The organism is Streptomyces sp. NPDC104096 (genome assembly GCF_055584385.1).
Map to the genome: position 1 here is coordinate 57672 of NZ_JBVJMD010000026.1, position 56720 is coordinate 114391.

The 56720-nt window shown below is 71.4% G+C and carries 48 protein-coding genes and 2 pseudogenes; 14 read left to right on the plus strand and 36 right to left on the minus strand.

Features of this window, described 5'->3' with window-relative positions:
- Positions 1-335: 335 nt before the first annotated feature.
- Together ACZ60B_RS24890 and ACZ60B_RS24895 are read right to left on the minus strand one after the other, a co-directional pair.
- A complete protein-coding gene (locus tag ACZ60B_RS24890) occupies positions 336-1499 on the minus strand; it encodes a scabin-related ADP-ribosyltransferase (protein WP_469390476.1) in 1164 nt (387 codons plus the stop codon).
- A pseudogene (locus tag ACZ60B_RS24895) lies at positions 1486-1686 on the minus strand (hypothetical protein); the annotation flags it as partial. The gene ACZ60B_RS24890 and the pseudogene ACZ60B_RS24895, both read right to left, overlap by 14 nt.
- Positions 1687-1967: 281 nt before the next feature.
- On the opposite strand from ACZ60B_RS24895, the gene ACZ60B_RS24900 reads away from it, so the two are divergent.
- Entirely contained in the window at positions 1968-3209 is a 1242-nt protein-coding gene (locus tag ACZ60B_RS24900) for a DMT family transporter (protein ID WP_469390478.1), read from the plus strand.
- 605 nt (positions 3210-3814) lie between these two features.
- Here the strand turns inward: ACZ60B_RS24900 and ACZ60B_RS24905 are convergent.
- Together ACZ60B_RS24905 and ACZ60B_RS24910 are read right to left on the minus strand one after the other, a co-directional pair.
- The gene (locus ACZ60B_RS24905) at positions 3815-4015 is read right to left on the minus strand and encodes a DUF397 domain-containing protein (RefSeq protein WP_469390480.1); all 201 of its coding nucleotides are present in this window, start codon (positions 4013-4015) and stop codon (positions 3815-3817) included.
- On the minus strand, positions 4012-4893 hold the full coding sequence (locus ACZ60B_RS24910) for a helix-turn-helix domain-containing protein (protein ID WP_469390482.1): 882 nt from the start codon (positions 4891-4893) through the stop codon (positions 4012-4014). The genes ACZ60B_RS24905 and ACZ60B_RS24910 overlap by 4 nt, the downstream gene beginning before the upstream one ends.
- 154 nt (positions 4894-5047) lie before the next feature.
- On the opposite strand from ACZ60B_RS24910, the gene ACZ60B_RS24915 reads away from it, so the two are divergent.
- A complete protein-coding gene (locus ACZ60B_RS24915; protein ID WP_469390484.1) occupies positions 5048-5503 on the plus strand; it encodes an ATP-binding protein in 456 nt (151 codons plus the stop codon).
- A 95-nt stretch (positions 5504-5598) separates the two neighbouring features.
- Here the strand turns inward: ACZ60B_RS24915 and ACZ60B_RS24920 are convergent, their stop codons facing one another.
- Genes ACZ60B_RS24920 through ACZ60B_RS24940 form a run of 5 tightly spaced genes read right to left on the minus strand, consistent with a single transcriptional unit; the run spans position 5599 to position 13603 of the window.
- Positions 5599-6834 carry a nitrate/nitrite transporter gene (locus ACZ60B_RS24920; RefSeq protein ID WP_469390486.1) on the minus strand — a complete coding sequence of 412 codons (1236 nt, stop codon included), beginning with the start codon at positions 6832-6834 and terminating at the stop codon, positions 5599-5601.
- A complete protein-coding gene (gene narI / locus ACZ60B_RS24925; protein ID WP_469390488.1) occupies positions 6831-7559 on the minus strand; it encodes a respiratory nitrate reductase subunit gamma in 729 nt (242 codons plus the stop codon). Before narI ends, ACZ60B_RS24920 begins: the two co-directional genes overlap by 4 nt.
- A complete protein-coding gene (gene narJ, locus ACZ60B_RS24930) occupies positions 7556-8170 on the minus strand; it encodes a nitrate reductase molybdenum cofactor assembly chaperone (RefSeq protein WP_469390490.1) in 615 nt (204 codons plus the stop codon). The genes narI and narJ overlap by 4 nt, the downstream gene beginning before the upstream one ends.
- Positions 8167-9924, minus strand: coding sequence for a nitrate reductase subunit beta (gene narH / locus ACZ60B_RS24935; RefSeq protein ID WP_469390492.1), 1758 nt, complete (start codon positions 9922-9924; stop codon positions 8167-8169). Before narH ends, narJ begins: the two co-directional genes overlap by 4 nt.
- Position 9925: 1 nt before the next feature.
- Positions 9926-13603, minus strand: coding sequence for a nitrate reductase subunit alpha (locus ACZ60B_RS24940; protein ID WP_469390574.1), 3678 nt, complete (start codon positions 13601-13603; stop codon positions 9926-9928).
- A 307-nt stretch (positions 13604-13910) separates the two neighbouring features.
- Here ACZ60B_RS24940 and ACZ60B_RS24945 point away from each other — a divergent pair, with 307 nt between their 5' ends.
- On the plus strand, positions 13911-14105 hold the full coding sequence (locus ACZ60B_RS24945) for a DUF5999 family protein (RefSeq protein WP_469390494.1): 195 nt from the start codon (positions 13911-13913) through the stop codon (positions 14103-14105).
- Positions 14106-14124: 19 nt separating this feature from the next.
- Here ACZ60B_RS24945 and ACZ60B_RS24950 read toward each other — a convergent pair whose 3' ends face one another.
- Both ACZ60B_RS24950 and ACZ60B_RS24955 read right to left on the minus strand, forming a co-directional pair.
- Entirely contained in the window at positions 14125-14523 is a 399-nt protein-coding gene (locus tag ACZ60B_RS24950; RefSeq protein WP_469390496.1) for a RidA family protein, read from the minus strand.
- A complete protein-coding gene (locus ACZ60B_RS24955) occupies positions 14520-15788 on the minus strand; it encodes an acyl-CoA dehydrogenase family protein (RefSeq protein ID WP_469390498.1) in 1269 nt (422 codons plus the stop codon). The genes ACZ60B_RS24950 and ACZ60B_RS24955 overlap by 4 nt, the downstream gene beginning before the upstream one ends.
- Positions 15789-15925: 137 nt before the next feature.
- Here ACZ60B_RS24955 and ACZ60B_RS24960 point away from each other — a divergent pair, with 137 nt between their 5' ends.
- Both ACZ60B_RS24960 and ACZ60B_RS24965 read left to right on the plus strand, forming a co-directional pair.
- Complete coding sequence (locus ACZ60B_RS24960) at positions 15926-17527, plus strand: AMP-binding protein (RefSeq protein WP_469390501.1); 1602 nt, start codon at positions 15926-15928, stop codon at positions 17525-17527.
- A 43-nt stretch (positions 17528-17570) separates the two neighbouring features.
- A complete protein-coding gene (locus tag ACZ60B_RS24965) occupies positions 17571-18383 on the plus strand; it encodes a PaaX family transcriptional regulator (protein WP_469390503.1) in 813 nt (270 codons plus the stop codon).
- 22 nt (positions 18384-18405) lie between these two features.
- On the opposite strand, the gene ACZ60B_RS24970 is transcribed toward ACZ60B_RS24965, so the two are convergent.
- Together ACZ60B_RS24970 and ACZ60B_RS24975 are read right to left on the minus strand one after the other, a co-directional pair.
- Complete coding sequence (locus tag ACZ60B_RS24970; protein WP_469390505.1) at positions 18406-20700, minus strand: bifunctional salicylyl-CoA 5-hydroxylase/oxidoreductase; 2295 nt, start codon at positions 20698-20700, stop codon at positions 18406-18408.
- 152 nt (positions 20701-20852) lie between these two features.
- Positions 20853-21680, minus strand: coding sequence for an enoyl-CoA hydratase family protein (locus ACZ60B_RS24975; RefSeq protein ID WP_469390507.1), 828 nt, complete (start codon positions 21678-21680; stop codon positions 20853-20855).
- Positions 21681-22031: 351 nt separating this feature from the next.
- Here ACZ60B_RS24975 and ACZ60B_RS24980 point away from each other — a divergent pair, with 351 nt between their 5' ends.
- A complete protein-coding gene (locus ACZ60B_RS24980; RefSeq protein WP_469390509.1) occupies positions 22032-22484 on the plus strand; it encodes an ATP-binding protein in 453 nt (150 codons plus the stop codon).
- On the opposite strand, the gene ACZ60B_RS24985 is transcribed toward ACZ60B_RS24980, so the two are convergent.
- From ACZ60B_RS24985 to ACZ60B_RS24995, 3 genes are all read right to left on the minus strand, one after another.
- The gene (locus tag ACZ60B_RS24985; protein ID WP_469390511.1) at positions 22453-23973 is read right to left on the minus strand and encodes an amino acid permease; all 1521 of its coding nucleotides are present in this window, start codon (positions 23971-23973) and stop codon (positions 22453-22455) included. The genes ACZ60B_RS24980 and ACZ60B_RS24985 overlap by 32 nt on opposite strands.
- A 182-nt stretch (positions 23974-24155) precedes the next feature.
- On the minus strand, positions 24156-25166 hold the full coding sequence (gene argF / locus ACZ60B_RS24990; protein WP_469390513.1) for an ornithine carbamoyltransferase: 1011 nt from the start codon (positions 25164-25166) through the stop codon (positions 24156-24158).
- A 130-nt stretch (positions 25167-25296) separates the two neighbouring features.
- Positions 25297-26520: an arginine deiminase gene (locus ACZ60B_RS24995; protein WP_469390515.1), complete on the minus strand. Its 1224-nt coding sequence runs from the start codon at positions 26518-26520 to the stop codon at positions 25297-25299.
- Between the two features lie 136 nt (positions 26521-26656).
- On the opposite strand from ACZ60B_RS24995, the gene ACZ60B_RS25000 reads away from it, so the two are divergent.
- Complete coding sequence (locus ACZ60B_RS25000) at positions 26657-27727, plus strand: SPFH domain-containing protein (RefSeq protein ID WP_469390518.1); 1071 nt, start codon at positions 26657-26659, stop codon at positions 27725-27727.
- On the plus strand, positions 27724-28629 hold the full coding sequence (locus ACZ60B_RS25005) for an NAD(+)/NADH kinase (protein ID WP_469390520.1): 906 nt from the start codon (positions 27724-27726) through the stop codon (positions 28627-28629). The genes ACZ60B_RS25000 and ACZ60B_RS25005 overlap by 4 nt, the downstream gene beginning before the upstream one ends.
- Positions 28630-28739: 110 nt before the next feature.
- Here the strand turns inward: ACZ60B_RS25005 and ACZ60B_RS25010 are convergent, their stop codons facing one another.
- From ACZ60B_RS25010 to ACZ60B_RS25040, 7 genes are all read right to left on the minus strand, one after another.
- Entirely contained in the window at positions 28740-31283 is a 2544-nt protein-coding gene (locus tag ACZ60B_RS25010) for a polynucleotide kinase-phosphatase (protein ID WP_469390522.1), read from the minus strand.
- Complete coding sequence (locus tag ACZ60B_RS25015; RefSeq protein WP_469390524.1) at positions 31280-32749, minus strand: 3' terminal RNA ribose 2'-O-methyltransferase Hen1; 1470 nt, start codon at positions 32747-32749, stop codon at positions 31280-31282. Before ACZ60B_RS25015 ends, ACZ60B_RS25010 begins: the two co-directional genes overlap by 4 nt.
- Before the next feature lie 212 nt (positions 32750-32961).
- On the minus strand, positions 32962-33885 hold the full coding sequence (locus ACZ60B_RS25020) for an LLM class F420-dependent oxidoreductase (protein ID WP_469390526.1): 924 nt from the start codon (positions 33883-33885) through the stop codon (positions 32962-32964).
- 63 nt (positions 33886-33948) lie between these two features.
- Positions 33949-34422 (minus strand): DUF6099 family protein, encoded by a 474-nt coding sequence (locus ACZ60B_RS25025; RefSeq protein ID WP_469390576.1) that lies wholly within the window; start codon positions 34420-34422, stop codon positions 33949-33951.
- Positions 34423-34621: 199 nt separating this feature from the next.
- Positions 34622-34966: a nucleotide pyrophosphohydrolase gene (locus ACZ60B_RS25030; protein ID WP_469390528.1), complete on the minus strand. Its 345-nt coding sequence runs from the start codon at positions 34964-34966 to the stop codon at positions 34622-34624.
- The gene (locus ACZ60B_RS25035) at positions 34963-36249 is read right to left on the minus strand and encodes an AAA family ATPase (protein WP_469390530.1); all 1287 of its coding nucleotides are present in this window, start codon (positions 36247-36249) and stop codon (positions 34963-34965) included. Before ACZ60B_RS25035 ends, ACZ60B_RS25030 begins: the two co-directional genes overlap by 4 nt.
- Positions 36250-36323: 74 nt before the next feature.
- Entirely contained in the window at positions 36324-36713 is a 390-nt protein-coding gene (locus ACZ60B_RS25040; protein ID WP_469390532.1) for a cell division protein SepF, read from the minus strand.
- 192 nt (positions 36714-36905) lie between these two features.
- Between ACZ60B_RS25040 and ACZ60B_RS25045 the strand changes: the two genes are divergently transcribed.
- Positions 36906-38633: a hypothetical protein gene (locus tag ACZ60B_RS25045; RefSeq protein WP_469390535.1), complete on the plus strand. Its 1728-nt coding sequence runs from the start codon at positions 36906-36908 to the stop codon at positions 38631-38633.
- Between the two features lie 26 nt (positions 38634-38659).
- Here the strand turns inward: ACZ60B_RS25045 and ACZ60B_RS25050 are convergent, their stop codons facing one another.
- A complete protein-coding gene (locus ACZ60B_RS25050) occupies positions 38660-39178 on the minus strand; it encodes a YceI family protein (RefSeq protein WP_469390537.1) in 519 nt (172 codons plus the stop codon).
- A gap of 112 nt (positions 39179-39290) precedes the next feature.
- Here ACZ60B_RS25050 and ACZ60B_RS25055 point away from each other — a divergent pair, with 112 nt between their 5' ends.
- Positions 39291-39818 (plus strand): MarR family winged helix-turn-helix transcriptional regulator, encoded by a 528-nt coding sequence (locus ACZ60B_RS25055; protein ID WP_469390539.1) that lies wholly within the window; start codon positions 39291-39293, stop codon positions 39816-39818.
- A 28-nt stretch (positions 39819-39846) separates the two neighbouring features.
- Here the strand turns inward: ACZ60B_RS25055 and ACZ60B_RS25060 are convergent, their stop codons facing one another.
- The 6 genes from ACZ60B_RS25060 to ACZ60B_RS25085 all read right to left on the minus strand — a co-directional run bounded on the left by ACZ60B_RS25060 (position 39847) and on the right by ACZ60B_RS25085 (position 45794).
- Entirely contained in the window at positions 39847-40395 is a 549-nt protein-coding gene (locus tag ACZ60B_RS25060) for a sigma-70 family RNA polymerase sigma factor (protein ID WP_469390578.1), read from the minus strand.
- Positions 40396-40635: 240 nt separating this feature from the next.
- Positions 40636-41352, minus strand: a complete 717-nt coding sequence (locus ACZ60B_RS25065) for a hypothetical protein (RefSeq protein WP_469390541.1) — start codon at positions 41350-41352, stop codon at positions 40636-40638.
- 122 nt (positions 41353-41474) lie between these two features.
- Positions 41475-42365 carry an NAD(P)-dependent oxidoreductase gene (locus ACZ60B_RS25070; RefSeq protein WP_469390544.1) on the minus strand — a complete coding sequence of 297 codons (891 nt, stop codon included), beginning with the start codon at positions 42363-42365 and terminating at the stop codon, positions 41475-41477.
- A 171-nt stretch (positions 42366-42536) separates the two neighbouring features.
- Positions 42537-44057, minus strand: coding sequence for a SulP family inorganic anion transporter (locus tag ACZ60B_RS25075; RefSeq protein WP_469390546.1), 1521 nt, complete (start codon positions 44055-44057; stop codon positions 42537-42539).
- Positions 44058-44710: 653 nt separating this feature from the next.
- Positions 44711-44857 (minus strand): hypothetical protein, encoded by a 147-nt coding sequence (locus tag ACZ60B_RS25080; RefSeq protein WP_469390548.1) that lies wholly within the window; start codon positions 44855-44857, stop codon positions 44711-44713.
- Positions 44858-45185: 328 nt separating this feature from the next.
- Entirely contained in the window at positions 45186-45794 is a 609-nt protein-coding gene (locus tag ACZ60B_RS25085) for a hypothetical protein (RefSeq protein WP_469390550.1), read from the minus strand.
- 584 nt (positions 45795-46378) lie between these two features.
- Here ACZ60B_RS25085 and ACZ60B_RS25090 point away from each other — a divergent pair.
- Positions 46379-46471, plus strand: a pseudogene (locus tag ACZ60B_RS25090) (IS5/IS1182 family transposase); the annotation flags it as partial.
- 134 nt (positions 46472-46605) lie between these two features.
- Here the strand turns inward: ACZ60B_RS25090 and ACZ60B_RS25095 are convergent.
- Complete coding sequence (locus ACZ60B_RS25095) at positions 46606-47934, minus strand: class I SAM-dependent RNA methyltransferase (protein ID WP_469390552.1); 1329 nt, start codon at positions 47932-47934, stop codon at positions 46606-46608.
- 115 nt (positions 47935-48049) lie between these two features.
- Positions 48050-50101 (minus strand): APC family permease, encoded by a 2052-nt coding sequence (locus ACZ60B_RS25100; protein ID WP_469390554.1) that lies wholly within the window; start codon positions 50099-50101, stop codon positions 48050-48052.
- A 161-nt stretch (positions 50102-50262) separates the two neighbouring features.
- On the opposite strand from ACZ60B_RS25100, the gene ACZ60B_RS25105 reads away from it, so the two are divergent.
- The 3 genes from ACZ60B_RS25105 (at position 50263) to ACZ60B_RS25115 (ending at position 51892) form a co-directional block, all read left to right on the plus strand.
- The gene (locus ACZ60B_RS25105; RefSeq protein WP_469390555.1) at positions 50263-50406 is read left to right on the plus strand and encodes a hypothetical protein; all 144 of its coding nucleotides are present in this window, start codon (positions 50263-50265) and stop codon (positions 50404-50406) included.
- Between the two features lie 140 nt (positions 50407-50546).
- Entirely contained in the window at positions 50547-51218 is a 672-nt protein-coding gene (locus ACZ60B_RS25110) for an NAD-binding protein (RefSeq protein ID WP_162468443.1), read from the plus strand.
- Positions 51215-51892, plus strand: a complete 678-nt coding sequence (locus ACZ60B_RS25115; RefSeq protein WP_469390556.1) for a potassium channel family protein — start codon at positions 51215-51217, stop codon at positions 51890-51892. Before ACZ60B_RS25110 ends, ACZ60B_RS25115 begins: the two co-directional genes overlap by 4 nt.
- Before the next feature lie 113 nt (positions 51893-52005).
- Here the strand turns inward: ACZ60B_RS25115 and ACZ60B_RS25120 are convergent, their stop codons facing one another.
- The 4 genes from ACZ60B_RS25120 to ACZ60B_RS25135 form a co-directional block, all read right to left on the minus strand.
- Positions 52006-52767 (minus strand): DUF3159 domain-containing protein, encoded by a 762-nt coding sequence (locus ACZ60B_RS25120; RefSeq protein WP_162468444.1) that lies wholly within the window; start codon positions 52765-52767, stop codon positions 52006-52008.
- 3 nt (positions 52768-52770) lie between these two features.
- Positions 52771-53169: an OB-fold nucleic acid binding domain-containing protein gene (locus tag ACZ60B_RS25125; protein WP_469390557.1), complete on the minus strand. Its 399-nt coding sequence runs from the start codon at positions 53167-53169 to the stop codon at positions 52771-52773.
- A 75-nt stretch (positions 53170-53244) separates the two neighbouring features.
- The gene (locus ACZ60B_RS25130) at positions 53245-53928 is read right to left on the minus strand and encodes a response regulator (protein WP_469390558.1); all 684 of its coding nucleotides are present in this window, start codon (positions 53926-53928) and stop codon (positions 53245-53247) included.
- Complete coding sequence (locus tag ACZ60B_RS25135; RefSeq protein ID WP_469390560.1) at positions 53925-56567, minus strand: sensor histidine kinase; 2643 nt, start codon at positions 56565-56567, stop codon at positions 53925-53927. Before ACZ60B_RS25135 ends, ACZ60B_RS25130 begins: the two co-directional genes overlap by 4 nt.
- Between the last annotated feature and the right edge of the window lie 153 nt (positions 56568-56720).

Sequence of the window (56720 nt, forward strand, 5' to 3'; positions counted from 1 at the left end):
TCGTAATCCAAAAACTGCATGGTGGGGACGGCCTGCGACGAGCCGTAACTCTGGTTGTCCCCTGGGTTATCGGGATCCAATTCTTCCACTTCCCTTTCTTCTGTTAGGCGGTGCCGGGCCGCGTCGAGCCTTGGCTTCTTGAGCCGGTCCGACGGTCCTCGGTCCATCGCCCCTCGGGAGAGCCGGACTGCGAGTCTCTGCGCCGACACAACGGCCCCACGGCCCCAACGGTTCAATCGGATGCGCTCGCGGTACCCACTGAGCTCCGGGCGCAGAAGGTAGGGGACCGGGGCATTACCTGCCCATGTGGCCGTTCTGGAGGTGTGGGATCAAGCTCAACGCCCGCGTCTGGCCCGCCCCTGGCCAGCAGAATTGCCGGTCTGAGGTGAGTGGGCATACGAGGAGTTTCCGGGAGTGCTCTGCGGCTGCGGTGGAGACCAATTGCTGTACTGCACCGGAGCGTACTGGGCGACCGCGACCTGAGCGTACTGGCCGACGGCGGAGTTCTCTGAATACCCCTGGTAGTGAGGGACCTGGTACCCCTGGTAGTGGGGGACCTGATACCCCTGGTACTGCTGGTATTCCGACCCCTGGTAGGGCAGTGTTCCTATAGCGTGCTCCGCCACCTCATTATCTTGATACTCCATTCCTTGCCCGCCATATCGATCGAATGATTCTTCTTCTGCGGCCCGTCGAGCCTCCCTTTGGTCAAACTGCGCCAATTCCTCCTTGACCTCCGGCAAGGCCATTTCATGATCCCGGGTACCGACTATTTCGTCAGTCCGGTCAAATTCAAATACATCAACCCTGGCAACGTATTCCGGCCTTACCCCTTTCCATGACGCAACCTCATCCTGACTTGGGAGGCTGGCCGTCTGCAGGGTGGAGACGAAATCGTAGCCCCCCGGCGGGAAGGAGAGGTATCGGTAAGAACGTCCGTTCTCGTCGACCGCCCAATCTGGCCGCGAGGAATCTGGATCAGGGTCACGGGTCAAGCTGACCAGCGCAGTTTCCTGATGTGTATTCTGATAGTGCTGAAGACTGCTGGGCGCCAGATTATTGTGAGGCCTGAATCCCTCCTCGAAGATGACGTCGGGCCCCCTGCTGTCCCAACGCCACAGTGGTTCCATATCTTTTCTATACTGGAGTGTGGCGCCAGCGGCCGGTCCGGTACGGGCCACCTGTATATCCTGAGGACGAGGGCCGTATTTGGAGCTACCGAATCCTGCCGTCATCTGCGGAGTTGGCGTGACTGATCGTCCGGGCACGCTCTGAAGCGTTGCAGCGATCAATTCCGGAGCCTCTTCTTCCTCGAAGGAGGCACCACTGGCATCCGATGTATAGCCTTCGACATCCGAATGGTCGTCGCCTTCCCAAGGTGTGGTCACTGGTGTGCCTTTCTTCTGCTCCGACAGGGCGGGAGTGAACGATAGGATCGAGGTTGCCGGCAGGGCTGAACCACCGTCTCTCAGAACGTGGCCGGGTTCAGGTCGGTTCACTGAGCCTCTTTGATTCTGAACAGTCGCAGGCCAGGAGTGTGTGGACGGCCTGGACGACGGCGCCGATGCGCCGGGTTGAACATCGAGCGCGTCGTAACAGTCGCCAGGACTTCGGCTTCCGTAGGCGGGCCGGCGTCAGCAGAGCTTCTGAACCGCTCGACGGCCTGTCCCGTTGTGTGGGCGCGGGGCACCATCCACCGTCCCGCCGGAAAGTCCAGCCGCGCCGACGCCCCCGCCTCGGTTGCCTACAGGCGCCTTGATCATGGGGAGTGTCGGTGGCGGCCCCGAAGCGTGACGCACTACCGAGTCCGTCAGACGTGAGTCTCGGCCGGCCCGGTTCGTACCCCAGGGGCACATCAGTATGAATACCCGTCGCAGATTGCCAACGGCCCTGCTGTCGCCGGACGCTGAAACCTGTTCTCACCCGCCTGACAGGCGCTTCGGCGGAACCGACGGCGGTGATACGGCGTGAAGTCCAAGATCGATCCGCTGACCGTGGCGGCGATGGGGGTCGCCGTCGTCTCGATCTCGGCCACGGCTCCGCTGACCGCGTCCGCCACCGCTTCGCCTCTCGCCATGGCCTTCTGGCGCAACGCCCTCGGCTTCGCCACTCTTGGAATCTTCCTGCTGCTGCTGCGCCGACGTGAAGTGGCCGGTGTCGTCCGCGGCCGACGCGGTCTGCTGCGTCGTGAGCAGTGGAAGCCTCTGGGTGTAGGTTCACTCGCGGCTACCGCGCTCGCCCTTCATTTCGCGGCCTTCATGACCAGTACACGGCTCACCACTGTCGCCATGTCGACAGCACTCGTCGCCACGCAGCCCGTCTGGCAGGCGCTCATCGCGGCGGCCCAGGGCGTTCGAGCCGGCAGGAGAACCTGGGCGGGCCTCTCCCTTGCCGTGGTCGGAGCCGCCGCGGCCGCCGGTCTGGACATCAAGTCCGGTGGCACCGCTTTGACGGGGGACCTGCTCGCCGTCGCCGGGGCTGTGGCGCAAGCCGCCTACACGGCCCTGAGCCACAAGGCGCGGTCGGACATGAGTACACCCATGTATTCGACGGTCTGCTCATTGGTTTGCGGGTTGGAACTGTTCGTCATCTGCCAGATGGTGGGCACTCCCCTCACAGGATTCGATGCCTCGACCCACCTGTCCTTGCTCGGCCTGCTGGCCCTTCCGCAGCTTCTGGGACTCGGAGCCATGAACTTCGCCCTGGGCAGGACATCGGCGACGACCATGAGCGTCCTGCTCCTGCTGGAAACACCCGTCGCCGCGATCACCGCTTGGTGGCTGATGGGACAGAGCGTGCACCCCACAACCCTGCCCGGGCTCGTACTCATCATCGTCGGGGTGACGATCGTGGTTTCGAGCAACGAGAACAAGCGGACGTCAGCACCGCACGCACCTGTCCGTCCGAGCTTCCCCCCGGTTCCTGGCCCACGTCAGGCCGGCGCGTGGGAAGTCGCCTACCGGCCTGCGGAACCTGCTGTGCACGGCGTGGCCTCCGCGAATTCCCAGCCCGCGTCCCGTGATCGTACGGCTCCACGCGATCCTCGAGTGGCCTGGGCCGCCCTCGCTGACGACAGCCCCACCATCACACTCAGCTATCACGGCGCAGGCGTATTCGACCGGTTGCCCATGGCCGTGCGACAGGAGCGACGCCGGCTCGCACAGCCTGACATACATGACCCGAGGTCACGGCAAGGGGCGGCGACATAGAGGTCGCTTCCGCCTGACGCTCCATCCCGTCGGCACGGGCATATGGGCAGTCGTAGAAATCGACGCGAAAGCGGGACAACAACCCGCGAGCGTCGACGCCGGCGTCGGCATCCGGAAGGCTCGTCATCAGCGGCCGCTGACCGCGGGCTCCGCGTCCGCGTCGGTCCCACCGACCCTAATGGCTTTTACCTGGCCGGGGGTTTTCGCGAGTACCAGTGGTGCATGGATGAGGGCCAGTCCGGCCTCGGGGAGTACTACAGGGAGTACCGGTGCCGCTGGAACCCGAGCGGGGAAGACTGGGAGCTGTGGGTTCGCTGAGCGGACGCCGACACGCCGAACGCGCTGCCTTGCTGGGATGTGCGGCCCGAGGATGGCCACGGCCCGACGTCCAACAGCGCGAGTTCGCGGGCTGTGTGAACTGACCCGGTGTCGTCCGGTCACCTCTCATGGGCCGTCCCGGGGTACGGACATCGACTGATCGCGTCTGGTTGAGATCGGATCTGCAAGCGATGTCCCGACCGGTGTGATCACCGGTCGGGACATGGCATCTCACCGAAGTCGACACCCGGCCTCGGCGACCGCCTCATCGACCGTGCTCCGCTCGGTTACGCCCCCAGGACTCCCGACACGAACCTCACGAAGGGCGCCCAGCCCTCGCGGCCCACGGCGAACGGCGGGCGGGCCAGATCCTTGGAGTCCCGTACGTGAACGGCCTGTTCGGCGATCGCGATCTCCACGCAGTCGTCGCCCTCACTGCCGCTGTAGCTGGACTTGAACCAGGCGAGTTCTGTCGCGCTGCCGCTCATAGCTCTCCTCTGAGTTGCTCCAGCAAGGCCCGGGATTCACTGGGACTCAGGGCCTGCGAGCGCAGTGTTTCATAGCGTTGGCAGAGCGCACTCACCTCTTTCACGTCGAAGATCAGCCGTCCGTTCTTCTGCCCTTCGGAGTACCCGAGTCGCTGTCCCGCCGCAGTCTCCAAGATCCGCACCGGACCGTCCAGGCACGCATGCAACCCCGCCTCCAGCGGCACCACTTGAAGCGTCACATTGCGCGGTGCGCTCCTTTCCAGCACATGGTCCACCAGCCCGCGCATGGCCTCCGCATCCCCGAATCGCCTCCGGAACACGTGCTCCTCGACGATGAAGCTGAACGGCACGGTCGGCCGTTCGCGCATCATCGTCTGCCGTTCCATCCGGGCGGCGAGCTGCGCCTCCAGTTCCGCGTCCGTCCGCAGCGGGATCGTGCCCTCGAACACCGCCCTGGCGTACGCCTCCGACTGCAACAACCCCGGCACCAGTCGGCACTCGTACGTACACAGGCCCACCGCCTCCCGCTCCAGCCGCGCCCAGCGCCGGAACCACGCCGCGAGCCCCACCTCACCCCTGCTGAGATGGCGGGCGACCCTCCGTAGCGCGCCCGTGTTGCCCAGGGCCTGCTCCGCGCGCTCGACGAACGCCTCGTCCGGCATCCGGCGGCCCAACTCCACCGACTCGACGGTGTGCTTGGAGTACCGGACGACGGCCGCGAGGTCGCCCCGGCTGAGACCGGCGTGCTCGCGCAACGCCTGCACCACCGCGCCGAACGTACGCAGACTGTCCGACGGGTGGGGCTCCCGCTCCCCCTCCCCCACCGAAACCGCACGAGCGCCGAGGCCCGCGCCCGCCTCCGTTTCGACGATGCCCATCCGCCACCCCTCTCCGGCCCGCGGGCCCGCACACGTACGGCACTCAGCGTGACGGCCGGATGTGCGTACCGTCCACCTTGTGCGTACGTACGCTCACTCACCGTACGGGGTGCGAGGCTCGCCTCCGGCCGCCTCGAAGCGCCACTCTGACGCCATGAACCAACCCGCTCCCCCACTGGCGGCCCCGACGGTCACCTTCACTCAGCTGCTGTCGTCCACCCGGCGCGGGGCCAGGCTCGCCCGGCTGCTCGGTGTCACCGAACTGCGGTCCTGGGGCGCTCCGGATTCCCTCACGGAGCGTGCGGAAGTCGTCGTCGCGGAGCTCGCCGCCAACGCCGTGCTCCACGGTCGTGTGGCGGGCCGCTGCTTCAGGCTCACGCTGGTCTTCGACCCGTCGGCCGGCCGACTGCGCGTGGAGGTCAGCGACGCCCGGGGAAGTCTCCGACCGAGGATCGCGACAAGCGCCGCCGACTCCGGTGCGTTGCGTCCCGGCGGGCGCGGCCTGGCACTCGTCACCGCCCTCGCCGACCACTGGGACTGCGTCCCCCACCCGCCCAGCGGCAAGACCGTCCGCGCGGTGCTCTCGACCGGTGCAGCGGTCCCCGGCTGAACACTCCCGCGCTCACCGGAAAGGCGCCGCCCCTGCCCGACCCGCGTGCGCGGGGTTCCGGCAGGGGGCGGCGCCCTTTCCGGAGGTCTCCAGGCTCAGGCGGCCCCCTGTGCCGTGCGGTCGCGGTCCGCGTCGCGCATGCGGCCGTAGGCGTAGACGCAGCCGGCCAGGGCCAGGTCGGAGAGCAGCATGAAGCCGATGGCGTAGGAGCCCTTGGCGCTGTAGACGGCGCCCATGACCAGGGGTGGGAGGAAGCCGCCGAGTCCGCCCATCGCGCCGACGATGCCGGTGACGCTGCCGACCTTCGGTGGCGGGGTGACCCGCGCGACCATCGCGAAGACGCTGCCGCTGGTGGTGCCGAGGCCGGCCGCCATCACCAGGAGGAAGACCGTTCCGCCCGGGACGAGTTGAGGCTCGAAGGCCTGGAGCACCGCCATGAGCCCCACGATGCCGAGCGCCCAGGAGGTGACGACGGCCGGGTGGGTGCGGTCGGAGAGCCAGCCGCCGATCGGGCGGAAGATCACGGTGATGAGCGCGAAACCGGCGGCCCGAGTGCCGGCGTCGGTGGGCGACAGGCCGTACCAGGTCTTGAGGTAGGTGGGCAGGTAGACGCCGAACGCGACGATGCCGCCGAATCCGATCGCGTACAGGGCCGCGAGCTCCCAGGTGACCCGCAGGCGACCGGCGTCGGCCAGTCGCTTCCCGAGCGAGGTGGTGGGGACCACGCGTTCGGGGTGGTCGGAGAGGAGGAAGTACTCCGCCACGGCCATGACGGCCAGGGCGATGGCCAGCACCACGAACGGCAGGTTCTCACCGTGCTTGTAGATGCGGGGGGTGAAGTAGCCGGAGAGCGCCACACCGCCCATGCCCGCGCCGAAGACGCCGACGGCGAAGCCACGACGCGCGGGCGGGAACCAGGAGTTGACGAGCGGGACGCCGATCGCGAAGGTCGTGCCGGCCATGCCGAGGAAGAATCCGACGACGAGCAGGCCCGCGTAGGAGTCCTTCACGACGATCAGCAGCAGCACCGGCACGATGGTCAGCGCCGTGACGAGCGGGAACATGATCTTCGCGCCGAAGCGGTCGGTGAGCGCGCCGACGGGCACCCGGCCGATCGAACCGACGAGCACCGGCACGGCGACCATCAGCGACTGCTGGACCGAGGTCAGCGAGAGCTTGGTGCCGAAGCTGCTGGCGAGCGGTGAGATGAGGTTCCACGCCCAGAAGGAGATGGCGAACCCGATCGTGGCGACGACGAGGTTGCGGTAGGCGGCGCCGGGCACCGCGGGGCTCTGGGAGGTCCGAGTGCTCTGGGTCGTCCGGGAGGTCACTGCACGCGCTCCCATCCGGGCCGCTCGGAACGGGTGCCGAGCTGACCGCGTTCACGGCTGCGGTACACGATGTAGGGGCGGAAGAGGTAGGGCACGGGGGCACTGAACATGTGGATCAGCCGGGTGTAGGGGACGAGGGCGATGAGCGCGCACCCGACGACGATGTGGATCTGGTAGGTGACCGGCACGCCGTTCATCCGCGCGTAGTCGGGGTGCAGGGTGAAGACGCTGCGCAGCCAGGGGGAGATCGTGGTGCGGTAGTCGTAGCCGTGACCGCCCGCGTGCGTGAGCTTGGCGATCATGCCCAGCAGGATCGCGGCGAGCAGTACGACGTACATGAGTTTGTCGTTGCGGGTGGTGGCGAGGAAGACCGGCCCGTTGGTGCGGCGGCGGTAGATGAGCAGCGCGATGCCGGCGACGGTGGCGAGGCCCGCGAGTGTGCCCGTGTAGAGGGAGAGGTAGTGGTACACGGACTCGCTCACCCCGAGCGCGCTGGTCCAGGAGTCCGGGACGAACAGTCCGACGAGGTGGCCGGCGAGGACGAAGAGGATGCCGTAGTGGAACACCGGGGACGCGATCCGCAGCAGCCTGGACTCGTAGAGCTGCGAGGAGCGGGTGGTCCAGCCGAACTTGTCGTAGCGGTACCGCCAGACGATCCCGCCGACGAGCAGGACGATCGTGACGTACGGCATCGCTGTCCACAGGATGCTGTCGGCGAGGCTCATCGGCTGACGACCTCCAGGAGCGGGGTGCCGTAGGGGGCGAGCCCGACGTCCTCGCGCGGCGGCCCGTTGCGGGCCATGGCCCGGGCGGTGGAGCGGTCGCGCGGGGACGCGCCGGGAAGGGTGGCGACGAGGGCCTCGAGGACGCCGGCCCAGGGCGAGTCGGCCTCGACGAGGGCGAGGCGCAGCAGTTCCAGCGCCGGGCGGTGCTCGCGCAGGAGGGTGTCGGTGCCGGTCAGGGCGCAGAACTCGCAGACGGCCGGGAGGAAGTCGGGGAGTTCGCCGGTGTCCGCGTACTCCCAGCCGTGCTCCCGGTAGGTCTCCTTGAAGCGCACCAGGGACCCGCCACGGCGACGGGTGTCGCCGTCGGTCCACCAGGTGAGGTACAGACAGCGGCGGCCCGAGAAGTCGAAGGTCCGGACGTACTCCTGCCGGAGCCGGTCGGGGTCCGTCCCGCCCGCGTGGTCGATGAAGGCGCGCAACTCCCTTCTCCCCGGGCCGGGTCGTTCGTCCAGGGCGGCGCGCAGGACGCTCAGCCCGGCGTGGAACTCTCCGTCGGGGTAGACCAGGCAGCGGGCGACCGCCGCGTGGACGACGGCGTGCGGGGTGGTCATCTCTCCTCCTCGTCGTCGTTGTTCTCGGGTGGGTGGGAGTCGCTTTCGGGGTGGCCGGGCTTGGGGTTCCTGTCGGGGAACAGTCCGGCGGGGTGGCCCCGGCCGTCCCAGTTGAGGAGGTTGACGCGGCTGCGGGCGGGGTCGGCGGGCGCGTCGGCGGTCTGCCGGTCGCGCAGGACGTGGAAGTTCTCCACGGACATCGGCGGTGGCCCGCCGGACCCTTCGCCGTAGGGGCCCGAGCCGCCTGTGCCGCCGCCCATGCCGGGACCGCCCTCGTAGTCGAGGCTGCACCCGTCGGGCAGGACGGACTCCTCCAGGCGGCGCGCGTCGCCGACGGCGGCGGTGGGGATCACGTACCGCTCGTCGTACTTGGCCAGGGCCAGCAGCCGGTACAGCGCGTACATCTCGTCCCCGGACAGGCCGACCGAGCGGGCGATCCCCTCGTCCACCGGGGCCGGTCCCGAGGGGTCTCCGGCGAGCAGTCCGGGGCGCATCGCGCCGCGCATGGCGGCGAGCTTCTCCAGCGAGGCGCGTACGGGAGCGGTGTCGCCCGCGGTGAACAGTTCGGCGAGGTACTCCAGGGGGATGCGCAGGGTGTCGATCGCGCCGAAGAGGTTGCCGGCGTCCTCGCCGTCGAACCCGGTCTCGGTGAGGGCCTCGACGACCGGGGAGAGCGGCGGGATGTACCAGACCATCGGCATGGTGCGGTACTCCGGATGGAGCGGCAGCGCCACCTTGTACCTGCTGATGAGGGCGTGGACGGGTGAGCGGCGGGCCGCGTCGATCCAGTCCTGGGCGATGCCCGCGCGCTCGGCCTCCCGGCGTACGGCGGGGTCCTCGGGGTCCAGGAACACGCCGAGTTGGGCTTCGTAGAGGTCGGTGTCGTCCGGGGCGGAGGCCGCTTCCAGCACCTTGTCGGCGTCGTAGAGCATGACGCCGAGGTAGCGCAGCCGTCCGACGCAGGTCTCGGAACAGACGGTGGGCAGGCCGACTTCGAGGCGCGGGTAGCACAGGGTGCACTTCTCGGCCTTGCCGGTGCGGTGGTTGAAGTAGACCTTCTTGTACGGGCAGCCGGTGACGCACATGCGCCAGCCCCGGCACTGGTCCTGGTCGACGAGGACGATGCCGTCCTCCTGCCGCTTGTACATCGCGCCGGACGGGCAGGAGGCGACGCAGGACGGGTTGAGGCAGTGTTCGCAGATCCGCGGAAGATAGAACATGAAGGTCTGTTCGAAGGCGAACCGGACCTTTTCCGAGGCCTGTTCGCGGACCATGGCGACCATGGGGTCGAGGTCGCCGTGTTCGCTCACGCCGCCGAGGTTGTCGTCCCAGTTGGCGCTCCACTGGATGTCGTGGGGTTTCCCGCTGAGGAGCGAGCGCGGGGCGGCGACGGGGATGTCGTCGCCGAGCGGGGCGTCGACGAGATTGGCGTACTCGTACGTCCACGGCTCGTAGTAGTCGTTGATCGTGGGCAGTTTGGGGTTGGAGAAGATGTGGGCCAGCTTCGAGAAGCGGCCGCCGCCCTTCAGCCTCAGCCGGCCGCGCTTGTTGAGCTCCCAGCCGCCCTTCCAGGTCTCCTGGTCCTCGTAGCGGCGCGGATATCCCTGCCCGGGGCGGGTCTCGACGTTGTTGAACCACACGTACTCCATGCCGCCGCGGTTCGTCCACGCCTGTTTGCAGGTGACGGAGCAGGTGTGGCAGCCGATGCACTTGTCGAGGTTCATCACCATCGCGATCTGTGCCATGACGCGCATGTCAGTACTCCACCGGCTCGGTCCGGCGCCGGATGACGGTGATCTCGTCACGCTGGTTGCCCGTGGGGCCCAGGTAGTTGAACGCCCAGCTCAACTGCGCGTAGCCGCCGATGAGATGGGTCGGTTTGAGCAGCAGCCGGGTGAGGGAGTTGTGGGTGCCGCCGCGTCTGCCGGTGGTCTGCGCCTTGGGAGTGCCGACCACGCGGTCCTGGGCGTGGTGCATGTACACCGTCCCCCGCGGCATGCGGTGGCTGACGACCGCGCGGGCCGCGACGACGCCGTTGCGGTTGACCGCCTCGATCCAGTCGTTGTCGCGTACGCCGATCGTCTCGGCGTCCTGCGGGGACATCCAGATGTTCTGGCCGCCGCGCGAGAGCGACAGCATGAGGAGGTTGTCCTGGTACTCGGAGTGGATGGACCACTTGCTGTGCGGGGTGAGGTAGCGGACGGTCACCTCCGCCCGTCCGTCGTCCCCGGTGGAGACCCGGTCGCCGAAGAGCCGCCGCATGTCCAGCGGCGGCCGGTAGACGGGCAGCGCCTCGCCGAGTTCGTGGATCCAGTCGTGGTCGAGGAAGAAGTGCTGGCGGCCGGTGAGGGTGTGCCAGGGCTTGGCGTGCTCGGTGTTGAGGGTGAAGGCGGTGTAGCGGCGTCCGCCCGACTCGCTGCCCGACCACTCCGGGGAGGTGATGACCGGCACGGGGGCCGCCTGGGTGTCGGCGTAGGTGACGCGCTTGCCCTCCTGCTCGGCGGCGAGGTGGGCCATCGGCCGGCCGGTGCGGCGCTCCAGGGTGTGGAAGCCCTGGGTGGCGAGGTGGCCGTTGGTGGTGCCGGACAGGGTGAGGATGGTGTTCGCCGCCTTGACGGCGGTGTCGAGGAGCGGCCGCCCCAACGCCGGGCCGGCCAGCCGCAGGCCGTGCCGGTCGGCGAGATGCCGCACCTCCTCGGCCACGTCGAAGGTGATTCCCTTCACCGGCAGGCCGAGTTTCTCCGCCAGCGGGCCGAGGGTGGCCATCTTCTCGCCGATCGCGCTGTAGTCCCGCACCACAACCGTCAGTTGGGGCATCGTCTTCCCCGGTACGGGCTCGCACTCGCCGCGCCGCCAGTCGCGCGCGACGCCGCCGGGCTGGGCGGTCTCGCCCGGGGTGTCGTGCTGGAGGGCGGTGGCGACGAGGTCGCGGCGCACCCCCAGGTGCCTCGCCGCCATCGCGGAGAAGGCCTGGGCGAGCGCGTGGAAGGCGGCGAAGTCGGTGCGGGCCTGCCAGGGCGGGTCGACGGCCGGGGTGAAGGAGTGCACGTAGGGGTGCATGTCCGTGCTGGACAGGTCGTGCTTCTCGTACCAGGTCGCGGCCGGCAGGACGACGTCCGACATGAGGGTGGAGGACGTCATGCGGAAGTCCAGCGACAGCAGCAGGTCGAGCTTCCCCTCGGGCGCCTGCTCGTGCCAGCGCACGTCGCGCGGCCGCTCCTCGGGCCCGGCCTCCGCGGCGCCGAGCGAGGAGGTGGTGCCGAGCAGGTGCTTCTGGAAGTACTCGGCGCCCTTCGCGGAGGAGCCGAGGAGGTTGGCCCGCCACAGGGTCACGATCCGGGGCCAGTTGGCGGGTGCGTCCGGGTCCTCTCCGGCGAACCCCAGTTTTCCTTGGCGGAGTTGCCGCACCGCATACGCGACCGGGTCCTCGTCGCCCGCCTCGTCGCACAGGTCGAGCGGGTTGCGGTCGAACGTCGGGTAGGAGGGCATCCATCCCGAACGGGTCGCCTGAGCCAGGCAGTCGGCGGCCGTCATCCCGGCGAGGGCCCCGCTGCCGAGCGGGGAGGCGAGAACGTCGGCGCGGTAGTGGTCGTAGCGCCATTGGTCGGTGTGGAGGAACCAGTAGGCGGTGCCGATCGCCTGGCGCGGCGGGCGCGACCAGTCGGACGCGGCGGCGAGGGTGGCCCAGCCGGTCACCGGGCGGCACTTCTCCTGGCCGACGTAGTGCGCCCAGCCGCCGCCGTTGCGGCCCTGGCAGCCGGTGAGCTGGAGCAGGGCGAGGAAGGCCCGGTAGATCGTCTCGGAGTGGAACCAGTGGTTCGTGCCGGCGCCCATGAGGATCATGCAGCGGCCCCGGGACCGCTCGGCGGTGTCCGCGAACTCCCGCGCGGTACGGACGGCCGCCGCGGCCGGGACCGACGTGTGGACCTCCTGCCAGGCGGGGGTGCAGGGGACGGAGGCGTCGTCGTACCCCGTCGGCCAGCTGCCGGGCAGCCCGGCGCGGCCGACGCCGTACTGGGCGAGCAGCAGGTCGTACACGGTCGTCACCAGGTGGCCGCCGACCCGCACGGCGGGGACGCCGGCGGCACGGACCTCCCCGCTGCCCTGGCCGTGCGGGCCGCCGTCGGTGTCGAAGCGGGGCAGCAGCACCTCGGTGGGAACGGCTCCGTCCTGTCCGTACAGGGAGAGCCGGGGTTCGAGGTCACCCAGCTCAAGGTTCCACCGGCCCTGGCCGGACTCCGTCCAGCGGAAGCCGAGCGACCCGCCGGGGACCTCCGGGCGGCCGGTGCCGTCGTCGAGGACGACCGTCTTCCACTCCGCGCCCTCCTCGCCGTCGCCGAGGTCGGAGGCGCGCAGGAACTTGTCCGGGACGTGCCCGTCGTCGCGCTCCCGCAGGGTGACCAGGAACGGCAGGTCGGTGAAGCGCCGGACGTAGTCCGTGAAGAACGGCACCTGCCGGTCGACGAAGAACTCCTTGAGCACGACATGGCCCATCGCCAGGGCCAGCGCTCCGTCGGTCCCGGGGTGGGGGTGCAGCCACTCGTCGGCGAACTTGGTGTTGTCGGCGTAGTCCGGGGACACGACGACGACCTTCTGGCCGCGGTAGCGCGCCTCGGCCATCCAGTGCGCGTCCGGGGTGCGGGTGACCGGGACGTTGCTGCCCCACATCATCAGGTACGCGGCGTCCCACCAGTCCCCCGACTCGGGGACGTCGGTCTGGTCGCCGAAGACCTGCGGGGAGGCGACCGGCAGATCGGCGTACCAGTCGTAGAACGACAGCATGGGAGCGCCGATGAGCGAGTGGAACCGGGCCCCGGCGGCGTGCGAGACCATCGACATCGCGGGGATCGGCGAGAAGCCGGCGATGCGGTCGGGCCCGTGGGTCTTGATGGTGTGGACGTGCGCGGCGGCGGCCAGCTCCACCGCCTCGTCCCAGCTCGCCCGCACCAGTCCGCCCTTGCCGCGCGCCCGCTGGTAGCGGCGGCGGCGCTCGGGGTCGGCCTGGATGTCGGCCCAGGCGGTGACGGGGTCGCCGGTGCGCGCCTTCGCCTCCCGGTACATCTCCAGCAGCACGCCGCGGACGTACGGGTAGCGCACCCGGGTCGGCGAGTACGTGTACCAGGAGAAGGCGGCCCCGCGCGGGCAGCCGCGGGGCTCGTACTCGGGGCGGTCCGGGCCGACGCTCGGGTAGTCGGTCTCCTGGGTCTCCCAGGTGATGATGCCGTCCTTGACGTACACCTTCCACCGGCAGGAACCGGTGCAGTTGACCCCGTGGGTGGAGCGCACGACCTTGTCGTGGCTCCACCGGTCCCGGTAGAAGACGTCACCGTCGCGCCCGCCCACCTTGGAGAGGGTGCGCAGATCGGCGGAGGTCTCACCGCGCCGGAAGAACCGCCCGGTACGCAGCAGCAGGTCACTGGCCCTGCCGTCCATCCCGCCGGCGCCTGGGGCCTTGGTCGCGGGCACGGATGCTCCTCTCGGCCGGCGTCACCCCAGAGCACCACCGACGGACGGCGCCCGCACGCGCGCGGAGCTGAAAGGGTGATCACCCCATGGGCCGGGAGGCGGCCGACGGCGACGGGTCGGCATCGCCCGTCTCGGGGGCGTCCGAGAGTTGTCCTGGTGCTGTCACGCTTCCCGGCCGGGTGTTCCGATCGGTGCGCCGTGCGCGCATGGTCTCTACAAGCGAGGGCGACGACAGCGCCGCCGACACTCCTCGCGTCCCAGGTGGAGGTGCACCATGTGTTCACACCGGTCTTCGTGCCCGTCCGCGGACGCCGCCGCCCCGCACATCGTCTCGGCCCATCCCGAGCAGGGCTGGAGCCTGCTGTGCGACGGCGCGATCGTCTTCGACGACAGCGGCGAGCTGCTCCCCGACGGCAGCGTGATCGCTCCGCACCGGGTGTTCGCCGGCGACCTGGCCGTGGCGGCCTGACCCCAGCCCCCGCCGGGCCCTACGCCAGCACGGCGAAGCCGTCGAGTTCGACCAGCGCCTGTTCGTCCCACAGGCGCACGGCGCCGACGACGGCCATCGCCGGGTAGTCGCGTCCGGCCAACCGCCGCCAGATGCGCCCGAGTTCGGGGGCGCGGGCGCGGTAGTCGGCGAGGTCCGTGGTGTACACGGTGACCCGGGCCAGGTCGGCGGGGGTGCCGCCGGACGCCTTGAGCGCGGTCAGCAGGTTGGTCAGCGCCCGCTCGAACTGCTCGGGCAGGCCGGTGCCGACCACCGTGCCGTCCGCGTCCAGCGCGGTCTGGCCGGCCAGGAACACCAGGCGCGATCCGGTGGCGACGACGGCGTGCGAGAAGCCGGTCGGCGGGGACAGTTCGGGCGGGTTGACGCGCTCGGCGGTCACTGCACCTCCAGTCGGTCGTACAACTCCTTGGCGATGATGCCTCGTTGGACTTCGCTCGCGCCCTCGTAGACGCGCGGGGCGCGCACCTCGCGGTAGAGGTGCTCCAGCAGGTGACCGCGCTCCAGCGCCCGCGCGCCGTGCAGTTGGACGGCCGTGTCGACGACGTACTGGGCGGTCTCGGTGGCGAGCAGCTTCGCCATCGCGGCGCGCCGGGGGATGTCGGGTGCGCCGTCGTCGTACGCCGTCGCCGCCGCGTACACCATCAGGCGGGCCGCCTCCGTGCGCAGCGCCATCTCGGCGACCTGGTGGGCGACGGTCTGGAGGTCCCTCAATTTGCCGCCGAAGGCGTCCCGTCGGGCCGTGTGCAGCACGGTCGCGTCCAGGGCGGCCTGGGCCATGCCGACGGCGAAGGCGCCGACACTGGGCCGGAACAGGTTGAGGGTGCCCATGGCGACCCTGAAGCCGCGGTCGGTCCCGCCGAGCACGTCGTCCGCGGTGACGGGCACGGCGTCGAAGCCGAGGGCGCCGATGGCGTGCGGGGAGAGCATGTCCAGGGCGGTGCCGGTGAGTCCGGGGCGGTCGGCGGGGACGAGGAACGCGGTCACGCCGCGGGCGCCCGCGCCGGGGGTGGTGCGTGCGAAGACGGTGTAGAAGTCGGCTTCGGGGGCGTTGGAGATCCAGCACTTCTCGCCGGTGAGCCGCCAGCCGGAGGGGCCGTCGGGCTCGGCGGTGAGCGGTGCACCGTCCCGAGCGCCGCCGTCCCGCACGCCACCGCCCCGCACGCCACCGTCGGAGGCGGCCACCGCAGCCGCCCCGGCCGGTTCCGTCCGCAACGTCGGCGCCACCGCCCCCGCCCCGACCGGGTCCGCCCGCAGGGCCAGCGCCGCCGCGTCCGATCCCGCCCCCGGCTCGCTCAGCGCGAACGCGGCGACCGCGCTGCCGTCGGCCACCCGGGGCAGCCAGCGCTTGCGCTGGGCGGGGGTGCCGTGGGCGTGCACCGGGTGGGCGCCCAGGCCCTGGAGGGCGAGGGCCGTCTCGGCCTCGGTGCAGGCGTACGCCAGGGATTCCCGCAGCAGACAGAGGTCGAGCGCGCCTGCGGTGAACAGGCGGGCCAGCAGGCCCAGTCGGCCGAGCTCCGCGACGAGCGGCCGGTTGACGCGTCCCGGCTCACCCCGGTCGGCGATCGGACGCAGCCGTTCGGCGGCCAGGGCGCGCAGCTCGGCGCATCGGGCGGTATGTTCCGGTTCGAGCGAGAATGCGGGCATCGCCGGTCCTCTCTCCTGACCTGTACGGCCACTCCCACCCCCGACGGTATCGCGTACCGTTGACTGTCGTCACCAAGGCGATACGCTCATTGCGCGAGCCCACACGACGCCCACGACGGCAAGGGGGCGAACCGCCCATGGCCGGCCCGATCCACTCCGCGCACGTCGACACCTTCGCGCGCGACCACCTCCCGCCGCCCGAGCAGTGGCCCGAGCTCCGCTTCGACCTGCCGGAGCTCGACTACCCCGAACGGCTGAACTGCGCCGCCGAGCTCCTGGACCACGCCGACCCCGGCCGCCCGGTGTTCCACACCCCCACGGCCGGGACCTGGACCTACGGGGAGCTGCGCGCCCGGGTGGACCGGCTCGCCCATCTGCTCACCGGCGACCTCGGCGTCGTCCCGGGCAACCGCGTCCTGCTGCGCGGCCCCACCACGCCGTGGCTGGCCGCCTGCTGGCTGGCGGTGCTGAAGGCGGGCGCGGTCGCGGTCACGGTGCTGGACCGGCAGCGCCCGCACGAACTGCGCACGATGTGCGAGATCGCGCGGGTCCGGCACGCGCTGTGCGACGTCCGGGCCGTCGACGACCTGGCCAAGGCCGAGGTGCCCGGCCTGCGGATCACGACGTACGGCGGAGACGGGCTCGACGACCTGCTCAACCGTCCGGCGCCCGACACCCCGTACCGGGCCGTGGACACGGCGGCCGACGACGTCGCGCTGATCGCCTTCACCTCCGGCACCACCGGCCGCCCCAAGGGCTGCATGCACTTCCACCGGGACGTCCTGGCCGTCGCGGACACCTTCTCCCGACGGATCCTGCGACCGCGGCCGGACGACGTCTTCGCGGGCAGTCCCCCGCTCGGCTTCACCTTCGGGCTCGGCGGTCTCGTGGTCTTCCCGATGCGGGCCGGCGCCAGCTCCCTGCTGCTCGAACAGGCCGCTCCCCGGCAGCTGTTGCCGGCGATCGCCGAGCACCGGGTCTCCGTGCTGTTCACCGCGCCGACCGCGTACCGCGCGATGCTCGCCGAGCTGGACGGTCACGACGTGTCGTCGCTGCGCCGCTGCGTCTCGGCGGGCGAGAACCTGCCCGCGGCCACCTGGCGGGCCTGGCACGAGCGGACCGGGCTGCGGGTCATCAACGGCATCGGCGCCACCGAGCTGCTGCACATCTTCATCTCGGCCGCGGACGAGCACATCCGGCCCGGCACGACCGGGGTGCCCGTGCCGGGCTGGCACGCGCGCGTGCAGGACGAGAGCGGCAACCCGGTACTCGACGGGGAGCCCGGGCTGCTGGCGGTGCGCGGTCCGGTCGGCTGCCGCTACCTCGCCGACCCGCGGCAGCGGGAGTACGTGCGCGACGGCTGGAACATCACCGGCGACACCTACGTCCGCGACCCCGACGGCTACTTCCGCTATGTCGCCCGCGCCGACGACATGATCGTCTCGGCCGGGTACAACATCGCCGGCCCCGAGGTCGAGGACGCGCTGCTGCGCCATCCGGACGTCGTCGAGGCGGCGGTGGTCGGGCGGCCCGACGAGGCGCGCGGGCAGGTCGTGGTGGCGTACGCCGTGCTGCGGGAGGGTGCGCGGGCGGACGCGGAGGCGCTGCGCGCCTTCGTCAGGGAGGAACTGGCCCCGTACAAGTGCCCGCGCGAGTTCGTCTTCCTGGACGCGCTGCCGCGCACGGCGACCGGAAAGCTCCAGCGCTTCCGTCTGCGTACCGATGGTGACCAGCAGTGATGCACCCGCCTGTGGTGCCCCGCGACGACCTCGACGACCTAAGATGATCAACGTGTCCGAGCAGCACGCCCCCCGGTCCCTCATCGTCACGCTCTACGGCGCGTACGGCCGCTTCATGCCTGGCCCGATGCCCGTCGCCGAGCTGATCAGACTGCTGGCCGCGGTCGGCGTGGACGCGCCCTCCGTGCGGTCGTCGGTGTCCCGGCTCAAGCGGCGCGGTCTGCTGCTGCCGGCCCGTACGGAGCAGGGAGCGGCCGGGTACGGGCTGTCCCCGGAGGCCCGGCAGATGCTGGAGGACGGCGACCGGCGGATCTACGCCACGGCCCCGCCGGCCGACGAGGGCTGGGTGCTGGCCGTGTTCTCCGTACCGGAGTCGGAGCGGCAGAAGCGGCACGTCCTGCGCTCCCGGCTGGCCGGTCTCGGCTTCGGCACCGCCGCGCCGGGCGTGTGGATCGCCCCGGCCCGCCTGCACGAGGAGGCCCGGCACACGCTCCAGCGGCTGCACCTCGATCCGTACGTCGACTTCTTCCGCGGAGAGCACCTGGGCTTCGCGCCCACCGTCGAGGCGGTCTCCCGCTGGTGGGACCTGGCGGCGATCGCCAAGGAGCACGAGGAGTACCTGGACCGGCACGCGCGCGTGCTGCACGACTGGGAGCACCGGGCAAAGGCCTCGCCCGAGGCGGCCTACCGCGACTACCTGCTCGCCCTGGACTCCTGGCGCCGGCTGCCCTACACCGACCCCGGACTGCCGGTCCGGCTGCTCCCCGCGGACTGGCCGGGCGAGCGCTCGGCGGCGGTGTTCCGCGAACTGCACGCACGGCTGCGGGACATCGGCGCGGAGTTCGTGGGCCTATGACGGGCCGAAGGCCGACGCGCCCTCAAGTACCCAGTGAGAGACGGGGCTTGGGAGCGTCCGTGCGTCCGGTCCGCGGGGGCCGGCTGCCCGCGCGGTAGGGGTCGGGCCAGGCGACGCCCGGACCCTCGTACCCCTGCTCGGCGGCGGCGTGCAACGTCCAGTGCGGATCGTAGAGATGGGGGCGGGCCAGCGCGACGAGGTCCGTACGCCCGGCCAGGATCAGGGAATTGACGTCGTCCCAGGAGGAGATGGCACCGACGGCGACGACCGGGATGCCGACCTCGTGCCGGATCCGGTCGGCGAACGGTGTCTGGTACGACCGCCCGAAGTCCGGCTCCTCCTCGGCCACCACCTGGCCGGTCGACACGTCGATCGCGTCGGCGCCGTGCGCGGCGAAGGCGCGGGCGATCTCGACCGCGTCCTCGGCCGTGGTGCCGCCGGCGGCCCAGTCGGTGGCCGAGATGCGTACGGTCATGGGCCGCTCCTCGGGCCACACCCCGCGTACGGCGTCGAAGACCTCCAGGGGGAACCGCAGCCGTTTCGCGAGCGATCCGCCGTAGGCGTCGGTGCGCCGGTTGGTCAGCGGGGAGAGGAATCCGGAGAGCAGATAGCCGTGGGCGCAGTGGAGTTCGAGCAGGTCGAAGCCGGCCCGGGCGGCCCGCCAGGTGGCGGCCGTGAACTGCTCGCGGATGTCGGTGAGTTGTGCGCGGGAGAGCTGGCGCGGGGTCTGGCTGTCCGGCCGGTACGGCAGCGGCGAGGCGGCCACGAGCGGCCAGTTGCCGTCGGGCAGCGGCTGGTCGATGCCCTCCCACATCAGCCGGGTGGAGCCCTTGCGGCCGCTGTGGCCGAGCTGCACTCCGATGGCGGCACCCGGCGAGCGCGCGTGCACGAAGTCGGTGATCCGCCGCCAGGCCTCGGTCTGCCGGCCGGTGTAGAGGCCGGTGCAGCCGGGGGTGATCCGGCCCGTCTCGCTCACGCACACCATCTCGGTCATCACCAGCCCCGCCCCGCCCAGCGCCCGGGCGCCGAGGTGGACCAGGTGGAAGTCGCCCGGCACGCCGTCGACCGCCGAGTACATGTCCATGGGGGACACGACGACCCGGTTGGGCAGGGTCAGACCGCGCAGCCGGAAGGGGGTGAACATCGGGGGTGTGCCGGGCGGGCAGCCGAACTCGCGCTCCACGGAGCCGGTGAAGTGGGCGTCGCGCAGCCGCAGGTTGTCGTGGGTGACCCGGCGGCTGCGGGTGAGCAGGTTGAAGGCGAACTGGCGGGGCCGCTGGCCGAGGTACAGCCCGACGTTCTCGAACCACTCCAGGCTGGCGCGGGCCGCGCGCTGGGTGGAGGCGACGACGGGCTTGCGTTCCTGCTCGTAGGCGGCGAGGGCTTCCGCCGTCGTGCCCCGCTCCGTCAGACAGGCCGCCAGGGCCAGCGCGTCCTCGACGGCCAGCTTGGTGCCGGAGCCGATGGAGAAGTGGGCGGTGTGGGCGGCGTCGCCGAGGAGGACGACATTGCCGTGCGACCAGCGCTCGTTGACCACCGTACGGAAGGTGGTCCACAGGGAGTTGCGGGAACGCAGCGGCCGGCCGCCGAGCGCGTCGGAGAAGGTCTTGGCGCAGCGGTCGACCGACTCGCCCTCGTCGAGTTCGTCGAATCCGGCCGCCCGCCACACCTCTTCGCGCATCTCCACGATGACCGTCGAGGCGTCGGCCGAGTAGGGGTAGCCGTGCAGCTGCATCACGCCGTGCTCGGTCTCGGCGACCTCGAAGCGGAAGGCGTCGAAGGCGAAGTCCGCGGCGAGCCAGATGTACCGGCAGCGGTGGCCGGTCAGGGTGGGCCGGAAGACGTCGGCGAAGGCCTCGCGGGTGGTGCTGTGCACGCCGTCGGCGGCGACCACGAGGTCGTACGTCCGCGCCAGCCGGGCCGGGTGGGGCGCCTCGGTGCGAAAGCGCAGTTCCACGCCGAGCGAGCGGCACCGCTCGTGCAGGATCTCCAGCAGCCGGCGCCGGCCCAGTGCGGCGAAGCCGTGGCCGCCCGAGCGGTGGCGCACGCCCCGGTGCACGATGTCGATGTCGTCCCAGCGGACGAACTCGGCCTTGAGCGCCTCGTGGACCACCGGGTCCGCGTGCTCGATGCCGCCGAGCGTCTCGTCGGACAGCACGACCCCGAAGCCGAAGGTGTCGTCGGGGGCGTTGCGCTCCCACACGGTGACCTCCCGGGCGGGGTCGAGGCGTTTGAGCAGGGCCGCCGCGTACAGGCCGCCGGGCCCGCCGCCGACGACGGCGACCTTCCGGACCGGCCCGGTCGTCCCGCGCCTCACCCCGTCCTGCGCCTCGACGGTCGCCCTTCCAGCGGCCCGGCCGGTCGCCCCGCCTGCCGTTTCGCCGGTCGCCCCGCCTGCCGTTTCGCCGGTCGCCCCGCCTGCCGTTTCGCCGGTCGCCCCGCCTGCCGTTTCGCGCGTCACCGCGGTCCTCACCTCCCGCGCCACTTGGGCGCGCGCTTCTCGGTGAAGGCCGCGTGGAACTCGGCGTAGTCCTCGCCGTTCATCAGCAGGGCCTGGGTCGAGGCGTCCAGCTCCACCGCCGCCGCCAGCGGCATGTCCAGCTCCGCGGTGAGCAGCGCCTTCGTCTGGGCGTGGGCGAGCGCTGGCCCGTCGGCCAGCCGACGGGCCAGCTCGTGGGAGGCCTCGGCCGTGCGGCCCTCCTCCGTCAGCTCGCTGATCAGGCCGATCCGCTCGGCCTCGGGCGCGCGCACCGGCTCGCCCAGCATCAGCAGCCGGGTCGCGTGTCCGAGGCCGACGATCCTGGGCAGCAGATAGGCCGCGCCCATGTCGCCGCCGGACAGGCCGACGCGGGTGAAGAGGAAGGCGAAGCGGGCGGAGGGGTCGGCGACCCGGAAGTCCGCGGCGAGCGCGAGCACCGCTCCCGCTCCGGCCGCCACCCCGTGCACCGCCGCGATCACCGGGAACGGACACTCCCGTACGGCCCGGACGACCTGCCCGGTCATCCGGTTGAAGTCGAGGAGCTGGGCGGTGTCCATCGCCAGGGTGGCGCCGATGATCTCGTCGACGTCGCCGCCGGAGCAGAAGCCGCGCCCCTCGCCGGCCAGCACCAGAGCCCGTACCGACCGCTCCCGGGACAGCTCCGCCAGCAGGTCGCGCAGGTCGGCGTAGGCGCCGAAGGTGAGTGCGTTGAGCTTGTCGGGGCGGGAGAGGGTGACGGTGGCGACGCCGTCGGCGTGCTCGACGCGCAGATGCCGCCAGTCCGGGGTACGGGCGGCGGAGCCGGTGAAGGGACTCATGGGGCGGCCTCCTCGGGCGGGAGCGCGGGCACTGCCTGTCCGGTCTCTACCTCACGAAGTTATCACCGATATCTGACCATCGTCACGAGTGCGCGATAGACCGATGTGGTGTCACCGTGTGACCGGATGACCGTTCATCCGTCACAACCGTCACAGGGGTCACGGGGAGTCAATAGCGCGGTAACAATCGGGGCAGTCGTGGGAGACCGGCCGTCGGCCCGGGTAAGCCGCTCGTTGTCGGGGCACGGGCCCCGGCCGACGCCCGCCGTACGTAGCTGTCGGAGGGCGCCGTACCATTCCTGAGGGTTGAAAGCAGGCCGGCCTGATGTCGATCACGGGGAGGCCTGCGCCATGAACGGACTCGCCTTGCACGAACGCCCTTCCGCCTCCGCCTCCTGGCGCATCGCGCTGCCGCACACCGCCGCGGCCGTGCCGGTGGCCCGCGCCCTGGTCCGTACGGCGCTGGCCGAGGCGCCGCACGGCGCGGACAGTGACACGGCGGAGCTGCTCACCGCCGAGCTGGTGGCGAACGCCGTCGAGCACACCGCGGGTTCCGCTCCGATAGAGCTGGTGGTGGAGCTGCGGCCGTCCGGCTGCCAGGTCGAGGTGCACGACCCGGACCCGGCGCCGCCGCGTGATCTCACCCGGCCCGGCGTCGCGGCGCCGGACCCGTGGCAGGAGCACGGGCGCGGCCTGCTGCTGATCCGCGCCCTGAGCTCGTCCTGCGGTCACCGCCCCACCGACTCCGGCAAGGCGGTCTGGTTCCGGCTGGCTACCGTGCCGTCTCAACGACGTCCGCGGTGAGCTCGGCCGTCAGGGTGCCGGTCGCCATGGCCTCGGCGACCTCCGCGGCCGCCGTGGCCGAGGGGGCCGAGGCAGCCGTCCCGGTCGTGGCCAGCCTGGAGTTCCGGCGGCCGTAGGCGGCGTACGCGGCGAGTCCGACCGCGAGGAACACGGCGAACTGGAGCCAGGTCGTCCAGCCCGTCTCGTACATCAGGTAGAGGCAGAAGCCGATGCCGAGCAGCGGCGCGACGGGGTAGAGCGGGACCCGGAAGGTGCGGTCGAGGCCCGGCTCGCGACGGCGCAGCGCGAGGACGGCGAGGTTGACCACGGCCATGACGGCGAGGGTGCCGATGGTGCAGAGGTTGACCACGGCGTCCAGCGAGGCGAAGGCCGCCGGGATCGCGAACACGATCGCGATGATCAGGGTGCCGGCCACGGGGGTCGAGGTCCGGGGCGACACCTTCTCGAAGACGCGCGGGACGAGCCCGTCCCGGGACATCGACATCAGGATGCGGCTCTGGCCGTACATCACCGCGAGCACCACCGAGGCGATGGCGACGACCGCGCCGAAGGCGACGACGGCGCCGCCGATCGTGGAGCCGGTGACCTGGTTGACGACGTACGACAGCGCGGCGGGCCGGCCGCCGACCTCGTCGGCGCCGATCGCGCCGATCGCGGCCAGGGCGACCGCGCAGTACAGCAGGGTCACCACGCCCATGCAGACGAGGATCGCCACCGGGATGTCCCGGCGGGGGTTCTTCGCCTCCTCGCCGGCCGTGGTGATCGCGTCGAAGCCGATGTAGGAGAAGAAGGCGGCCGTGGTGCCCGCGCCGATGCCGCCGAGGCCGGCCGGCGAGAACGGGGTGAGGTTGCCGTCCTTGAAGGCGCTGTAGCCGATGGCGCAGAACGCGAGCAGGATGGTCAGCTTGACCGCGGCCATGGCGGCGGTGGCACGGGCGCTCTCGCGCACCCCGCGCACCAGCAGCACACAGGCCATCGCGATGACGATCACGGCGGGCAGGTTGACGGCACCGCCCTCGCCGGGCCCCGCGGACAGCGCGGCGGGCAACTGGTGGCCGAACAGGCTGTCGAGCAGTTCGTTGACGTACTGGCTCCAGCCGACCGCGACGGCCGAGATGGAGATGCCGTACTCCAGCAGCAGGCACCAGCCGACCAGGAAGGCGGTGGTCTCGCCGAGTCCGGCGTAGGCGAAGGAGTACGACGATCCGGAGACCGGGATCGCGCCGCCCAGCTCGGCGAACGAGAGCGCGGTGAACACGCAGGTGATCGCGGCGAGGACGAAGGAGACGACGACGGCCGGTCCGGCCTGCGCCACCGAGTCGGAGAGCCCGACGAAGATGCCGGTGCCGACGATCGCGCCGACACCGAAACAGATGAGCTGGGAGAGGCCCATGGTGCGCTTGAGGCCGTGACCCGCGCGGTCGGCGCCGGATTCGGCGACGAGGAGGGCGGGGGACTTGATGCGAAGCTTGGTCGCGGGAGCGGGCATGCGGGTGGTGCTCGTTTCTGGTGGTGCGGGTGCGACCGCGGGGGTGTCCCCCGCCGGGCCGGGCCGGGCATCGGGGGGAGGTCGCGCGACGGCCACGGAAAGGGTGGTTCCGGGCCGCCGGTCAGAATAGGGGCAGATGAGCCGGGGTGCGATGACGGGCGCCACAGGCCCTGGGACAGGTCCTAGCGGGCGAGGGTCGCGACCAGGATCGCCTTGATGGTGTGCAGCCGGTTCTCGGCCTCGTCAAAGACGACCGAGTGCTCCGACTCGAAGACCTCGTCGCTCACCTCCAGGTACTCCAGGCCGTGCCGCTCGTGGATGTCGCGCCCGACCTGGGTGCCCAGGTCGTGGAACGCGGGCAGACAGTGCAGGAACTTCACGTCCGGATTGCCGGTGGCGCGCAGCACGTCCATCGTCACGGCGTACGGGGCGAGGGCCTCGATCCGCTCGTCCCAGACCTCCTTGGGCTCGCCCATGGAGACCCAGACGTCGGTGGCGACGAAGTCGGCGCCCGCGACACCCTCCGGGAGGTCCTCGGTGAGGGTGACCCGGGCCCCGCTGGTCCCGGCCAGCTCGCGGGCCCGGTCGACGATCTCCTGGGCGGGCCAGTACGCCTTCGGCGCGACGATCCGTACGTCCATGCCGAGCAGGGCGCCGGTGATCAGGTAGGAGTTGCCCATGTTGAAGCGGGCGTCGCCGAGGTAGGCGAAGGCGATCTCCGTCAGGGGCTTGCTGCTGTGCTCGGTCATCGTCAGCACGTCCGCGAGCATCTGGGTGGGGTGCCAGTCGTCGGTGAGGCCGTTGTAGACGGGCACCCCGGCGTACTGCGCCAGTTCCTCGACCCCGGCCTGGCTGTCCCCGCGGTACTGGATCGCGTCGAACATGCGGCCGAGGACGCGCGCGGTGTCCCGTACCGACTCCTTGTGGCCCATCTGCGAGCCGGACGGGTCGAGGTAGGTCGTCGAGGCGCCCTGGTCGGCGGCGGCGACCTCGAACGCGCAGCGCGTGCGCGTCGAGGTCTTCGCGAAGATCAGCGCGATGTTCCGGCCCCGCAGGTACCGCGTCTCGGTCCCGGCCTTCTTGGCGGCCTTCAGCTCGGCGGACAGCTCGATCAGACCGCGGAACTCGTCGTCGGTGAGGTCCAGCTCCTTGAGGAAGTGGCGGCCGGCGAGGGCGGTCGGGACTGTCGCCATGGGGGCGCTCCAACGGGTGCGGGTGCAGGGGCAGGAACGGATGGAATTCTATACGACATTCAGCATTTCTATACACACCCTGCCTCGCACCCACTCCCGCCCCCCTGCACGCCTCCTTTCCCACTCCCCTCTATACGGCGTCCCGCTCCACCGGGCAGCTCATGCAGCGCGGACCGCCCCTCCCCCGTCCCAGCTCGCTGCCCGGGATCTCGATCACCTCGATGCCCTGTTTGCGCAGATGGGTGTTGGTGGTGGCGTTGCGCTCGTAGGCGACGACGACACCCGGCTCGACGGCGAGGACGTTGCAGCCGTCGTCCCACTGCTCCCGCTCGGCGGCGTGCACGTCCTGGGTGGCGGTGAGCACCCGGATCTCGCTCAGCCCGAGGGCGGCGGCGATCGCGCGGTGCATGTGCTCGGGCGGATGGTCGGTCACCTTCACCTCCTTCTCGCCGGAGCCCGGCTCGATGGTGTACGAGCGGAGCATGCCGAGTCCGGCGTACTGGGTGAAGGTGTCGCCGTCGACCATCGTCATCACGGTGTCGAGGTGCATGAAGGCGCGCCGCTTCGGCAGGTCGAGGGCCACGATCGTCCGGGCGGAGCCGGCGGCGAACAGCTTGTGCGCGAGCATCTCCACGGCCTGGGGCGTGGTGCGCTCGCTCATGCCGATGAGCACGGCGCCGTTGCCGATCACCAGGACGTCACCGCCCTCGATGGTGGAGGGGTAGTCGGCCTGCCCCTCGGACCAGAGATGGAACCGCTCGTCACGGAAGAGCGGATGGTGCCGGTAGATCGCCTCGAAGTGGACGGTCTCGCGCTGCCGGGCCGGCCAGCGCATGGCGTTGATGGAGACGCCGTCGTAGATCCAGGCGGAGGTGTCCCGGGTGAACAGGTGGTTGGGCAGCGGGCCGAGCAGGAAGTCGTCCAACTCCATGGCGTGGAAGCGCACGGAGGCCGGCTCCTGGTGCGCCTGGAGGAACTCCCGTTTGGTCGCCCCGCCGACGAGGGCTTCGGCGAGCTCGCGGGCGGGCAGGGTCGCGTAGGCGGCGCGCAGGTGGTCGGTGGCGAGCGGGCCGTACTCCTTCTCGTCGAAGACGCGGTCGAGGACCAGCTCCCGAGCCTCCGGGATCGCCAGGGTCTCGGTGAGCAGGTCGCCGAAGAGGTGGACGACGACGCCGCGGTCGCGCAGCACGTCCGCGAACCCGTCGTGCTCGGCGCGCGCCCGGCGCACCCACAGCACGTCGTCGAAGAGGAGGGCGTCCTTGTTGCTGGGGGTGAGCCTCTTGAGCTCTAGGTCCGGCCGGTGCAGGATCACGCGGCGCAGCCGTCCGGTCTCGGAGTCGACATGGAATCCCATGCCTCCATCCTGACCACCGGGGGCCGTCCTGACCCTCCCCTCCCCCAATTCCCCGCCCCTTCTTCTCGTCCTCTTGACGATAAACGCGCCCCTCCATTATCGTCTTGCTGACGAGAAAAAGGGGAGGGGATCGCACATGGCCGACATCACCCGGCGCCTGGGCTGGCGCCATCTGCGCGGCGCGCCGACGGCGCACATCCGGTACCACCGCTCGGGCAGGCCCGTGCACGACGGCACGGGACTCAGCTTCTGGTTCCGCCCGCTGACGGCCGCGATATCCGAGATCCCGGTCGACGACCGGGAACTGGCCATGACGTTCCACGCCCGCACCTCCGACTTCCAGGACGTCGCGGTCCAGGCGACCGTCACCTACCGGATCGGCGACCCGGCCGTCGCGGCCGCCCGCCTGGACTTCTCGATCGACCCGGACACCGGCGGGTGGCGGGGCGCCCCGCTGGAGCAGCTCGGCACCCTGCTCACCGAGACGGCCCAGCAGCACGCGCTGGACGTACTGGCCCGCACGCCGCTGTCGTCGGCGCTGGTGGACGGGGTGGCGGCGGTGCGCGAGCGGATCGCGGCGGGGCTGGGCGCCGAGCCGCGGCTGCCCGCCACCGGCATCGAGGTGGTGGCCGTCCGGGTGATGGCCCTGCGCCCGGAGCCGGAGGTGGAGCGGGCGCTGCGCACCCCGGCCCGTGAGCAGATCCAGCAGGAGGCCGACCGGGCGACCTACGAACGGCGGGCCGTGGCCGTCGAACGCGAGCGGGCCATCGCCGAGAACGAGCTGGCCAGCCAGATCGAACTCGCCCGGCGCGAGGAGCAGTTGGTCGACCAGCGCGGTACGAACGCGCGACGCGAGGCGGAGGAGCACGCGGCCGCCGACGCGGTACGGGCCGGCGCGGAGGCCGCCCGTGCGGTACGGCTGGCGGAGGCCGAGGCGGCCCGCACGGTCAAGCTCGCCGAGGCCGAGGCGACCCGTGCGGTACGACTGGCCCGCGCCGAGGCCGAGGGCGCGCGCGAGGTCGGCGAGGCACGGGCGCAGGCCCAGGCGGCCTGGCTGCGGGTGCACGCCGAGGTGGACGTGGCCACACTGCACGCGCTCACCGGGACGCGGCTGGCCGAGAACCTGCCGCGCATCGACAGCGTGACGGTGTCGCCGGACGTGCTGACGGGCCTGCTGGCCCGGCTCGGTTCGCAGGACCGGGAGTGAGCCTCGCCCCGCGTGCCGTGATCGTCCACCGCACCACGGAGTACGAGGAGTTGGTGGCCCGGCACGGCACGCACGGCCAGGCCGCCTTCTTCCTCGCCTCCCGCGGCCGTGATATCGAGGAGGTCGCCGAACGGCACCGCCGGACCCGGCAGGCCCTGGCCGAGGTCGCCGCGGCCGTACCCCTGACCTGGCGTCAGGCCCGGGTGGAGCGAGCCGACTTGGACCGCTTCCTGTTCGCCGCCGAGGACGTCGTCGTGGTGGTCGGACAGGACGGGCTGGTGGCGAACGTCGCCAAGTACCTCGCCGGACAGCCCGTGGTGGGCGTCGACACCGACCCCGGACGCAATCCGGGCGTGCTCGTACGGCACCGCGCGCGGGACACCGCCGCGCTGCTGCCTGCCGCGATCGCCCGGGGCGCCGGCTCCGGCGCCGAGGAACTCACCATGGTCGAGGCCGTCGCGGACGACACCCAGCGGCTGGTGGCCCTCAACGAGATCTACCTGGGTGCGCCCGGTCACCAGACCGCCCGCTACCGCCTGGGTCTCGACGGCGACAGGGGTGCCGTCGAGGCCCAGGCCTCCTCCGGTGTGCTGGTGGGGACCGGGACGGGGGCGACCGGCTGGCTGCGGTCGGTGTGGCAGGAGCGCGGCGCGGACCTGCGGCTGCCCGGTCGTACGGAGGAACGCCTGCTGTGGTTCGTCCGCGAGGCCTGGCCCTCGCCCGCCACCGGCACCTCGCTGGTCGCGGGCGAACTCACGGCCGACGGCCGACTGCGGATCACCGTCGAGTCGGAACGCCTGATCGCCTTCGGCGACGGAATGGAGACGGACTCGCTGGAACTGACCTGGGGACAGTCGGTGCGGGTGGGGGTGTGCGGGGAGCGGTTGCGGTTGGTGGGGTGAGAGCCACCGGCCCGGCACCCGCCCGGCGGGTGGGGCTCACCCGCCGGGCGTCGGGTGCTCCCCGCCCGCCACTGCCGCGCGTCCGCGGTCCACCACCGCGGCGCCACGGCTCACAGCCGTGGGTCCACCGGCTCCGACTCCAGGGCCAGCACTCCGAACACCGCCTCGTGCACCCGCCACAGCGGCTCGCCCTCCGCCAGTCGGTCCAGGGCCTCCAGACCGAGCGCGTACTCGCGGATCGCGAGGGAGCGCTTGTGGTTCAGGAACCGTCCGCGCAGTCGGGCCAGGTTGTCGGGGCGGGTGTACTCCGGACCGTAGATGATCCGCAGGTACTCGCGTCCCCGGCACTTGATGCCGGGCTGCGCCAGGCGCCCCTCCCCGGTGCGCACCACCGCGCCGAGCGGCTTGACGACCATGCCCTCGCCGCCGCGGCCCGTCATCTCCAGCCACCAGTCGACACCGGCCTGCACCGACTCCGGGTCCCCGGTGTCGACGTACAGGCGCCGGGTGGTGTGCAGCAGTCCGGTGCCGTCGTGCTCGACGAGCCGGTCGAGCAGGGCGAGCTGTTCGTCGTGCGGGAGCGCGGCGAGGCTGCGGCCCTGGACGGCCAGGAGCTGGAACGGCGCCAGCCGGACGCCGTCGAGGCCGTCCGTGGTCCAGCAGTAGCGGCGGTAGGCGTCGGTGAACGCGGCGGCGTCCGCGGCCCGTTCGCGCTGGCGGGCCAGCAGGTCGGTGACGTCGACGCCCCGGGCGGCCGCGCCCTCCAGCGCGGCCAGCGCGCCCGGGAACACCGCCCCGGAGGCGGCGCCCACCGTCGCGTACTGGCTGCGCAGCAGCCCCTGCGCCTTCAGCGACCACGGCATCAGCTCGGCGTCGAGCAGCAGCCAGTCCGTGTCGAACTCCGCCCACAGCCCGGCCGCGTCGATCGCCGACCGCAGCCGGCCGAGGACCGCCTCGGTGACCGAGGGGTCGTCGAAGAACGGGCGGCCGGTACGGGTGTACAGGGAGCCGGTCGGACCCGCCCCGACACCGAAGCGCTTCTGTGCCGCCCCCGCGTCCCGGCAGACCAGGGCCACCGCCCGCGAGCCCATGTGCTTCTCCTCGCACACGACCCGCTCGACGCCGTCCTCGCGGTACTGCGTGAACGCCTCGACGGGGTGCTCCAGATAGCCCTCGACGTGCGAGGTGGCCGTCGGCGCCATGGTCGGCGGGAGGTACGGCAGCAGCCGCGGGTCCACCGCGAAGCGGCTCATGACCTCCAGGGCGGCGGCCGCGTTCTCCTCACGGACCGCCACCCGGCCCGCGTACCGGGTCTCGACCGCGCGCCGGCCGTGCACGTCCGCCAGGTCCAGCGGGCGTCCGTCGTGACCGCCCGGCGCCTCGCTGCGCAGCGGCTTCGTCGGCTCGTACCAGACCTGTTCGGCCGGTACGTCGACCAGCTCGCGCTCCGGCCAGCGCAGCGCGGTGAGCTTGCCGCCGAAGACGGCGCCGGTGTCCAGGCAGATGGTGTTGTTCAGCCAGGTGGCCGTCGGGACGGGGGTGTGGCCGTAGACCACGGCCGCCCGGCCCCGGTAGTCCTCTGCCCACGGGTAGCGCACCGGCAGGCCGAACTCGTCGGTCTCGCCGGTGGTGTCGCCGTACAGCGCGTGCGAGCGGACCCGGCCGGAGGTGCGGCCGTGGTACTTCTCCGGCAGACCGGCGTGGCAGACGACCAGCCGGCCGCCGTCGAGGACGTAGTGGCTGACGAGTCCGTCGATGAACTCCCGTACCTGCTGCTTGAACTCCTCGCTCTCGCCCGCCATCTGGTCGATCGTCTCGGCCAGGCCGTGGGTGTGCTGGACGTTGCGGCCCTTGAGGTGACGCCCGTACTTGTTCTCGTGGTTGCCGGGCACGCACAGGGCGTTGCCGGAGCCGACCATGGACATCACCCGGCGCAGCACACCGGGGCTGTCCGGGCCGCGGTCGACGAGGTCGCCGACGAACACCGCCGTACGGCCGTCCGGGTGCACGCCGTCGACATAGCCCAGCCGGGTGAGCAGGGACTCCAGTTCGGCCGAGCAGCCGTGGATGTCTCCGACGATGTCGAAGGGGCCGGTGAGGTGGGTGAGGTCGTTGAACCGCTTCTCGGTGACGACGGTGGCGTGGTCGATCTCCTCCACCCCGCGCAGCACATGCACCTTGCGGAAGCCCTCGCGCTCCAACTGCCGCAGCGAGCGGCGCAGTTCGCGGATGTGGCGCTGGATCACCCGGCGCGGCATGTCCGCCCGGTCGGTGCGGGCCGCGTTGCGCTCGGCGCACACCTCCTCCGGGACGTCCAGCACGATGGCGATGGGCAGCACGTCGTGCTTCCTGGCGAGGTCGATCAGCTGGCGCCGGGAGTCCTGCTGCACGCTGGTGGCGTCGACGACCGTGCGCCGGCCCGCCGCGAGCCGCTTGCCCGCGATGTAGTTCAGGACGTCGAAGGCGTCCCGGCTGGCGCTCTGGTCGTTCTCGTCGTCGCTGACCAGGCCGCGGCAGAAGTCGGAGGAGATGACCTCGGTGGGCTTGAAGTGGCGTCGGGCGAAGGTGGACTTGCCCGAGCCGGACGCGCCGACCAGGACGACGAGGGAGAGGTCGGTGACGGGCAGGGTGCGCCCCTGTCGGTTCTCGGTCATGCCGCCTTCGCCTCCTTCTCGTCGGTGTCCCGCATCCGGAACACGGCCATCTGCGTGGGCGGCCCCACTTCGGGGTCGTCCGGTCCGACCGGCTTGAACTCCACCTGGTAGCCGTGCCGTTCGGCCACGGCGTGCGCCCAGGTCCGGAACTCCTCCCGCGTCCACTCGAAGCGGTGGTCGCCGTGCCGGACGTGTCCGGCCGGGAGGGTCTCCCAGCGGACGTTGTACTCGACGTTCGGGGTGGTCACGAGGACCGTGCGCGGACGCGCCGCGCCGAACACCGCGTACTCCAGGGCGGGCAGCCGGGGCAGGTCGAGGTGCTCGATCACCTCGCTCAGCACGGCGGCGTCGTAACCCTTGAGCCGGTGGTCGGTGTAGGCGAGCGAGCCCTGGAAGAGCTGGACGCGCGCGGCCTGGCGCTCCCCCATCCGGTCCAGCTTCAGCCGCCGGGCGGCGATGGTCAGCGCCCGCACCGAGACGTCCACGCCCACGATCTCCGTGAACCGCGGGTCCTTCAGCAGCGCCTGCACCAACTGGCCCTGCCCGCAGCCGAGGTCGAGGACCCGGGCCGCACCGGACTCGGTCAGCGCGGTGACGATCGCGTCGCGGCGCTGCACGGCCAGCGGGGTCGGTTTCTCCTCCGTCTCGGCCTCGGCCGCCACGGCGTTGTCGATCTCCTCGACCGCGCTGTCGTCGGCCTCCGCGAGCCGCACCAGTTCCAGCCGCTCCATCGCCTCCCGGGTCAGCGACCAGCGGCGCGACAGATACCGGCTGGTGATCAGCTTCTGCTCGGGGTGGTCGGGCAGCCAGCCCTCTCCGGCCCTCAGCAGCTTGTCGACCTCGTCGGGGGCGACCCAGTAGTGCTTGGCGTCGTCGAGGACGGGCAGCAGGACGTAGAGGTGGCGCAGGGCCTCGGCGAGGGTCAGCGTCTGCGACGCGAGGACCAGGTGCACGTACCGCGAGTCGCCCCACTCCGGGAACTCGCTGTCCAGGGCGACCGGCTCCGCGGTCACCGTCCAGCCGAGCGGCTCGAAGAGGCGTCCGACCAGGCCGGGGCCGCCGCGGGCGGGCAGCGCGGGCACCTCGATGCGCAGCGGCAGGGGCTGCCCGGCCCGCTCGGGGCGGGCGGTGCACACACCGCGCATCGCGCTGGAGAACACCGCGCTCAGCGCGACCGCGAGCAGCGAGGAGGCCGCGTACGGGCGGTCGTTGACGTACTGCGCGAGCGCCGCGTCGGGTGCGCCGCCCCGTCCCTTGCCCTTGCCGCGCCGCACCAGCGCCACCGTATCTACCTCCAGCAGCAGCGCGGCCGTGCAGCGCTCGTCGTCCGCCTCGGGGTAGAGGACGTGCGCGGTGCCGTAGGAGGTCGAGAACGCCTGCGATTTCCCGGGATGCTTGTGCAGCAGGAACCCTAGGTCGGTCGCGGGGCGCTCCTCGGTGCCGGTGGTGCTGATCGTCAGGAACATATGGTCGATTCTCCCGGGCGAAACGGCTCGTGACCACCGGTTTTCCCGGGTTCGGGCGCCGAGGGGCGCGAGACGATCCGCGGCGGCGAGTGCGTGGCGACCGGCGGCGGAGCCCACCGGGCCCGATCCGTCGGGCCGCGGAGCCCACCGGACCCGGGCCGTCGGGGTCCGGCCGCCCACGAGCCGTTCCCCCGCCGACCGCGCCCGCCCCGCTACGACAGCTGCGACTGCACCTGGGACGAGATCAGCTCCAGGTGGTCCAGGTCGTCGAGGTCCAGCATCTGGAGGTACATCCGCCGGGAGCCGATCTCCGCGTAGCGGCCGATCCGGTCGACGACCTCGGCCGGCGAGCCCGCCAGACCGTTGGCCTTGAGCTCGTCGACCTCGCGGCCCATCGCGGCGGCGCGCCGGGCGACCTCCCGGTCGTCCCTGCCTACGCAGACCACGAGGGCGTTGGAGCAGACGAGGTCGTCGGCCGCGCGGCCGGCCTCCACCGCGGCGGCCCGCACCCGGCCGAACTGCCGCTCGCTGTCCTCGACCGAGCCGAACGGCATGTTGAACTCGTCCGCGTACTGACCGGCCAGCCGCGGCGTCCGGGTCGCACCGTGACCGCCGATCAGCACCGGGATCCTCCGCTGCGCGGGCTTGGGCAGCGCGGGCGAGTCGGTGAGGTCGTAGTACTTGCCGTGGAAGTCGTAGGACTTGCCGGGCTCCGTCGCCCACAGCCCCGTGACGATCTCCAGCTGCTCCTCCAGGCGGCCGAACTTCTCCTTCGGGAACGGAATCCCGTACGCCGCGTGCTCCTCCTCGAACCAGCCCGCGCCGAGGCCCAGTTCGACGCGGCCGCCGGACATCTGGTCGACCTGCGCGACCTGGATGGCGAGCACTCCGGGCAGCCGGAAGGTGGCGGCGGTCATCAGCGTGCCGAGCCGGATGCGCTTGGTCTCGCGGGCCAGGCCCGCGAGGGTGATCCAGGCGTCCGTGGGGCCGGGAAGGCCGTCGACGGAGCCCATCTTGAGGTAGTGGTCCGACCGGAAGAAGGCGTCGAAGCCCAGGTCCTCGGTCGCCTTCGCCACGGTGAGCAAGGTGTCGTAGGTCGCCCCCTGCTGGGGCTCGGTGAAGATGCGAAGATCCATACCTCCATCCTGCACTCCACAGGTCCCACCGGCCCCATCAGACCCTCCGCCGGCTCGGCGACGTCATCGCTCCGGCAGCACCTGGTCCCGGACCTGGTCCCGGTCCGCCAGCTTCCGCAGCATCTCCCGGACCCGGTCCCGGGATTCGTCCGCCGCGTCGATCGCCTCCATGCACTGCCAGTACGTGCCCTCGTCGTCCGCGCCGCTCGCGATGCCGACCAGGGCGATACCGACCTCACCCAGCAGAACGCCGAGGGTGAGCAGTGCCTGCCGGGCGTCGTCCAGTCCGGTCAGCTGAGCGGCGCGCAACTCCCCGGGATCGAGCTCCGGCGCCTCCAGCACGCCGCAGCCCCTTCCCGCCAGCTCGGTCAATCCCAGTGCCTCACCGCGCAGTTCGGGCGGGCCCGAGACCGCCAGCCGGCTGCCGATCGCCTGCGCCAGGGCCTGCGCCTGCCACACCTCCGTCAAGATCTCCGGTACCCCGCTGCTCCCGGCGAGAGCACGTCTGCTCGTCAGGATGAGCCGCACCGCCTCCATGGCCTTCCCCCGTCCGCCGGGACGTGTTGTCAGCACGTCCGCCCGAACTTCGTTGTCCACTACCCAGAGTGAAGTGTTGTGGGACGAAAAGCCAGAGGAAGACGGAAATCTGTGGACAACAAATCGATTTCGAGCAGGCGAACAACTCCGGAGAGTGAAAGCGGACCGCGCGGCTCCCGCATGCCCGCGTACGACGCGGTCACCGCTCCCCCGGCGCCGGGAACCGCTCCTCGTTCCGGTCGATCTTCGCGTCCAGTGCCGCCAGCGCGTCGATCCCGAGCACTTCGCACAGTTGCAGCAGATAGGCGAGCACGTCGGCGACCTCGTCCGTGACCCGGTGCGCGGTGTCCGGGTCGTCCATGACGCGCGCCGACTCCTCCGGCGTGAGCCACTGGAAGATCTCCATCAGTTCGGAGGCCTCCACGCTGAGCGCGGCGACCAGGTTCTTCGGGGTGTGGTACGGCTGCCAGTCGCGCGCCGCCGCGAACTCGGCCAGTCGGCGCTGCAGTGCGGCCACGTCCAGGGGCTGGGGCTCTTTCGTCACGGGTCCAGATGTACCACCGTCACTCCCGTCGTCCCGACGGCCCACGAGGCGTCGCCCACCGTCCCGACACAGCGCAGATGCCCGCTCCCGCCCATGCGCGCCGCCAGCCGCAGCAGTTCGGCGCGCTGGCGTCCGTCCAGGGCCCGGTCGAAGCCGTCGGCGAGCACGGTGAGCGTCTGGAACGCGGCGGGCACCTCGCGGGCCGGGTCGACCTCGAGCACGCCGGGGCCGGTCAGCAGCACCAGGGCGAGGGCGACGTAACGCAGTTCGCCGTCACCGAGCCGGCCGAGCGGACTGCGGATGCCGTCGCCTCGGTCCAGCAGCGCGTGGACCGTGGCGCCGGGCAGCGGTTCGGCGACGACCCCGGCGACGGGTCCCGCGCACCCGGCCCGGACCGCCGCGACGAACTGCCCGTGCCGCCGCCCGCATTCGGCCTGGGTGCGCCACAGGACGTCGGCGAGGTTGGCGCAGTCGCCGAGCAGTCGGCCGGAACCGGCCGGTACGGGGGCACGCATCCGCTCCGGCCGGGGGTCGCAGGGGAAGACGGAACGCAGCGCGACCACCATCTGCTCGGCGGCGGCGAGCACTTGACGCTGCCCGTCCGTCTTGCCGGCCACCCGCAGCGGCAGCAGCGCGGTACCGAGCAGGTCGTCCGGGAGCGGAGCCCGGGTCACCGGCGCGGACCCGGCCGTGTGCCACGCGGCCTGCACGGTGCGCCGTCCGGGGTCGCGCAGGGCGGTCTCCAGCAGGACCAGCCCGCCGGCCGTCAACCGCTCCCCGACGATGCGCAGTTCGGGCTCGGCCTGGACGGCCAGGTCGAGCCGGACCGGCCCCTGCGGCCCGTCCGCCGTACAACCGATGCGAAAGCCGCGGCGCCGCTGGGCGTCCGGCCGGGCCCGTTCGGGTACGCAGGCGGCCGGGTCGGCGAACACCTCGCCGAGCTCGGCGCCGCCGCCGAGCCGGGCGAGCGCCTCGTAGGCCCGTAACGCGGTCGACTTGCCGCTGCCGCTGGGCCCGGCCAGGAGCGTGAACGGCCCGAGCGGGAAGCCCGCGCGCCGATGGCCCGCGAAGGCGGCCAGCCGCAGTTCGGTGAGGTGCGGCCGGTCCACCGGCCCCTGAACGGCGTGGGCCGCGGTCGGATCGGCGGATGAAGAATGAACAGCGGTCGCGGAGGACGGGGAGGGAACAGGCGACGTGAAGGGAGCGGAACGCGTGAAGGGAACGGAGGAAGCGGAGGGGACGGAAGGTCCCGGAGGCACGGACGGCAGGGAACGCGGAGCCATATCCGGACGGTAGGACTCCGCAGTCGGCGGAACCGTTCCGCCCGAAACGTCTTCCCACGATCGGGGGACGGCCCTCAGTTCTCGGAGACGCCCGCGCCCTCCATGAGCCCGCTCACCTCGGTCCCGGGCGGGGTCAGCAGGAACACGTTGCGGTCGACCCGGTGCATCCCGCTCGCCAGACCGAAGACGACACCCGTGCTGAAGTCCAGCACCCGCTTGGCGACCTCGGTCTCCGCTCCGGTCAGGTCGAGCAGCACCGGGATGCCCGACATCAGCGTCTCGGCGACCTCGCGGGCGTCGGCGAAGACATTGATCCTGAGGACGACGAACCGGCGCCGGGTCTCCGTCTCCGCGTCGGGCAGCGCCCGATGGCCCACGGCGGACGGCCAGGCGTCCCGGCCTCGCAGCGGAACGACCTGGGCGAGACCCTCCCACTGTTCATCGGTGGCGTCGTAACGACTCACCGGATCCCCCCGATCTCACTCGTAGTCATTGCCTGCACCAGCCATTCTTACTCCAAGTCACCCGTTCGGCCCAACTACGACACGGTGCGCGACCGGCCGATTCCGGCCCGCCAGGGCCTCTTACCGCCCTCACACCGGTCTCTTCACGTCCGGCGACCCTCCGCTCACCCGGAGCGACTACCGTCCAGTCGCGTGCATCTGGCAGAAAAACCGCTGGTGACACCGGGGCGGCGGACACAGTCGGCGGTGTCCGCCGCTCCGGAGTCCCCCGCGCAGTGGCACCGCGTGCTCACCCTCCTGGCCGATGTCAGCCTCTTCATCGGAACGCGGTCGGTGTGGACGAGCGCGGCGAGCCACCGTCTGGCCGTGGCCGCCGTGATCTCGGTCTGCTACGCCTCGATCCTGGCGTGCGGAGTGCTGGTGCTGGTGGTGCGCCGGACCCGGGCGCTGGCGCGGGTGGACCTGTGCGTGCTGCTGACCGCGGCGACGCTCACCCTGTGCGCGTGGAGCATGACGCACAACGGCGGCGACGAGGCGGTCCTCACCACCCAGGCCGCACGGGAACTGGTCGCGGGCCACGCCGTCTACGGGCAGCCCTGGCCGTGGCTGTTCACCCACGGGGTCGCGGTCACCCCGACGGTGACCGGCGGCTACGACTTCACGTACGGCTATCCGCCCCTCGCCCCACTGCTGACCGCACCGCTGTTGTGGCTGGGACACGCCGGCACCCCGGCCACGGCCCTGACCACCTGCGCGCTCATCGCCTCCGCGGCCACCACCTGGCGGATGCTGCCGGTGCCGTGGCGGTCGGCGGCGACCATGCTGTTTCTCGGCTTCGCCTTCCTGCCGTCGTACGCCCGGCTCGGCTATCCGGCGATCCTGGCCCTGACCCTGCTGGTGCCGGTGGTGGTGCGCTGGCCGCGGATCGGACAGGGCGGCCGGCTCGGCGCTGCGGGGATCGCGCGGGCCGCCTGCCTCGGCGCGGCCTGCGCGGCACAGCAACTGCCCTGGTTCGTGACGCCGTTCCTGCTCGCCGGGATCTACGCGGTGCGCCGCGGCGAACTGGGCCGACGGGCGGCGGCGACCGTACTGCTGCGGGTGACCGGGGTCGCCGTGACCGTATGGCTGCTGATCAACACGTACTTCGTCGTGCGCGCGCCCGGCGCCTGGCTGGGCGGCATCGCCCTGCCGCTGACCCAGGGCGCGGTGCTGCACGGCCAGGGCCTGGTCGGCGTGTCGCTGTACCTGACCGACGGCAGCGACCGGCTCGACTGGTACGGGCACGCGAGCCTGCTGCTGGCCGCCGCGCTGCTCGTGCTGTTCGTGCTGTTCGTGCGGCGGCTCGGACCGGCCGCCACCGTGCTGCCCTGGTGCGCGTTCTATCTGGCTACGCGGTCCCAGGACGGCTACTACCTGATGATGACACCGCTGTGGCTGGCGGCCGCGATCACCGCGCCCCCGGCGGAGTTCACCCGTGCGTGGCAGCCGCGCCCGCGCCCGCCGCGCCGACTGCCCGGCGGCCCGGCGCGGACCGCCGTCGCCCTGCTCGTGCTCGCCCCGGCCCTGGGGTGCGCGCTCTGGGCGGCGACCGGGGGGCCGCCGCTGCGCATGCGGGTCACCGCGCAGCGGCGGACCTCGGCGACCGCGGTGTCCATGCTGCGGCTGCGCGTCACCAACACCGGCGACAGCGCGCTCAGCCCGCACTTCACCCTGACCACGGGCCAGGGCACGGGCAAGTACTGGTCGATCGCGCGGGGACCGGCGACCCTGCCCGCGCACTCCACGGCCGAGTACGAACTCCGCCCGCCCACCGGCCGGTTCCACCTTCCCCGTCCGGGCGTACGGATCCGGTTGCGCGCCTTCACACCCGCGCCGCAGACCCTGTCGAGCACGGACGTACGGCTCACGCGGGGCGGGTGAGTTCGAGAACGGACCCGGTCGACGGGTCAGGAGGCCCGGGCGAAGCGGAGCGTGGTGGTGACGGTGGTCAGGCCGCGGATCATGCCCAGTTGGTTCCAGCCCATGCCGAACTCCGCCCGGTCCACGGTGAACTCGGCGTCCAGCGTGAGCGCCGAGGCGTCCGCCGCGGTCACCCGGGCCGGGAAGGACAGCGGCCGGCTGATGCCGCGCACGGTCAGCTGACCGGACACCTCCACCGCGCCGTCGCCTTCGCCGCCCCGCTCGACGTGGCGCGCCACGAAGGTGATCTCCGGGTGGTTGTCGGCATCGAAGAGGTCGGCGGACCGCAGGTGGGTGTCGCGCTTGGCGTTCCTGGTGTCCAGGGAGGCGACGTCCAGGGTGAGGGTGCCGGTGGCGGTGCCGTCGGCGGCGACCTCGCCCTGACCGGCCACGGCGCCGAAGAGACCCTTGACGGTGACCAGGCCCCACATCGTCCGGTGCCGGAGCGCGACGGTGGAGGCGCCCGGGTCGAGCTGCCAGAGTCCGGTTTCCACGGCGACGGTCATGATCCTTCTCCAAGTGGTCCAAATTTGGATGTTCGAGCTCCGTCACAGTAGCCGGACATCCAAATTTGAACAACCTACTAATCCAAAAATGGACAACAGGTAGAATCGGCCCATGGCAGTCCCTGATGAGCAGCCCGCCGACCTGCCCTTCGACCTGCCCGAATGCCCGTCCATGCAGGGCGGCGCGGGGCTGCTCCCCGCCGAGCTGCGCGCCTGGATGCTGCTGCTCGCCGCGACGGGGGCGGTGGAGCAGCGACTGCGCACCGTGGTCAAGGAGCGGCTCGACGTCTCGCACGACGAGTTCCTGGTGCTGTGCCTGCTGGCGGAGCAGCCGAGGGAGGGCATCCGGATGACCCGGATCGCGGACCTGCTCGGCCGCCCCAAGACCCGGCTCACCTACCAGATCGCCTGCCTCCAGCACGCCGGACTCGTCACCCGCAGATCGGTCCACGACGACCGGCGCGGCGTCGAGGTCGCCCTCACCGACAAGGCCCGCCGGCTGCTGCGGGAGGCCTCGGACCCGCTCGCCGAGACGGTGACCCAGGCGCTCGCCTGCGTCATGGGACCGGAGCAGCGCGATGCGGTGTACGGGCTGCTGCCCGGTCTCGACGGGAACGGCCGGAGCGCCACGACACCGTAGGCCCCGTCCGCCCCCTCCGGACACGTACTCAGGCGGCCGCCTCGGCCAGCAGATCCAGCAGGGTCGCCCGGGCCCGCGCCACCCGGGACCGGACGGTGCCGACCGGACAGCCGCTCAACGCGGCCGCGTCCGCGTACGGCAGGCCGAGCAACTGGGTGAGGACGAACGCCTCGCGCCGCTCGGCCGGCAGCAGCCCCAGCAACTCCGACAGAGCGACGCCGTCTTCAAAACCGGGCAGGTCGCGAGGCTGGGCGCGCTCGACCGCCGACTGCCAGTCCGGTACGTCGCTCAGCCGGGGCCGGGCGGCCGCGTACCGGTAGCTGTCGATCACCGCGCGGCGGGCGATGGACAGCAGCCAGGACCGGGCGGAGGAACGCCCCTCGAAACGGTGCAGACTGCCCAGCGCCCGCAGGAACGTGTCCTGCGCCAGATCGTCGACCGCCTGCGGATCGGCGCACAGATGGGCGACGTAGCGCAGGACGTCGCGTTGCAGCGCGCGCACCAGTTGCTCGACCGCCCGCGCGTCACCGCCCCGGGCGGCCAGGGCCCAGGCGGTGACCGACTCGTCGGTCGACATCGCTCTGTCGCTTCTGCCGTACGAGGTGGTCGGGGAGCCGGGCAGGGTGGAGGAGATCACCTGGTGTCCTTCTCGGATCGCCGGGGCAGCACGGGCAGCCCGCGGTGCCCCGGAACCGGACCTCGGCGCACACGACGGCGCGGACGGTCCGGTGAGCGGGGAGACACGGCCGCGGCGCCTGCGCGCTCGTACGACCGTGGCCCGGGGCGCACAGGGGCGGCCCCGGGTTGCCGGCTGCCGTCAGGCGGCAGCGGTCCCCGCGGGCGGCCCCCGGGAGGTGATCGCGTGGACGAGAAGGAGAAGCCGGGGAGCCCGGTCCGAGCGGGGACGGCCCACGCCGAGGCGCGGACGGTCCGCCGGGGCGGGCAGGGCGAGCAGCAGCCGCAGGGGCGCGGCGAGCCGACCGGCCACGGTCCGCAGGATGCGGAACGCGGCCTTCTCCCCGTACGCCAGCCAGAGCCCGCACAGCACGGCGGCCAGAAGGTGGGCGACGAGCATGCCGTACGAGGACGAGCCATCGCTCATGAGGGCATCGCCACCCGGGAATCGCCCCACGCGATCCATATCGCCCATGGAGCCCATGGAGTTCATGGAGTTCATGTGGTCCATGGACCACATGGACCGCATGTCCATACCACCCATGCTCATGTCCATGTCCATGTGATCCATGTTCATGTTCATGGTGGCGGCCGTGTCCGCGGACGTCGACTGGGCGAGGGCGAACGCCGAGTGCAGTGCCGTCTGAGCGGCGACGACGGCGGTCACGACCAGCGGCAGCCCGCGCTCACGGCCCGTCAGACACCAGCCGACGGCACCGGTCACGAACACGGCGGTGGCCAGCACCCAGCCGGGCACGTACGAGCCCGACATCATGACGTGGCCCAGGGCGGCGAGCAGCACGCAGACGGCCGCGAACACCGCGGCCCGTACCGTGCGCGAACACCACCCCGCCGTCATGCCGCCCCATCCTTGCACCCGGGTTCCAGGTCGTCGGAGATGAGTACGGATTTTTCCGGCCGGGACTCGGGTCCGGCTCGACCGTTCTGCTCGGCCGGTCGGCCGGCCGGTCGGCCCTCGGCTCAGCTGGAAGGCTTCTCGTCGAAGCTCGCGAAGTAGGCGGCGACCATGTCCTCGTCGGCGTGCCCCTGCGCGGCAGCGCGCTCCAGGCGCTCGGCGCTCGCGGCGGCGACGTCGAGCCGGACACCGTGGCGCGCACCGGCCTCGACGATCAGCCGGGCGTCCTTCGCCGCGGTCGTCACCGCGAAGGAGGCCGGGGACAGCCGCCCCTCCAGCACGAGTTGGGCCTTGGCGCGCAGATAACCCATGTCGAGCGGGCCGCCCTCGATCAGCTCGAAGAAGCTCTGCGGGTCCACCCCCATCCCCTCCGCCAGGGCCAGCACCTCGCCGGTCGCGGCGGTGGCGGCGATGACCCAGCTGTTGGCGACGAGCTTCAGCCTGCTGGCGCTGCCGGCCGCGCCGTCCTCGCCGGTCCACACCGTGCGGGAGCCCACGGCGTCGAACACCGGCGTCACGAGGTCCCGCGCCTCGGCCGGACCGGCGGCCAGCACGGTCAGCTGCCCGGCCTCCGCGGGCTGGCGGGTGCCCAGCACGGGGGCGTCGTAGAAGTGCAGGCCGTGCTCGCGGGCGAAGGCGGCCAGCTCGTCGATCGCCTCGACGCCGGCGGTGGTGGCCTGCACCCAGGCGGTGCCGGGACGCAGCGCGGGCGCCGCCCGGCGCATCACGTCCAGGGCCGCGGGGCCGTCGTACAACATGGTCAGGACGACGTCCGTGCCCTGAACCGCCTCGGCGGGGTCACCGGCGACGTACGCGCCGTCGGCGGCCAGCGGTTCCGCCTTGTCCCCGCTGCGGTTCCAGACCCGGACGGAATGTCCGGCACGGGCCAGGTTGCGGGCCATCGCGGCACCCATGATCCCGGTGCCCAGAACGCTCACACTGCGCTGGTCGGTCATCTTCGTCGGTCTCCAGTTCCTGTTCCCGTGGCGGGCGCGGGGTCGGTCCGAGTACCGGACCAGCCAAGCACGCGGCACGCCCAGCCGCTCCCCCGGCCGGCCCCGGGGAAAGCACCGGACCGCTCCGCCGACGGCCGGCCGCCGACGGTCCCGTCCGTCAGTGCCCCACCGTCAGTGCCCCACCGTCAGTTCGCCGCTGAGTCTGCCGTGGAGGTCTGCGCTGGAGGTGTTGAGGCCGGTGATCTCGACCGTCTTGCCGCGTTGGGCGTACTTGGTCTCGACGGTGTCGAGGGCGGCGACGGAGGAGGCGTCCCAGATGTGGGCGGCGCTCAGGTCGATGACGACCTTGTCGGGGTCGGTGGCGTAGGCGAACCGGCCGACGAGGTCGTTGGAGGAGGCGAAGAACAGCTCGCCGGTGACCCGGTAGACCACGGTGGTGCCGTCCGGGTCGAGCACGGAGGTGACCTCGGCGAGGTGGGCGACGCGCTTGGCGAAGACCACCATGGCGGTGACGGAGCCGACGACGACGCCGACGGCCAGGTTGTGGGTGGCGACCACGCAGGCGACGGTGATCAGCATGACCGCGATCTCGCCGGCGGGCATGCGCCGCAGCGTCTTCGGCGCGATGGAGTGCCAGTCGAACGTCGCGAACGACACCATCACCATGACGGCGACCAGGGCGGCCATGGGGATGTCGGAGACGACCGGTCCGAAGACGATGCACAGCACCATCAGAAAGGCTCCGGCGAGGAACGTGGACAGGCGCGTACGGGCGCCGGAGACCTTCACGTTGATCATCGTCTGACCGATCATGGCGCAGCCGCCCATGCCGCCGAAGAAGCCGGTGACGATGTTGGCGATGCCCTGCCCGATCGACTCGCGCGTCTTGTCGGAGCGGGTGTCGGTGATGTCGTCGACCAGCTTGGCGGTCATCAGCGACTCCATCAGACCGACCAGCGCCATCGCGAACGCGTACGGGGCGATCGTCGTCAGCGTGTCCATCGTGAACGGGACGTCCGGCAGGCCCGGGACCGGCAGGGAGGACGGCAGTTCGCCCTTGTCGCCCACGGTCGGCACCGCGATGCCCGCCGCGACCGTGATCACGGTGAGGACGACGATCGAGACGAGCGGGGCGGGGACGACGGTGGTGATCTTCGGGAAGAACACCATCAGCGCCAGGCCGCCGAGGATCAGCGGGTAGACCGGCCAGGGCACGTCCCACATCTCCGGCACCTGGGCCATGAAGATCAGGACGGCGAGCGAATTGACGAAGCCGACCATCACGCTGCGCGGGATGAACCTCATCAGCTTCGCCACCCCCAGGGCGCCCAGGACGACCTGGAAGACGCCGGCCAGGATGACGGCGGCGACGAGGTACGCGAAGCCGTGCTCCCGGTTGAGCGGTGCGATCACCAGGGCCACGGCACCGGTCGCGGCGGAGATCATCGCCCGCCGGCCGCCGACGATCGCGATCGTCACGGCCATGGTGAACGAGGCGAACAGGCCGATCGCCGGGTCGACCCCCGCGATGATCGAGAAGGAGATCGCCTCGGGGATCAGGGCCAGTGCGACGACGAGTCCGGCGAGGACCTCGGTACGCCAGACCTTCGGGTCCGAGATCCAGTCGGGCTTCAGTCCGCGCAGGCGCGCGGCCGGGGAGACGGCGGAGACGGCAGAAGCGGCAGAAGACAAGAGGGGCGGAACCTGTCGTGCTCGGGCACACCCCGTGCGGCAGCAGGCCGGGGCAGGCGGAAGGACACGGTGGAGCCGGGGCGGCGCACCGCGGGCGGCTCCGTGACGCGGAGCCGGAAGACCAGGAGGGTGCGGAACAGCCGTACGCGCGCGGGATGGCCGTACGCGTGCGCGGGTCTCAGTTCCGCGGGCGCGCCGTCACGGCGGGCAGGCGGCGGCGCGGGGCGTCCAGGGCTCGCGCACGCTTCTCTCCTGCCGGAACCGGAACTTCGCCGGGAGCGGCATCGGCCCCGACACGGCGACGGGCGGGGCAGCAGGAGCCACCCTCGCCTTCGGCAACTGTACCCGGACGGCCGGGGCACGGAGCTGCGGGCCTTCTCCGACCGTCCGGCTCCGTCCACGCGGCGCTGTCCGGCCCGGCCCCACGGGGGTGCGGCCCGGCCTGCGCGTGCGCACGGACGGGCGGTACGGCGTCGTCTCGGCGATCGGCGCCCTGCGGCTGCCCGCCCTCGCCATGGTGGCCGTCGCCGCCATGGTCGGGATCCTCTTCGTACGCCCGCGAAGTTCGACCGGCAGCGATCGGCTCGCCCACGTCCGCCGCGATGCCGCAGGCGACAGTTCTGCGAGCCGGACCACCGCAGGGGCGGGTCCGGTCACGTGCAGACGCAGGTGGAGGTCCCGGCCGGCCTGCGGGCGGGACGGGCGCCGCGCGGAGTGGAGGTGAAACGCATCTCGAAGGCGCCGCCTGGCGCGGCAACGGCGGTCGGGACGTCCGGTGAGCAGGCGGGTTTGTTCGTCATGCCGCCAACGGTGCCTCCGCGCGAAGAACATCGCCTCCGGCCGTCGCCGCAATACGCGTGACGCCCGCCGACCCCTCACGCTCCTCGGCCTCGCCTGAGCACGAAGTGGACGTCACTCGACTACACCGAAGCCCTGAGGGCCGTCGCTGAATGACTCCAGGCTTTGGTCTTGGTCAGGCGGGCTGTCTCGCGAGGTCATCGAGGGGAACGGCGTTCGGCGTTCGTGATTTGTTTTCCGACGGCTCCCTGGACCGATCAGGGGGCCGATCGGGTTCGGCGTATGCGTTCTCGGCGTTCCCTGAGGACGGGACCGAGAGGTAACGCCGCCTCAGATGGTCGGGGTGTCGTCGACAATCGGCTTGTGAATCTCGACGACCGGCTTCCACCCCGCGGAGAACTCGATGAAGTCCGCGCGGGTGAGGTAGGTGTCGATCGCGCGACGGTCACGCTTGGGGCTGTCGCTCCCCTTGCGCCCCCGGGGAATCTGCTCCTCGAAGATGTCGACCTTCACGTCGGGAACCTCCTTGAGGCCCTGGCGCCAGATCTGCACGACGTCGGCGCCGAACGCCTGCCGGGCCGCAGCGTAAAGGGCCGTGAGGGCCCCCTTGTCCCCACCAGGGACGAAGAGCGCCAGGTCCAGCACGACGCCGGCGGACTGGAGGACCTCGATGGTCACCGAGCCGCTCTCGTCGGCCAAGTAGATTCCGGCTTCGTTCTCGTCGTCGGGAAGGAGGGAGACCTCTTCCTGGAATACGGTTCTCGCCGTGATCGAGCCGCCCTCGAAATCCTCACCGGACTTGGTCAGAAAAGCAGGGACATAGCACTCGGGAAGCTTGAGTTCTGCCGTGTCGGCGGAAACGAAGATCCTGTCCCTCACGCCGAGCTTCATCACCTCTTCCAGCGAGAGGCGGCGAGCGGCGATCTTCTCCGTGTTCACGATTTCCCTTTCAGGTTGCACTGTCCCTCCGAACAAGGACGCTATCACGAAACCCTGAGGTCAACTGCCCAGTAATCCTTGGGTAAATGGCCTCTGACGACCTGCACGGAAGGATACCGAAGCGAGTGCCACGCGGTCGGGAACACGCATCCGCCGGGCAGTGTCCCTCGTCATGGCGTCGGGGATCAACTGGCGGTTGCATTTCGTGCGTTGGGCGGCACGGAGGAACCAAAAGAGAATTTACGGCAGATATCACCCATATCCCCTTCGGGGAGATGGCGGTGAGGTAAGGCGATCCATTCGTCGTGCATCTCGAAGAGCGCAGCGGAACCAACCGGCTGGTCCGACAACGCAACAACGGAGACCCCCACCGGCAGCATCTGGACGGAGCGCGAACCGAAAGTCGCGTACTACCGCACCCTCTTCGGTCAGGACTTCGGCGTAGTCGGCTGACGCCCAGTCGGACGCCATTTCGGTTGGCGTGATCTCGCGGCAGTCCGGGGCGGGCTCGGCTGGCCGCGGTGCGCGATCGACTCCGTCAGCGTCCCGGCCCTCAAAGGGGACATCAAAGGGGACATCAAAGGGGACAACTGACAGGACCGAATCCGACCGACCGGGGCAAGAAGGGATCGAAAATCCACCTCATCGTGGACAGCCAGGGCTTGGCCGTCCGGCTGCCGACGCCTCCACCGCCGCTACGAGCGCAAGCCGGAACGCTTCCTCGCCTTCACCGTCATCGCCGCGACCCTCGTTCGTCACCGCAGACTCACCAAGTGGGACGGCGTCTGATGCGCACGCGCAAAACTGCAGGTCAGGAACCCTTTGCCGCAGGTTCAAGGATGGCCACGCACTCCACGTGGTGCGTCATCGGGAACAGGTCGAACGCGCGCAGTGTGCGCACCTTGTAGCCGTTGTCGCGGAAGTACCCCAGGTCGCGGGCCAGGGCCGCCGGGTCGCAGGCCACGTACGCGATGCGGCGGGCGCCCAGCGAGGAGAGGTGCTCGACCGTCTTCCTGCCCGCGCCCGCTCGCGGCGGGTCCAGGACGATGAGGTCGACCTCGGTGATGCCGGTGCGCGGCAGGACCGCCTCGACCTTGCCCTGTTCGATGCGGACCCGGTCGAAGCCGGACAGGTTGTGCCGGGCGTCCTCCACCGCGCGCTTGCCGGACTCGATGCCGAGGACCGCGCCCGTCTCGCCGAGGCGGTCGGCGAGGGCGCCGGCGAAGAGGCCGACGCCGCAGTACAGGTCGAGGGCCATCTCGCCCTTGCGGGGCAGCAGGCCCTGCATGACGGCCTTGACGAGGGTGTCGGCGGCCATCGGGTGGACCTGCCAGAAGCCGCCGCTGCCGACGCGGTAGGTGCGGCCGTCGGCGCGCTCGCGCACGAACGCGCGGCCGTGGACGCGGTGGATGCCGCCGTCCTGTTCGGCGACCCGCATCACGGAGACCGGCTTGTCGAGCTCGACGAGGGGCAGACGGGCGCCGGGGCGGGGCTCCAGGATCACCATGCGGTCCTGGGAGCCGGTGGCGGCGATCGCGTCCACGGACTCCATGCCGGACCAGTCGCGCTCCTCGATGCCGAGCTCGCTGACGCCCGGCGCGGCGATCATGCAGTGCTCGATCGGCTCGACCTCGTGCGAGCGGTGGCGGCGCAGTCCCGCGTTGCCGTCGGCGTCCACGGCGTACTGGACGCGGGTGCGCCACTGCGGCACCTCACCGGCGGGCAGCTTGTCGCCCTCGGCGGGCATCACCGTGCCGTCCCAGCCGGCCTCCTCGGGGGTGAGGCCCGCGAGCCGCTGGAGCTGCTCGGCGATCACCTCGCCCTTGAGGCGCCGCTGGGCGCCGGGCTTGGCGTGCTGCCAGTCGCAGCCGCCGCAGCGGCCGGGGCCGGCGTAGGGGCAGGGCGCCTCGACGCGGTCCTTGGAGGCCTCCAGCACCTGGACCGCGTCCGCGCGCAGGAAGCGGGCGCCCTCCTCGCCCTCGGTCACCCGGGCCAGGACCCGTTCGCCGGGCAGCGTGTGCCGGACGAAGAGCACCTGGCCCTCGGACGTACGGGCGATGCAGTGACCGCCGTGGGCGACGGGGCCGACCTCGACCTCGTACTCCGCCCCGACCAGCGACTTCTTCGGTTCTGCCTGCATGGCGGGGTGACTCCACAACATCGAGAGAGGAACGGCCGGACAACAGCCCACCAGTCTACGTGGGTGTCGTCCGGCCGCTCACCACGAGGCGCACACCGGTCGCCCGGCCGCCCGGTCAGCTCTCGGCCGTCGTGGACTCCTTCGGGCGCTCCTCCGCCGGACCGCGCCGGACCGCACCCGGAGCGTTCCAGTCCTGCCGCTTGCGGGCCCGGTTGCGGGCCGCCTCGGAGGACTCCAGCTGGTAGGGCACCGAGGTCACCATGATGCCCGGCGTGAACAGCAGGCGGCCCTTGAGCCGCAGCGCGCTCTGGTTGTGCAGCAGGTGCTCGTACCAGTGGCCGACCACGTACTCGGGGATGATCACGGAGACCACGTCGCGCGGGGACTCCTTGCGCAGGCCCTTGACGTACTCGATGATCGGCCGCGTGATCTCGCGGTACGGCGAGTCGAGCACCTTCAGCGGTACGTCGATGCCGCGCCGCTCCCACTCCTCGCGCAGCGCCTTGGTCTCCGTCGGGTCGACGTTGACGGTGAGCGCCTCCAGGGTGTTGGAGCGCATCAGCTTGGCGTAGGCCAGGGCGCGCAGGGTGGGGCGGTGGATCTTGGAGATCAGCACGACCGAGTGCACCCGGGACGGCCGCAGACTGTCGTCGCTCGGGCCCTCCGGGGCCGCGATCTCCTCGGCCACCCGGTCGTAGTGGCGGCGGATGGACGTCATCGTCACGAAGAAGATGCACATGCCGAGCAGGGCGACCCAGGCGCCGTGCGTGAACTTGGTGACGAGGACGACGACCAGGACCAGGCCGGTGAAGAACGCGCCGAAGGTGTTGATGGCGCGCGAGCGGAGCATGTGACGGCGTGCGTCGGGGTTCCGCTCGGTGGCCAGGTGGCGGTTCCAGTGCCGGACCATGCCGATCTGGCTGAGCGTGAAGGACACGAACACGCCGACGATGTACAGCTGGATCAGCCGGGTGGAGTCGGCGCCGTAGATGACGACCAGGAGGCTCGCCGCGCCGGCCAGCAGCACGATGCCGTTGGAGAAGGCCAGGCGGTCGCCGCGGGTGTGCAGCTGGCGCGGGAGGTAGCGGTCCTGGGCGAGGATCGAGCCGAGCAGCGGGAAGCCGTTGTAGGCGGTGTTCGCGGCCAGGAACAGCACCAGGGCGGTCGCCGCAGCCAGCACGACGAACAGGAAGCTGCCCTTGCCGAACACGGCCTCGGCGACCTGGGAGATCACCGGGTTCTGTACATAGCCGGAGCCGACCGGGGTGCCGTTGTGGAGCAGGTCGGTGGCCGGGTTCTCGGCCATCCGGACGTTGGTCGACATGGCCAGCGCGATGATGCCGCAGAACATGGTGACGGCGAGCAGACCCATCATCGCCAGCGTGGTCGCCGCGTTCTTCGACTTGGGCTTGCGGAAGGCCGGGACGCCGTTGGAGATCGCCTCGACGCCGGTGAGCGCGGCACAGCCGGAGGAGAAGGCGCGCAGCAGCAGGAAGACGAGCGCGAAGCCCGCGAGGCCCTGGTGCTCGGCCTTGATGTGGTAGTCGGCGGTCGGCGCGCTCATGGTGTCGCCGAGGACCAGGCCTCGGAAGGCGCCCCAGGCGATCATGATGAAGACGCCGGCGACGAACACGTACGTCGGGATCGCGAAGAGCGTGCCCGACTCCTTCACGCCGCGCAGGTTCATCAGCGTCAGCAGCACGATCACGGCGACCGCGCAGAACACCTTGTGCTCGACGACGAAGGGGACGGCGGAGCCGAGGTTCTCGATGCCGGAGGCGATGGACACCGCGACGGTGAGGACGTAGTCGACGAGCAGCGCGCTGGCGACCGTGAGGCCCGCCCGGGGGCCGAGGTTGGTGGTCGCCACCTCGTAGTCGCCGCCGCCGCTGGGATAGGCGTGGACGTTCTGACGGTAGGAGGCGACCACGGTGAACATCAGCACGACGACCGCGACGGCGATCCAGGGGCTGAAGTGGTACGCCGACACGCCCGCGATGGACAGGACCAGCAGTACCTCTCCGGGCGCGTACGCGACGGAGGACAGCGGGTCGGAGGCGAAGACGGGGAGGGCGATGCGCTTCGGCAGCAGGGTTTCCCCGAGCCGATCACTGCGCAGTGCGCGCCCGATCAGGATCCGTTTGGGCACGTCGGTCAGTTTGGACACAACAGAGCATCGTAGGCCTTCGAACACAGACTCGCCCACCTGGCACCCGATATATGCCTCACGGGTGAACTCGCAGACGCGACGGGCCACTGATTCCGCAGGTGGCGCGGCCCGCGTGCCTAGATGTCTGGACCCTTGCCGTCGCCGCCTCCGGAGGTTCCATGTCCACGACCGCAGAGCTGATCGGCGCCGCCGCGAGCCTTGTCGGCCTCGGATTCCTGACCCTGCGCAGCGTGCGCAGCATCACGCGCCGCCGACCGCCGCTGACCGCCACCGACCACCGCTCCCGGACGTCGATGCGATGACTGCGCGGACGACACCGGGGGTAGGACCGCGGAGTGACTGCACGGGGGTGCCCCGCGCGCACCGCGCGTGTGTAGCTTGGGCGACGGTCTGAGACCCTGTTCAAGCCATAGTCAACAACCCTTGACCTCGGAAGGACGTCGTGCACATCGTCATCATGGGCTGCGGCAGAGTGGGTTCCGCTCTCGCGCAGACCCTGGAGCAACAGGGGCATACGGTCGCCGTGATCGACCAGGACCCCACCGCCTTCCGACGACTGGGCTCCTCTTTCGGCGGCCGTCGGGTCACCGGCGTCGGCTTCGACCAGGACACCCTGCGTGAGGCCGGCATCGAGGAGGCCGGCGCGTTCGCCGCGGTGTCCAGCGGCGACAACTCGAACATCATCGCGGCCCGCGTGGCCCGCGAGATGTTCGGCATCGAGAACGTCGCGGCCCGTATCTACGACCCCCGGCGCGCCGAGGTCTACCAGCGCCTGGGCATTCCGACGGTCGCCACCGTCCGCTGGACGGCCGACCAGATGCTGCGCCGGCTGCTGCCGTCCGGCGCGGAGCCGCTGTGGCGCGACCCCACCGGCGGGGTGCAGCTCGCCGAGGTGCACGCCTCCAGCTCCTGGGTCGGTCACCGGATCAGCGAGCTCCAGGAGGAGACGGGCGTACGGGTGGCGTTCCTGACCCGTCTCGGCGAGGCGATCGTGCCTACCTCGCTGACCGTGCTCCAGGAGGGCGACCTGGTGCACGTGATGATGCGCACCGACGACGTCGAGAAGGTCGAGGCGGCGTTCGCCGAGGGTCCGAAGGAGGGCGGTCACCGATGAGGGTCGCCATTGCCGGTGCCGGTGCGGTCGGCCGTTCGATCGCGGGCGAGCTGCTGGAGAACGGCCACGAGGTCCTCCTCGTGGACAAGGCGCCGACCGCCATCTCGGTCGAGCGGGTCCCGCAGGCGGAGTGGCTGCTCGCCGACGCCTGCGAGATCACGTCGCTGGACGAGGCGGCGCTCCAGCGCTGCAACGTCGTGATCGCCGCGACGGGCGACGACAAGGTCAACCTGGTCGTCTCCCTGCTGGCGAAGACGGAGTACGGCGTGCCGCGGGTGGTCGCCCGCGTCAACAACCCGAAGAACGAATGGCTCTTCAACGAGTCATGGGGTGTTGACGTGGCCGTCTCCACCCCGCGCCTGATGTCGGCCCTGGTCGAGGAGGCGGTGAGCGTCGGCGACCTGGTCCGGCTGCTGCGCTTCAGCCACGGCGACGCCAACCTCGTCGAGCTGACCCTGCCGGAGGAGTCGGCCCTGGCCGGCACCCAGGTCGGCGATGTGGAGTGGCCGGAGGACACCTCGCTGGTCACCATCATCCGCGGGAACCGCGTCCTCACCCCGACCCAGGAGGACTCGCTGGAGGCAGGTGACGAACTGCTGTTCGTGGCCGCCCAGGCCCGCGAGGAGCAGCTGGAGGACCTGCTGTCGGTCCGCCGCGACGGTTCGTCGAGCTAGGGCCGGCCGACGGTACGTCGAGCCGGCGCCGGGGCATCAACGCCTCGGGTCCGCGACGATGGGGGCGCCCGGAGATCTCCGGGCGCCCCCATCGTCGTACTCACGCCGTCGGGCTAGCGGCGGTGGCGTCCGCCCGTGGCCTCGCCGCGTTCCGCGGCCTCGGCGGCGAGCGCGGCCTTGCGCTCCTCCTCGGCCTTCTCCTCCGCCTCCATCTCGGCGAAGACGTCGATCGGCGCCGGCGCCTTCGCCAGGAAGACCCAGGTGAGCCAGACGGCCAGCAGGAAGGGCGGGATCTTCAGGGCGACCAGCACCCAGCCGAGCTGGGCGGTGTTCGCCCACCAGTACAGCGGGAAGAGGACCGCGCACTTGGCGAGCAGGATCAGGCCCCACGCCCAGCTGGCCTTGGCGTACGCCTTCTTGCGGCCGGGGTTGCGGGTCCGCCAGGAGAGGTTCTCCTTGAAGACCGGGCCGAGGATCAGGCCGATCAGCGGGACACCGCACAGCGTGGTGATGATGTACGCAAGGGCCAGGCCCAGCGTGTAGAGCATGCCGGGGAGGTAGAAGTCCTTGGCATTGCCCGTCATCATCGCGAACACGACACCGAAGGCGACGCCGAAGACACCGCTGAAGGCGTGCTTGACGGTGTCCTTCATGACCAGCCGGACCACGACCAGGACCAGCGACACGACCAGCGCGGCGATGGCCGACCAGTGCAGGTCCTTGTTGATCGTGAAGATGGTGACGAAGAGCAGGCCGGGCAGCACCGTCTCGACCATGCCCCGCACCCCGCCGAACGCCTCGAAGAGCGCGGCTTCTGTCACCGCCCGGGCGTCGTCCTGCTGAGTGTCCTGGGTCGGCTTGTCGAGCGACGTCACCGGCTACTCCCGTCCGAGGGGTCTCAGTTCGTACTTGGGGTTGAACAGCACCCGCCGGCCCCGGCTCATCGAGATCCGGCCCGACGCGATCAGCCTGCGCCCGGGTTCGATCCCCACGATGGAACGCCTGCCGAGCCACACCACGTCCAGCGCCGCGGAGCCGTCGAACAACTCGGCTTCCAGGGCCGGGACTCCGGCTCGCGGCCGCAGGGTGACCGTGCGCAAAGTACCAGTAACCGTCACGATCTGCCGGTCCTGGCAGTCACCGATGCGGATGCAGCCGGCGGTTTCGGCGTCCTCCCGCAGCTCCTCGGACTCCAGGTCCTCCTGTGAGGTGGAGAGCCGGTCGAGCATGCGCCGGAACCGGCCCACCGGTTTCTCGGAACGAGGAACAGCACTCATATCTGAAGCGTACCGGGGTGCCCTGCCAAGAACGTACCCGCGGTGACGACGCCCGAACCGGTCCCGTTCCCCGGTTCACTTCTCGAACCGGTATCCCATCCCCGCCTCCGTGATGAAGTGCCGCGGGTGCGAGGGGTCCGCCTCCAGCTTCCGGCGCAACTGGGCCATGTACACCCGAAGGTAGTTCGTCTCGGTCCCGTAGGAGGGCCCCCACACCTCCTGGAGGAGCTGCTTCTGGCTGACCAGCCGGCCGGTGTTGCGCACCAGCACCTCCAGCAGATGCCACTCGGTGGGCGTCAGACGTACGTCCCTGCCGTCCCGGTTGACCTTCTTGGCGACCAGGTCGACGGTGAAGCCCTCGGTCTCCACCAGCGCGTCGTCCTCGTCGGCCCCGACGGGTTCGGCCCGGCGGACGGCGGCCCGCAGCCGGGCCAGCAGCTCGTCCATGCCGAACGGCTTGGTGACGTAGTCGTCGGCGCCCGCGTCGAGCGCCTGGACCTTCTCGTCGGAGGAGTGGCGCGCGGACAGCACCAGGATCGGCACCCGGGTCCAGCCGCGCAGCCCCTTGATCACCTCGACGCCGTCCATGTCGGGCAGACCGAGGTCGAGGACCACCACGTCCGGGTGACGGGCCGCGGCGAGCTGGAGCGCCGTGGCACCGTCGTAGGCCGCGTCGACCTCGTACTTGCGGGCCCTGAGGTTGATCACGAGGGCGCGGACGATCTGCGGCTCGTCGTCGATCACGAGCACCCTGGTCATCTGACCTGCCTTTGCGGTTGTACGGGCCGTAGGGGTTGTACGGGCTCTTCCGGTTGTACGGGCTCTTCCGGTTGTACGGGCTCCGCTGATTGCACGGGCTCTGCCGGTCGCACGGCCTCTGCCGGCCGGTCGGGTTCGGGGCCCGCTCCGGCCGCGCGCAGGGTGAGGACCATGGTGAGGCCGCCGCCGGGGGTGTCCTCGGCGTCGAGCGTGCCGCCCATCGCCTCGGCGAAGCCGCGCGCGACCGCGAGGCCGAGGCCGACCCCGGCGCCGCGCGGGGCGTCGCCGTAGCGCTGGAAGGGCTCGAAGATGCGTTCCTTGGCCTCGTCCGGGACGCCCGGCCCGCGGTCCACCACCCGCACCTCGACCCGGTCCGCGATGGCGCTGGCGGCGACCAGGACGCGCGCGCCCTGCGGGCTGTACTTCACCGCGTTCTCGACCAGGTTGGCCACCACGCGCTCCAGCAGCCCGGCGTCGACCGCGGCCATGGGCAGGGTCTCGGGGACGTCCAGCTCGACGCTGTCCTCGGGGACGCCGCCGAGCGCCATCGGCACGACCTCGTCGATGTCCGTCTCGCGGATGATCGAGGCGACGGTGCCGGTCTGGAGGCGGGACATGTCGAGCAGGTTGCCGACCAGGTGGTCCAGGCGGTCGGCGCCCTCCTCGATGCCCGCCAGCAGCTCGGCCCGGTCCTCCTCGGACCACTCGACGTCCTCCGAACGCAGGGAGGACACCGACGCCTTGATCCCGGCGAGCGGGGTGCGCAGGTCGTGGCTGACGGCGGCCAGCAGCGCGGTGCGGATGCGGTTGCCCTCGGCCAGCGCGCGGGCCCGGTCGGCCTCCTCCCGCAGCCGCCGCCGGTCCAGGACGACGGCGGACTGGGCCGCGAACGCGGCCAGGACACGGCGGTCCTCGGCGGGCAGGACCCGCCCGGTGAGCGCCAGCGCCATATGGTCCCCGACCGGCATGTCCACGTCGGCGTCCTCGGGCCGTTCCAGCGGCCGGCCGAGTCCCACGCTTCCCGCGCAGGTCCACGGCGCCACGTCGTTCTCGCGCTCCAGCAGCGCCGCCGACTCCATGCCGAAGGTCTCGCGCACCCGCTCCAGCAGCGCCTCCAGGCTGGTCTCGCCGCGCAGCACGTCACCGGCGAGGAAGGAGAGGATCTCCGACTCGACCCGCAGCCGGGCCGCCTGGTGCGTGCGCCGGGCGGCGAGGTCCACGACCGAGGCCACCGACACCGCGACCCCCACGAAGATCGCGATGGCCACGATGTTCTTCGGATCGGCGATCGTCATCCGGTGCAGCGGGGGCGTGTAGTAGTAGTTCAGCAGGAACGATCCGACGGCCGCCGCGCCGAGCGCCGGGAGCAGTCCGCCGAGCAGGGCCGCCGCAACCGTCAGCGCCAGGAACAGCAGCATGTCGTTGGCGAGGCCGAGATCCACCGTGTTCAGCAGCAGCGCCAGGACCACCGGGCCCACGACGCCGACGAACCAGCCCCAGCTGATCCGCGCCCGCCCCAGCCGCGCGCCCCGGGCGGCCGGCAGCCCGCGCCCCTTGCCCGCCTCGCCATGGGTGATCAGGTGGACGTCGAGGTCGGGCCCCGACTCCCGGGCCACGGTCGCTCCCACGCCCGGCCCGAAGACGTACTGCCAGCTGTTGCGCCGCGAGACGCCGAGCAGGATCTGGGTGGCGTTGACTCCGCGGGCGAAGGCCAGCAGGGCCGCCGGTATGTCGTCGCCGACCACGTGGTGGAAGGTGCCGCCCAGATCCTCGACCAGGGTCCGCTGGACGGTCAGTTCCTTCGGCGAGGCCGAGGTCAGCCCGTCGCTGCGGGCTATGTAGACGGCCAGCACCTCGCCGCCGGCGCCCTTCTCGGCCAGCCGGGCGGCCCGCCGGATCAGCGTCCGGCCCTCCGGGCCACCGGTCAGACCGACCACGATCCGCTCCCGCGAACCCCAGATCGCCGACACCCGGTGCTCGCTGCGGTACTGCTGGAGGTACTCGTCGACCCGGTCCGCCACCCACAGCAGCGCCAGCTCGCGCAGCGCGGTCAGGTTCCCGGGCCGGAAGTAGTTCGACAGGGCCGCGTCGACCTTGTCCGGCTGGTAGATGTTGCCGTGCGCCATCCGGCGGCGCAGCGCCTGCGGCGACATGTCGACCAGCTCGATCTGGTCGGCGCGGCGCACCACCTCGTCCGGCACGGTCTCGCGCTGGCGCACCCCCGTGATGGACTCCACCACGTCGCCCAGCGACTCCAGGTGCTGGATGTTCACCGTCGAGACCACGTCGATGCCCGCGGCGAGCAGTTCCTCGACGTCCTGCCAGCGCTTGGCGTTGCGGGAGCCCGGGACGTTCGTGTGGGCCAGTTCGTCCACCAGGGCGACGGCGGGCGCGCGCCGGAGCACCGCGTCCACGTCCATCTCGGTGAAGACCGCGTCCCGGTGGTCGAGCTCCCTGCGCGGGACGAGCTCCAGGCCGTGCAGCATCACCTCGGTGCGCGGCCGCCCGTGATGCTCCACGAACCCCACCACGCAGTCGGTGCCGCGCTCCACCCGCCGATGCGCCTCGGACAGCATCGCGTACGTCTTGCCGACACCCGGTGCCGCACCGAGATAGATCCGAAGCTTGCCGCGTGCCATGGCCCCATTGTCTTCCCGTGCCGCCTGCGTACGCAGCGTCGACCTTACGGCGGGCCGGGTCGACAGAACGGACGAGAAGGGGGGGTAGGGGTCGTCTTTGACGCAACCCTGACGCGCGCGACGCGGGGCCGGCGCGGCCGCGGTCCGGCCGGC

Bases quoted from the DNA above. Each gene is read 5' to 3' on its own strand.
- ACZ60B_RS24910 (WP_469390482.1), bottom strand. From the start codon at position 4,893: ATGGGCATCGTCGAAACGGAGGCGGGCGCGGGCCTCGGCGCTCGTGCG.
- ACZ60B_RS24980 (WP_469390509.1), top strand. From the start codon at position 22,032: ATGAACGGACTCGCCTTGCACGAACGCCCTTCCGCCTCCGCCTCCTGG.
- narH (WP_469390492.1), bottom strand. From the start codon at position 9,924: ATGCGCGTCATGGCACAGATCGCGATGGTGATGAACCTCGACAAGTGC.
- ACZ60B_RS25055 (WP_469390539.1), top strand. From the start codon at position 39,291: ATGGCAGTCCCTGATGAGCAGCCCGCCGACCTGCCCTTCGACCTGCCC.
- ACZ60B_RS24940 (WP_469390574.1), bottom strand. From the start codon at position 13,603: ATGGACGGCAGGGCCAGTGACCTGCTGCTGCGTACCGGGCGGTTCTTC.
- ACZ60B_RS25115 (WP_469390556.1), top strand. From the start codon at position 51,215: ATGAGGGTCGCCATTGCCGGTGCCGGTGCGGTCGGCCGTTCGATCGCG.
- ACZ60B_RS25095 (WP_469390552.1), bottom strand. From the start codon at position 47,934: ATGCAGGCAGAACCGAAGAAGTCGCTGGTCGGGGCGGAGTACGAGGTC.
- ACZ60B_RS25105 (WP_469390555.1), top strand. From the start codon at position 50,263: ATGTCCACGACCGCAGAGCTGATCGGCGCCGCCGCGAGCCTTGTCGGC.
- narI (WP_469390488.1), bottom strand. From the start codon at position 7,559: ATGAGCCTCGCCGACAGCATCCTGTGGACAGCGATGCCGTACGTCACG.
- ACZ60B_RS25125 (WP_469390557.1), bottom strand. From the start codon at position 53,169: ATGAGTGCTGTTCCTCGTTCCGAGAAACCGGTGGGCCGGTTCCGGCGC.
- ACZ60B_RS24945 (WP_469390494.1), top strand. From the start codon at position 13,911: ATGTGTTCACACCGGTCTTCGTGCCCGTCCGCGGACGCCGCCGCCCCG.
- ACZ60B_RS25035 (WP_469390530.1), bottom strand. From the start codon at position 36,249: ATGGCTCCGCGTTCCCTGCCGTCCGTGCCTCCGGGACCTTCCGTCCCC.
- ACZ60B_RS25050 (WP_469390537.1), bottom strand. From the start codon at position 39,178: ATGACCGTCGCCGTGGAAACCGGACTCTGGCAGCTCGACCCGGGCGCC.
- ACZ60B_RS25065 (WP_469390541.1), bottom strand. From the start codon at position 41,352: ATGACGGCGGGGTGGTGTTCGCGCACGGTACGGGCCGCGGTGTTCGCG.
- ACZ60B_RS25015 (WP_469390524.1), bottom strand. From the start codon at position 32,749: ATGTTCCTGACGATCAGCACCACCGGCACCGAGGAGCGCCCCGCGACC.
- ACZ60B_RS24915 (WP_469390484.1), top strand. From the start codon at position 5,048: ATGAACCAACCCGCTCCCCCACTGGCGGCCCCGACGGTCACCTTCACT.
- ACZ60B_RS24905 (WP_469390480.1), bottom strand. From the start codon at position 4,015: ATGAGCGGCAGCGCGACAGAACTCGCCTGGTTCAAGTCCAGCTACAGC.
- narJ (WP_469390490.1), bottom strand. From the start codon at position 8,170: ATGACCACCCCGCACGCCGTCGTCCACGCGGCGGTCGCCCGCTGCCTG.
- ACZ60B_RS25130 (WP_469390558.1), bottom strand. From the start codon at position 53,928: ATGACCAGGGTGCTCGTGATCGACGACGAGCCGCAGATCGTCCGCGCC.
- ACZ60B_RS25020 (WP_469390526.1), bottom strand. From the start codon at position 33,885: ATGGATCTTCGCATCTTCACCGAGCCCCAGCAGGGGGCGACCTACGAC.
- ACZ60B_RS25060 (WP_469390578.1), bottom strand. From the start codon at position 40,395: ATGTCGACCGACGAGTCGGTCACCGCCTGGGCCCTGGCCGCCCGGGGC.
- ACZ60B_RS24965 (WP_469390503.1), top strand. From the start codon at position 17,571: ATGATCAACGTGTCCGAGCAGCACGCCCCCCGGTCCCTCATCGTCACG.
- ACZ60B_RS25135 (WP_469390560.1), bottom strand. From the start codon at position 56,567: ATGGCACGCGGCAAGCTTCGGATCTATCTCGGTGCGGCACCGGGTGTC.
- ACZ60B_RS25010 (WP_469390522.1), bottom strand. From the start codon at position 31,283: ATGACCGAGAACCGACAGGGGCGCACCCTGCCCGTCACCGACCTCTCC.
- ACZ60B_RS24955 (WP_469390498.1), bottom strand. From the start codon at position 15,788: ATGCCCGCATTCTCGCTCGAACCGGAACATACCGCCCGATGCGCCGAG.
- ACZ60B_RS25025 (WP_469390576.1), bottom strand. From the start codon at position 34,422: ATGGAGGCGGTGCGGCTCATCCTGACGAGCAGACGTGCTCTCGCCGGG.
- ACZ60B_RS25080 (WP_469390548.1), bottom strand. From the start codon at position 44,857: ATGACGAACAAACCCGCCTGCTCACCGGACGTCCCGACCGCCGTTGCC.
- ACZ60B_RS24995 (WP_469390515.1), bottom strand. From the start codon at position 26,520: ATGGGATTCCATGTCGACTCCGAGACCGGACGGCTGCGCCGCGTGATC.
- ACZ60B_RS25000 (WP_469390518.1), top strand. From the start codon at position 26,657: ATGGCCGACATCACCCGGCGCCTGGGCTGGCGCCATCTGCGCGGCGCG.
- ACZ60B_RS25070 (WP_469390544.1), bottom strand. From the start codon at position 42,365: ATGACCGACCAGCGCAGTGTGAGCGTTCTGGGCACCGGGATCATGGGT.
- ACZ60B_RS24960 (WP_469390501.1), top strand. From the start codon at position 15,926: ATGGCCGGCCCGATCCACTCCGCGCACGTCGACACCTTCGCGCGCGAC.
- ACZ60B_RS24985 (WP_469390511.1), bottom strand. From the start codon at position 23,973: ATGCCCGCTCCCGCGACCAAGCTTCGCATCAAGTCCCCCGCCCTCCTC.
- ACZ60B_RS24975 (WP_469390507.1), bottom strand. From the start codon at position 21,680: ATGAGTCCCTTCACCGGCTCCGCCGCCCGTACCCCGGACTGGCGGCAT.
- argF (WP_469390513.1), bottom strand. From the start codon at position 25,166: ATGGCGACAGTCCCGACCGCCCTCGCCGGCCGCCACTTCCTCAAGGAG.